Below are 57,671 nucleotides of genomic sequence, written 5' to 3'. Positions count from 1 at the left end.
GACAATGGCGATCTGTATATGCTCGAATACGGTTCTGGCTGGTTTACCGCCAACGACGATGCCCGTCTGATACGAATTGAATATAACGGGGGAAACAGAAAGCCCCAGCTACAAATGGCGGCCAATAAAATGGGAGGAGCAGCTCCGCTGGCGCTAAAATTGACTACTAAAGGTACCTCTGATGCAGATGGAGATGCGCTGACGTATTCCTGGAAAATTTCATCGAAAAATGGTTTCAATAAGGTGGTGTCTACCCCTGACGCAAACCTTACATTAGCTAAGCCAGGTGTTTACAAAGCCACCGTCACCGTAAATGATAACAAAGGTGGAATCGCTTCTCAGTCGATGGATATTACGGTAGGTAACGAACCGCCTGTGCTGAGCCTGGATATGCCTGGGGCCAACAAGTCGTTTTACGTAGCGAACAAGCCATTTAAGTACGAAGTGAAAGTGGCTGATAAAGAAGATGGTACGTTGGGTAAAGGGATCGATGCCGATCGGGTTGCCGTCAATATCGACTATCTGGCGGAAGGTTTCGATCAGGTTGCTATTGCACAGGGACACCGGTCGGCCGATGCAGGAGCATTACTGGCAACGGGTAAAAAGCTGATCGAAGCCAGCGATTGTAAAGCTTGTCATAGTGTCGATAAAAAGTCGATAGGGCCTGCTTATCGCGATGTGGCTATGAAGTATAAAGGCGACAATTCGGCCCTGGAACGGCTGACCAAAAAGGTAATTGCCGGAGGGAGTGGCGTTTGGGGGGAAACGGCTATGGCGGCTCACCCACAATTGTCTACGGCCGATGCCGCCGAGATGGTGAAATATATTCTAAGCGTATCGAGCACATCGGCAGGAGCTAATTCGCTGCCCGTAAAAGGAAATTATACCGCCAGCATTCCCAAAGGTGATAAAGGAAAAGGGGTTTACATTATTCGGGCGGCATACGAAGATAAGGGGGCTAAAGGCTTACCGGCGTTACGTTCCGAACAAACATTTGTGCTGAGAAATACCAAAGTCGATGTGCATGGGTTTGATGGATATGATAACGTCAATAAAATGGCGTTTGGAGGTAATAACCTGGCTATTCCGTCAAAATCAGGAGCCTACATGGAGCTGAAGCAGGTTAATCTGGAGGGTTTGACCGCCGTTCGGGTGATGGCTACAGCGCCCAAACCACAGTTGAATGCCATAGGGGGTAAGGTGGAATTACGGTTAGATAGCCCAACCGGTAAGCTGATTGGCGAATCGTCATTCCTGGAAGCATCGGAAAAGATGGATTTTACGCCCAATCAACTCCAGATACCAATAAAACAACCCGTAACTACCGATAACAAACCCCATGACGTATATCTGGTCTTTACCAACCCAGGTAAGAATATGGGGAGTTTAATGGTAGTAATGGGAGTTGAATTTGTATTAAATTAAGGGTTTGGTGAGGTAACTATAGGAAAGTGGATGCTCACTTGGTCATTAGCTTGCCATAGTTAATGACCAAGTGAGCATCCACTTTCCTAATCCGTTAATCCATATGAAAAAGTTAACCTTACTGGCCTGGATGCTGCCCGCCATGGCAGTAGCCCAGTCTTCGTCGTTGCAAAGTGGCTTTCTGGCGCCACCTCATTCGGCCCGACCGCGTGTCTGGTGGCATTGGATGAACGGAAATATTACCAAAGAAGGGATTACAAAGGATCTCGAATGGATGAAGCGGGTGGGCATCGGCGGCTTTCAGAATTTTGATGCGAGTTTAATGACACCGGCTGTTACGGCCAAAAAGCTGGTGTTCATGACGCCCGATTGGAAAGATGCCTTCAAGCATACGACCAACGAAGCCAGGAAACTCGGGCTGGAAATGGCCATCGCTGGATCGCCGGGCTGGAGCGTAACGGGTGGCCCGTGGGTACCGGCTAGTGACGCCATGAAAAAATATGTCTGGACCGAAACACGGCTATCAGGAGGAAACGCCTTTTCAGGCAAGCTACCGCAGCCGTCGGCTAAGGCAGGCAAGTTTCAGAATGTACCCCTGTCGCCCGAAGGCGGATTTGGTGGCCCCTCCGGCGAAGTGCCTGATTATTACGTGGATGCGCTGGTGATCGCGTATCGACTACCGGCTACTGACAAACCACTCGCGTCTTTCAACCCTAAGGTTACATCGAGTGGCGGTATGTTCAACCTCGCTGACCTGACAGATGGCGATCTGGCTAAAACGACATTATTGCCGCCGATGGAAGTGGGGCAGGATATGTGGATTCAGTATGAGTTCGACAGCCCGCAGACGTTTAAAGCATTTACCATTGTGGGGGCCAGTGGAGGAGGGCCATTGGCTGAATTCAGAGGGGCGCCAGACAATCGTAGCCTAAAAGTAAGCGACGATGGCGTTAATTTCCGCGACGTAGTGATAATCAGAGGCAGTACGGTGCCGCAGAACACAATGAACATCGTGCCTACTACGGCTAAGTATTTCCGGTTTGCGTTCAAAACATTACAACCCCAGGGAAATCCATTCGGGGCTATGTTTGGTGGCAGTACAGATCCGGGGAAGCCGGAAGGGGTAGCCGTTGCCGAATTGGTGCTACACAACACAGATAGAGTTGATCTGTTTGAAGAAAAGGCGGGATTTAGCCCCTGGAATGAAAGTACTCACTCGCTCATTAAAGCCAACGCGGATGCCATACCGACAGACGATGTGATTGACCTGACATCGAAAATGAGTACTGACGGCACGTTGAACTGGACTCCGCCCGCTGGTAACTGGGTTATAGTACGTATGGGCTATTCAATTACCGGACGTAAGAATCACCCCGCTTCCCCTGAAGCTACCGGGCTCGAAGTGGATAAACTCGACAACGTAGCGGTTCGGAAATACATCGATACGTATCTGGATATGTATCAGGACGCTGCGGGTGGCCAGTTAGGAGCCAAAGGGCTGGAATATATGGTGCTGGATAGCTACGAAGCAGGGCATATGACCTGGACCAAAGCCATGCCCGAGGAGTTTCTGAAACGGCGAGGCTACGATCTGAAACCCTGGATTCCGGTATTGACGGGACGGGTGGTACGTAGCGCGGAAGCTAGTGAGCAATTCCTGTGGGATTTCCGGAAAACCATTGGAGAACTGATTGTGGCCAACCACTACGAAGTGATCGGCGATGCCTTGCACGCACGTGGGATGAAACGCTATACGGAGTCGCACGAAAACGGTCGAATTTATCTGGCCGATGGTATGGACGTAAAACGCAAGGCTGAAATTCCTATGTCGGCTATGTGGACGCCTGGTAGCCTGGCTACCGGTAGTGACGAAGAGGTACGTAGTGAGGCTGATATTCGGGAAGCGGCTTCTGTAGCACATATCTATGGGCAGAACCTGGTGGCGGCCGAATCAATGACTTCGGTAGGAAACGGATTTAGCTGGTATCCCGAAAAACTCAAGCGGACCGCCGATCTGGAAATGGCATCGGGGCTTAACCGATTTGTGGTGCACACGTCTGTTCACCAGCCACTTGATGATAAAAAACCTGGTTTTTCCCTGGGGCCTTTCGGGCAGTATTTTACCCGGCATGAAACCTGGGGTGAACAGGCTAAATCGTGGGTCGATTATCTGAGTCGCAGTTGTTATCTGCTTCAGCAGGGCAAACCCGTTGTTGATGTGTTATATTACTATGGCGAAAATAACAACATTACGCAGGCATTTGCGCAGAAGCTGCCCGCTATTCCAGCTGGTTATTCGTTCGATTTTGCCAATGCTACGGTTGTGAAAGAAGCTTTACGGGGGGAGGGAGGAAAAATCCTGACACCCAGCGGACAACAGTATCGTGTGCTGGTTCTGGATTCGACCGCCCGGACGATGACGCTACCCGTACTCAGAAAGTTAGGTGAATTAGTGAAGGCAGGGATGTACGTAGCCGGAGCCAAGCCGGAGCGGTCGCCGAGTTTGATCGATAATCCTGCTGAATTTACTACGTTGGCGAATCAGATCTGGAGCAGTCCAACAGTGTCGACACAATCGATTGAAGCAGCATTGGCGAAAGTCGGTGTTGAGAAGGATGTCGATATTACCGGAGCTTCGTCTCCTATTTTGTTTGTTCATCGCCAGACCAGCAATGCCGACCTGTATTGGCTCGATAATCGAAGCGACAATACCAACCAGGCTACCATCAGTTTCCGGGTTACTGGGAAGGTACCGGAGTTGTGGAATCCTGAAACGGGGAAGCTGGAAAAAGTGTCGTATCAGATAAAAGATGGACGTACCATCGTGCCGCTCAAGTTTGATTCCTGGGGGGCTTACTTTATCGTCTTCCAGAACAAAACAACGGTAGCTTCGTACACTAAACCGACCGTAAAAGAAACCCAGGCCGTCCAGATAGAGGGGGCCTGGAACGTGAGTTTTCAGGAGGGACGTGGTGCTCCGGCCATCGCTACGTTGCCTACACTTCGTTCATTATCGGAAAATGCCGATCCGGGCATTGAATACTTTTCAGGGACGGCTTCGTATAATAATACGTTCCAACTCGCTACTCTCACCAAAAATGCTACGTATGTATTGGATCTTGGCGATGTGAAAAATATCGCTGAGGTGGTCGTTAATGGCAAACTGGTGGGCACGGTCTGGAAAAAGCCGTATCGGATTGATATAACCGATGCCATGAAAGCTGGAAGCAATAGTGTTCAGATTAACGTTACCAATACCTGGGTGAATCGACTAATTGGCGACGCTCAGCCCGGAGTTACCAATAAGGTGACCTTCACGACGTTGCCGTTCTACAAAGCCGATTCAGCTCTACTGCCATCGGGGCTCCTGGGGCCGGTGCGTGTGCTGACCGTAACAATGGCTACGGCAACAGCAAAGCGGTAGATACTAAGTAGTGTATTAACCAACATGGGCGGTTTATGACAACTGCCCATGTTTTGTTGGGATATGCTGAGACAGATCTCGTTTCAATCTCTTGAATGCCTTTTCAGAATGTCCGATTTTCTCTACTGGCGAGCCACCTTCCGGCTCGGTGCTACGTTCAATCTGAGGATAGTGAGTATTGTTGTTATGGTAGCAGTACGATGGAATATAGTTGGAAACTATTGCTGGCCAATTTGCCGACTGTCGGGAAAATTTTTTAATAGCCAGCCCGAACTAGGGCTACTGGCATAGATACGTACTTCGCGTAAAGCAATACGCTCGCCTGTTGTTAAACTGGTAGGTAAAACGTTTGTAGGAATAATAGACAAGGGACCTTCTTTATAATTAGTAAAGCAGAAAGCAACGGGCAGGATGTAACAACCGGCAAGGTTCGGCTGGAGAGGAGGCATCTGTTTTAAGCCTTTCAAAATGGCAGCGTCAAACCCATACTGTTTACTAACTTGGGCGCTCATTTTAGGGTACAATACCGCTATGTCTTTTATGTGACCCTGTTCATTGATGCTAAAACCGGCGTAGAATCGGCCGTAAACTGCTCTCGTGGCGGGTTTGGGCGGATACAGGATCCGACGGGTAACAACTTTGGTAAAGACAGGATCTTGATCAAGCGCAGGTATGATATTTTGAGCGTTGGTGAGTTGGCTAGCTACGAGTAGACTTAACCAGACTATGGGTTGTCGCTTTTTCATAATGTTATTGTCTTCTTTAATGTGTTCAATTTACTTCTTTTATAATCATATTTATGCCTAAATATAAATTTTCGAATATTCCCTCTCCAACTCATCTAAAAAACTAGCCATCGACACCTCAAAACACTGCTTTTGAGTGCTAGTCTCAGTCTCAGCGAATTTAGCTTCGGCCATAAAAGAGGGAAACATACAGACTATTTTATGGCTGCTATAACGTATTGTTAAACGGTTATTAGCCTCCTTAGAAACTTTCAAAGCCCCTACGCTTTGGTCTGAAAAATCGATAGGTAAATAGACGGTTTCGCCCACCTTTGCTGTCTTGATCGCCTTTGCCCAATTTTCTAATAAATCTTTCAAAACGATTTTTACCTTTTCAATACTTTCTTCTATAGATGAGTACCCAAGATCTAAAGCGAAGAAATACGTATCGAAACGACGATCTAAGTTCAGTTCCGGAATTTTTACATAGAGGTCATCGTGATATGAAGGACTTTGATCGTCAAATGTTATGGTCATGGTTCAAGAAATAAGTTTGACGACTCTTTTAGTCAAGATACACGCCCGAAACAGGAAATATAGCGGTGTGTGTTTTTGCTTCACGAGCGCAGACTCATCCGGGTAGTAGCTGTCTGGCATCATCTGAACTAGAACTTTTCATCCCGGATCATTCGTAGTAATAGACTTTTTGTGCTTCCTGCTTTACGGGCCAGTAATACTTTACTTTCCAGATATATCTGAATTCGTGATCTGCCAGCTGGCATCTTTCGTGAAACATTGACGCAGCATCTTCTCAAAACCCTCCGACTTCAGTAATTTACCGATAAACACAATACGACTTTCGGGGTGTTCATCGACTTCCCAACTGACACCATCGATCATGGTCAGGTTCTTGCCAACCGACTGGATGATCCAGCGCTGTGGGCGACTGGCGTCGTAAATAATGCCTTTAATCCGGTAAATATCCTTGCCCTGGAATAGTAATAAGGTAGTAAGTCGGTGGTAAAGCTGCGTTAGGTCGAGCGATTCGTCGAAACGAAAGCTCAGCGACACAATGTCACTATGCCGATGGTGGTGGTGTTGGGGTAACGTACCAAACTGACCTCGACGACCTGTGTAGGAGGTTGGTAGGTTGGGGGTGGCAAGTAGGGGTTTAGCTCGAGTTGGTATAAAACTGGCTGGTTGCGAAGCGAAGGCGGTATCTCTCACAATAGCCATCAGCTCATCTATAGGGTAATGCTCTTTCTGTCCCGTAAGTACCTGAGCAAACGGGTTAAGCTCTCGCAGCGTGTTGGTCAGATAAGTCAGGTAGTCGGCCGAAACCCGGTCCGTTTTATTGATCAGCAGGACATCGCTGAATGAAACTTGCTGAATTGCTTCCTCGGTGTCGCGTAGCTGATCGTCGATTAGTTCAGCATCAACCAGACAGATCACCCGCCTGAGGCTAAACTCGCGCTGGACCATCGGTAGCATCAAAAACGGAACAGCTACGTTGGCTGGGTCGGCAATACCAGTTGTTTCGATAATTAACTCATCGAAAGACTCGCGTCGGTCGTGGAGGTCTTCCAGCACATCAAGTAGACTATCGTTCAATGAGCAGCAGATACAGCCGTCGCTCAGCTCGATCGTATCCACGTCGGGGCGTAGCACTAACTGACCGTCTATGCCTGCCTCTCCGTACTCATTCTCGATCAGAGCAAAGCGAGTTTGTGGCCGGGCCGCCATAAGTGTATTGAGCAAGGTTGTCTTTCCTGCTCCCAAAAATCCAGTCAAAAGCGTTACGTTCTTAGCCATATGATTCGTCTTTACCGTCACAACTAGTTGTTTATAGAGGATCGGGGCAGTACGCTGTTGACAATCTTCGCAGGTGCCCTCGGCCAGTAGCTGCAAAGTATGAAAATGATAGTACCAAACCTGATCCGGATTTTCTGGATACAGTTTATGGAGGGAAATTAATGCCTCGCAAGAAGACTTGTAAAACGCGGATAACCGCTTGAATCTACTTTTTATTCAGCGTTGAATTGACCTCGACCCTATCTTGCTTCACATAGGAGATCGTTTAACGTGATTCGGGCAGCAGCTCAGCGCCCTCTAAAATGTAGTTCAGCTCGTAAATAGTATCGGCATTGAGTCGTAATGTTCCTGAAAAAGCACATCGCTCATCGGTTTTAAATCGCCTGGGTAACTTCTTGAATTTCAGAGCCACGATAGATTCGGGCCCGGCAGCTCCACAGAAAAAACATTGAGCCATTGGGAACTGAGACACTACGTATAAACCACTTTCTAAATCAATTGGAATGACGTAGCCCGAAATGGTTACCTTTTTTCCATTCAAGGCCTGTACTGTAGGACCGAACGTTGGATGCAACAGAATCACACCCTCTTCGGCGTAAAACTTTTTTTTGAACTGCACGTCGCGAAGTCTCTCCCAAGTCAGCCTTTCTGGGATAATCACTTCTGGTTTGACTGATAGCATCGGAAACAATATAGAGAGCAGAAAAAAATATCGCATCAGTGGTAGGGAGGTTACCATTCGTCAAAACAGCCTTTATATCAACAAATATAATCCATAAATGCAACATTGTTGCATTTATGGATTATATTTCAATGTGGCACACAGGTTAGAGTGCATTCACTTAAAAAATGCTTTGGGTACAGGAAGATTTACCAGGCAACCACAGATTACATGCAACTCTAAGCTATGATTTTAAATAGTACCACAGCTAGCGAAATGAACCGTATGAGTATTCTATATTTAGATTGCCTATCTAAAGATTTTCAATGACTTTATGGTCCAAACCTCATTTTTCTGGTGAACTTATCATTAAAAATCAAAAAACTATAAATATAGTAGTCGTTTTGGCTAGTTATACATGTAAGAATCAAGAACAGATTCATCGTACAACAAAACCACAGGAACAGCTATGAAACGTGCCATTATATCGTTTGCCTGCCTATGTTTACTGGCATTGGCAATAAACACTTACGGACAGGATGAGCGAAAACTCCGTACCGATCCGACGTATTCTACGCATAATTATAAGCATGCCAACAAGGCAGCGCAAGCCCGACGCTGGGAAGACAATAAGGGTGTGTCTGTACAGGAACCAACGTCAACGGATGCGCGCGTAGCTGACTACAAAAAGTCAGTGCCAAACGCACAACCCGCTGGAGGGGTTACGGGCGATCATACGCCCGCTGCTAGTCTGGCCGATCGCAATTACAAAATGCAGCGGGAAGAGAATCAATCGACTGGAGAAGCCGATCGCCTGGCAAAGCAGCGGAAACGGCGTTCCGACAGTTCTTCGGTGATTGGAAACGAATAGGGTTTTATGCTTAGTAAAGTTTACACTCTCTGAAAATCTGCTCTGGCAATGGGCAGATTTTCAGAGAGTTTTTAGCGTAGATGTGATTGGTAAAGAGAATAATTTTCCTGGTCAAAACAGACGAATAGTACTTCGTCAATAGTCAACAGGCGCTCCAGATTATCATTTACGGTACGTATGGCTATCTCGGCCGCCAGTTCTTTAGGAAATCCATAGATGCCAGTGCTGACATTGGGGAAGGCAATGCTGGTACAGGTATGTTCCTCCGCTATATCGAGCGATCGACGATAACAACTGCTTAGCAACTCGGCCTCCTGATGGGCACCTCCGCGCCAGACAGGCCCAACGGTGTGAATCACATAACTAGCCGGTAAACGATATCCTTTCGTGATTTTTGCATCACCTGTTTTGCAGCCGTTTAATCTACGGCATTCGGCCAGTAGCTCGGGACCAGCCGCCCGATGGATGGCTCCATCCACACCACCACCACCCAATAAGCTGGGGTTTGCTGCATTGACAATAGCATCTACCATCTGCCTGGTAATATCTCCCTGAATAACCCGTATTTTGGCCATTTTTCTACCTGATTACCAACAGAGGAGCAAGGTCCGATCTATTGTTTGATAACCTTTGTGGTTCGCTTCTTGTCGCCCGAAACGAGCGTCATAAAATATAACCCGGCAGACAGGTTAAGGTTTGGGAGTCGGAAGCTCGACATGCCCGTATACGTATTTTGCCAGACGGTTCTTCCCATTAGATCAACCAACGTAGCACTTAACGTAGCATTGGGTTCAAGCTCGGCCCATTGAATAGCTAGTGGTTCCGCTTCGCTGAATGGGTTGGGGTAAACCAATAACTGCTTAAATACTTCAGCAGCAGTAGATGCGCGTTCAAAATTGGGAATACCATAACCAAGTCGGTCGTCAGGACGGTCATATTGGTGGCCCGACCGTCGCAGGCTTTCGGTTACCTGACTGGCAGTAAGATGAGGATGGGCTTGCCAGAAGCCAGCGGCAAGTCCCGCTACCAAAGGTGTTGCATAGGACGTACCATTACCCGAAGAAATAGAATTGAACGGATAACCAACTGTTGTACCTTGGCCCCTGGCCGCCAGATCGGGTTTTACACGACCGTCGGCAGATGGTCCGAATGAACTAAACGACGCCTGTTGGCCTGTTTGTGTAACGGCACCAATCGCAAGAACGGATGAGGCATCGGAAGGCGCCGACAGGTATCGCCAGGAATTACTGCCATCGTTTCCGGCTGCAACTATAACAACCATTCCCGTTTCGGTAGCTATCTGAGCCGCTCGGGAACAGAGAGCGGTTTTGCCATCCATATCCTGGTAGGTATAGTTAGTTGCCGGATTATCGAACGTAGTGTAGCCCAGCGACGAACTAACTACGTCGACTCCGACACTGTCGGCATATTCGGCTCCAAATACCCAATTGGCTTCTTCTATTTTACTTTCACTCGCAGCATCCTCCGTCCGTAGCAGAATGAACGAAGCCTTATAAGCTGTGCCATATAGCTGATTATCAGACGTAGCAGCTATTGCTGACAGGCAGGATAAGCCGTGTGCGTCATCTTCGTAGACACTCGTTTCTTTTTTGACAAAATCATAGGTTGCCAGCACTCGGTTCTCCGCGAATAACTGACTTAAAAAATTTACGCGATCGGCATTCTGGAAACCGGCATCCAGCACACCAATCAGCATACCCTCGCCATGATAACCCAGTTCGTGCATTCTATCGACGCCGATTTGGGTTATCTGAGCCTGGGATGTTCCATAACTCAGGGCCTCCACTTTGCCGAATTTCGACACTTGATTGGACGTATTGATCTGATTGTCTGCACCGATCCGGAAGTTAGAAAGCGATCGACCGAATTCGATACCCTTCACAAAGGGTAATTGCAGCACGGACGTAATGACCGTTTCTGTTGCTTCAACCATAACCGCATTAAACCACCGCGAAGGAAACCAGATTTTGGCACCTGCCTGCTGAAGCTGCGCTACGTAGGCGGGATTGACGGGCAGGTCGCGTTCCTTAATGGAAATATTCTGCTTTTGCCGACGTAGTATGGCGCGTTGTGAGAGAAACTGCTCGGGGCGTTGTAGGCTATAAGGTGTGTTGGCTTTGTCGCGCAGAAGCACAAAATATTTTCGGGTAGTTTGCCCAAAGCCGATTGTCTGAACCAGTAGCAACAAAAGAAGTGTCGAGCAAGCCCTAGTCTTTGCCGTATGATTGGATTCGGTAGATTTGTCTGATGCCATAATCAATCTGGTAGTTGCCAATGCAGGATGGACTCGACGTGCAGAAATGCAGTTGGGTGCGTTCTCTGTAGATCAAACCAATCTGTTGGGCATACACGTCAATACGTTTATCCTGTGCCGTAAGCGTCGAATCGTTCTGTGCAATCACAGTAACGGTCTGACGGAACTCTGTATCGAAAACGCGATAGGGCTGGTGGCTATTGCGTACCTGATAATCATCCGTTCCAAGAGTATTGAATTGGTTCCCGTTCCAGGTTAACCGATCGCTAACAGGAAAACGTAGCGTGACGAAATCCTGGTTATTTTCTGTCCGAATCGCCATGTTATCGACTAACCGGACCGACCATATAGAATCTGCCTGCCACGGCTGGTTGTCGGCCAATCGTTGGTAACGTAGCAGCCGAAAAGCGGTTCGACCGGCTACGTCAACGTAGGGCTTACCAATCACTTCTTTGAGCTGATACTGCCGCTGGACCGGAGCTGAGTTAAGTGAGTAAAGCTGTTCATCAACCGTATAAACGACGTAACGCCCGGTTTCCAACGGAAAATAATCGTACCCATAGTCGTTAGGAGCCGGATTATACTGACAGCTTTGACCCGCACATACAATAAGGAACAAGAATCGGAAAAGACGTAATGGAGATAGCATCAATGAGTTAATTACCTCTCCAAGATAAATTGTTTACTTAAAAAAGTAAATTTTAAAAAATACGGCTCCAGGCAAACCGAATAAGCAGCAGCAGTACGACAAAAGCGCCCAGAATATACGTAAAAGGAATATAGGTAATCGCCACAAGACGGGTACGATCGATTATCCAGAGAATGCCGATAACGGCCGCAATCAACGTTAAAGCGCTGGATAGTTTCCCAAAAGCCGGGATGTAATTGAATGGAATCTTTCGCCGGATCAGGGCCAACGTAAAGCCCATGGTCAAAATCGGGAGTACCTGAATGACCAGATGGATATCCCAGATACTTTGCCGCTCAAATAGAAACAGGTAGACAGTTAGCGTAATGGCAAAAATACCGGGTATGCAGGCCATATAAACCAGAACCGCATAGACATATCGCCATTTCCAGATGTCTTCCGCCGTTTCGCCTGACCACAGATTCACCAGAAAAGCCAATACGGGTACTGACATCAATACCAGAAAGAGCAGCATTGGCTGGTGAGAAGCGGCTTCAAAAATGTCGCGGAGCGTCATACTAATAGGTTGGTGGGGAAAAATAAACTTGTCGAAACGAGCCAATAACTTAGCATCAGCTACTAACTCGTTTCGACAAGATCGACGTTATTTTGTCATGACGCCATCAACATTACGCCAGATACCAAGTGGATTGGCGTCCTGTAAAGCTAACGGTAACAGCGCATCGGGGAAGCTTTGATAGGTAAAGGGCCGAACAAACCGAAGAATAGCTCCTGTACCCACCGATGTGCTACGTCCTCCGTCGGTAGTGGCGGGGAATGGCCCGCCATGAGTCATGGCTTCAGAAACCTCTACGCCAGTGGGGTAACCACCAAACAGCAGTCGACCTACTTTTGCCTGTAGCAAGGAAACCCAGTCGAACGATGACTGGCTGATTTCGGCTGACGTGGCGTATAACGTTGCTGTCAACTGGCCGTCGAGCGTTTGTAAACAGTCGGCTAATTCGGCTTCGGTTTTACAAACGATAATCACGGATGACGGACCAAAGATTTCTTCGCTCAGGCTTGGACTACAAAGGAAGAAAGGAGCTGTTGTGGTCAGAATGGTTGGGCGACCTTCTGTTTTATCCTCATTGGCTTCGACTTCTGATTCGGCCAGCACATGTACGCCAGGAATAACTCGGTTATGCTGAATGCCCCGCTGATAGTTCTGGCAGATACCCGCGTTGAGCATAGTGGCCGGAGCAGACGCCCGGATTTTCTCCGCTACGGTTTCCAGAAATAACTCGGTTTGTGGGGAGTCTAGCAGAAAAACCAGCCCAGGATTGGTACAGAACTGACCAACGCCCAACGTAACAGATGCGGCCAGTCCCTCAGCTACTTTCACCGCGTTTTCCTGAATGGCGCCTGGTAATACAACAACGGGGTTAACAGCGCTCATTTCGGCATACACCGGGATGGGTTCCGGGCGTTCGTTGGCAATTTTTAACAGAGCGAGACCGCCAGCGCGTGAACCGGTAAAACCAACCGCTTTGATGGCGGGATGCGCCACCAATTCCTGGGCAACTGTATTATCAGCGTGCAAGAGTGAAAAAACGCCGTCGGGCATGCCCGTTTTCTGGGCCGCAGCCGTTATCGCCTGCCCAACCAGTGATGACGTACCGGGATGCGATGGGTGGGCTTTAAACACAACCGGGCAACCAGCGGCTAAAGCCGACGCCGTATCACCACCAGCTACCGAAAATGCCAATGGGAAGTTGCTGGCACCAAATACAACAACCGGCCCGAGTGGAACCAGCATCCGCCGAAGATCAGGCCGTGGCAGGGGCTGACGATCGGGGAGGGCGGGGTTGATTCGGGCATCGACCCAGGAGCCTTCGCGAATGAGTTTGGCAAACATCCGAAGCTGGCCGGTAGTACGACCACGCTCTCCCGATAGCCGGGCAGTTGGTAAGCCACTTTCCAGAACCGCCCGCTCAATGAGTGCATCGCCCAGGGCTTCAATTTCGCTGGCAATAGCGTCCAGGAAATCAGCTCGCTGGCTGGCTTGTAGCTTGGTATAGACCGCAAAGGCATCGGCCGCTTTTTCTACAGCCAGGTTTGCCTGTTCGCTGGATACATTGGAAAACTCATCGGTAAGCTGTTCACTGGTTCCCGGCGCAAAAGCCTGGAAGTAATCGCCTTCCCCTACAATGGCTTCATTACCAATAAAACTGGAGGTAAGCTGGTATTGACTGGTTGACATGGTTCAAACTAGTTGATCAGACTGTGGCTGATGTGATTAAAAAGAATGCTGTTTACGAGTGATGACGATTAACAAGCGATAAAAATAGTTGAGCCGCTGGCTCAATCAGATTGTCATTGAAGTCATAGTCTGCGTTATGCAGCGCGGGCGTGTTTTCGCCCGCACCAATCCCAAACATGGCTCCTTTGTAGTGTTGGGTGAATAAACCAAAGTCTTCACCCCATTTAAACGGTTCCTGCTTTTCAATAAAGTCATAGCCCAATGCATGAGCACTACGTTTAACGTCGTCAAACGCTTCGGGATGATTTTGATTGGCAACGAATGCTTCCGTATAAGCTGATTCCAATTCAATGCCGCTACCCGCCGAAAGGTTCGCCAGTATATCTAAAATCTGACGACTTAGCTCATCCATACGTTGGTTGTTGCGGGTTCTGAGTGTTACGTGTACCTCGCCATAACCAGCTGATATGCCATACGATTTTTCGCCCAGCGTCGTATAAATAGGCGTAGCGAGCGCAAAATGCTCCGCACCAGGATCGGGTTGTTCCAGTTCTTTTAGCGCTAGCGTAAATCTGGCCATCAGATAAGCGGGATTAACCCCTTTTTCTGGTTCAGCCGAGTGCGAAACTTTACCCTTGAACCGGACGATCAGACTTTTTACCGCAGCCGTAAATTCGGCGGGTTTGCAGACAATTACGCCCTGTTGATAACCCGGTAGATTGTGCAGGGCAAACACTCTGTCGGGTCGAATGGCTGAAAACGCTGGATCATGCAGAACGGCTTCAGCCCCCTGGCCGGTTTCTTCGGCTGGCTGAAAAACAAGAAAGATGTTACCCCTGGCTGGCGGTGTTTGCTGCAGCAGCGAAGCCAGCCTTGCCAGAATAGCGGCATGGCCATCGTGTCCACATTTATGCGAAACGCCATCCAGCAATGACTTATGGGCAAATTCGTTTACTTCCTGAATAGGCAGGGCGTCGATGTCGGCACGTATCAACGTAACGGGACCTGCATCATCGTTGCCGTATTGGAGCAACAAACCGGTGCCGCCTATTTCTCTGAGATCGGCTGGAGCGAACTGACTAACAAAGGCTTTAATCCGTTTTTGTGTCTCCACTTCCTGGCCCGATACTTCAGGGTATTGATGGAGCGTTCGTCTGAAATCGATGAAGATGCTGGGGGTAGACATTGTTGGAAGGAACGTAGCAGGACTAAAAAATATCTCGCTGGAATACAGTTTCCAGCGAGATAAAAGGGGAAGGACTAAACCATGGTGCCAACTCGTTCGAGCAAAGCTTTCGTTTTCCGGATTCCGTCGTATTCGTCCAGTTTGTCGCCTTCATATTCAATGCCGGCAATACCTTTGAAACCGCTGTCTTTAACGATTTTCATAACCCGAGTGTAATCAAAATCAGTGCAGTTCCCCTTATCATCAAAATTGTAAGTTTTGGTAGAGACACCCTTAGCAAACGGCATCAGCTCCTGAATCCCCATATACCGGTCGTATTCTTCCTGACAGCTGTGACCTTCTCCGCGTTTGATACAGAAATTGCCAAAATCGGGCAATGTACCCACGTTTTTCATATTGACCTGTTTCATGACGCTCGACAGCCATTTGCCGTTCGAGGAGTAGCCACCGTGATTCTCAACGATTACGTTGATGTTCATCGTCTTCGCAAATTCACCAAGTTTGCTAAGTCCTTCAATGGCCGCTTTCTGTACTTCTTCGGCCGTTCCTGTGCCAGCAGCGTTGACCCGGATCGTCTTACAGCCCAGGTATTTAGCACATTCAACCCAGCGATGGTGGTTTTCAATGGCTTTGGCGCGTTCGGCTGCATCAGTTGCACCCAGATTGCCTTCACCATCAATCATGATCAGGTGATTGCTGATTCCGTTGTCCTTGCAGCGGGTCAGAAGATCGTTCAGGTAGGTTTTGTCCTGCGCTTTGTCCTTGAAAAACTGATTAACGTATTCGACAATGCTGATATCGAACTCTTTGCGGGCAATTCCTGGGAAATCGAGATTGGTAATCTTCTTGGCGAACAGAGCCTTGTGCAGCGACCATTCCGCCAGTGATATGTCGAAGAACATTTTTTTCTTGGTCACTTCGGCAAACGCAGCAGGCATTAGGGACAACCCCGCCAGCGATCCGGCGGCTTGTTTTAGAAAAGAACGACGATTGGTATTCATGTCGGGCAGAAATTGATACGTTAGTTTTTCGTAAGCAAAAGACTGGCTTCCCCGGCTAAAAACCAAGGCTAGTCAGAAGTTCATTGGTAGAAAAAGGGGATTAACAACAATCGCTACCTGTTCAGCGGCTGTTTTCTTTGTAATTTGCACACTCCGCCTACCAATTAGCCGATGATTACTTTCGATACAATTCGTGAAGCACACGACCGAGTTCGTCCTCATATCCATCATACCGCTGTTCTGACTAATCACACCATCAATGATCGGGTTGGCGCTGAGCTGTTTTTTAAGTGCGAAAATTTTCAGAAAATCGGCGCATTCAAGGCGCGTGGAGGACTGAATGCCGTATTGCAGGTGGCAGAACGTAACGAAGGAAATGCCGTTACGACCCACTCATCAGGAAACCATGCTCAGGCTGTGGCCTTTGCGGCTCGGCAGGTTGGTCTGCCTGCCTATATTGTCATGCCCCGGACGGCTCCTGCCGTAAAGAAAGCGGCTGTGTTAGGCTATGGAGCGGAAGTGATTGAGTGTGAACCAACATTGGAAGCCAGAGAAGCGGGCGTGCAGGCGGTGATTGAGCGAACAGGCGCGGTGCTGGTACACCCATTCGATGATGATCGGGTCATTGCCGGTCAGGCGACTGCCGCGAAAGAATTGATTGCTGATTTTGGCGCTGACAAACCATTTGATACGATTCTGGCCCCCGTTGGCGGTGGCGGTTTGCTGAGTGGAACCGCGCTGACAACGTATTATCTGTCGCCTTCAACGCGGGTTATTGCCGGCGAGCCAGAGGGCGCTGCCGACGCCGTTTTGTCATTTCAGAGCGGCCGCGTAGAGAAAGCTCCCTATATCAAAACCATTGCCGATGGGTTAATGACCAGTCTGAGCGAGCGAACATTGGCCATCATCCGGCAACACGTATCGGAAATTCTAACCGTATCGGACGACGAAATCGCGGCTGCGATGCGACTGGTCTGGGAGCGTATGAAAATCATCATTGAACCATCGAGCGCGGTGCCCCTGGCTGTTGTTCTGAAACATACAGATCAATTTGCCGGGCAGAAAATAGGTATCATTATCACGGGCGGAAACGTCGATCTGGGTAAACTTCCTTTCTAGCCTTTGTTTATGATAGTTATACAGCCGATTTCACCCGAGCAGACGTATCCGTTACGTCACCGTGTACTCTGGCCCGATAAACCACTTGACTATGTGAAGGTTGAGAACGACGAGCAGGGGTACCACTTTGGCGCGTTTCAGAACGATACGTTACTAGCCGTTATTTCCTTATTTGTTGATGGACAGGTAGCTCGTTTTCGAAAGTTTGCGACAGATCCAGCCTACCAGCGACAGGGAATCGGAACGCAACTGTTAAATCATGTTATCAGCGAAGCAAAAAAAGCAGGAGCCGAAACGCTCTGGTGCGATGCCCGACTGGATGCGGCTGCGTTTTATGAACGATTCGGCATGGCCCCTGTCAGTGATGTTTTCTATAAAGGGCCTATCCCTTATGCTCGCTTTTCAATGAGGTTAGTGTAGGCCGTAACCAAACGGCTCATTCGGGAGTTTAGAGGTTGTTGTTCTGAGATAAATGATTGTAGACCAGAGCAAGCAAACGCTAATACTCAACGATGAAAACAACAGCACTTATTGTCCCTATGATTGCAGTGGCATTGGTTTCGGCCTGTAATCAGAAAAAAGAAACAAACGAGTCGGCCAAAGAAACAGAAGTAGCTACAGCCGACACTACGATTACCTTACCCGAACCAGCTGAATCATCGATCAAATTCAGCAACGTAGTCGGATGGCCAGCCGGAAAAACACCGCAGGCACCAGCCGGTTTCACGGTTACTGAATACGCAAAGGGTTTAGCTAGTCCTCGCTGGATGTACGTAGCGCCCAACGGGGATATTTTTGTTGCCGAAGCCAACACTGAACGCAAGGGTGTCAAAGAGATTGTCAAGAGCGAGGTCTCTGGGCGTAAGAATGCGGAACGCACGGAGGCAAGTGCCAACCGGATCACTTTACTACGTGACACCAACAAGGATGGTAAACCCGATGTTCGTGAAACCTTTCTGACGGGTCTCAATCAGCCTTTTGGTATGCTTGTGCTGGGCAATAGCTTTTACGTGGCCAACACCGACGCGCTATGGCAGTATCCCTACAAAGAAGGAGAAACAAAAATGAGTGGGCAGGGCAAGAAAATTCTCAGTCTGCCCGCTGGTGGGTATAACAACCACTGGACACGTAACATTCTGGCCAGCGCTGATGGCAAGAAAATCTACGTATCGGTTGGATCGGGAAGTAACGTAGCAGAACACGGTATTGAAAACGAAACTCGTCGGGCCAACATCCTTGAAATAAACCCGGATGGAACAGGCGAACGAATTTTTGCCAGCGGACTGCGGAATCCTGTAGGTATGGGTTGGCAGCCAGAAACAAAAGTTTTGTATACGGCTGTGAACGAACGCGACGAATTGGGTGATGAACTGGTGCCTGATTACTTGACAAGCGTTAAAGAAGGAGCCTTTTATGGCTGGCCTTATGCTTATTTCGGCCAGCATGAAGATCCTCGGCGTAAGGGAGAACGGCCCGATCTGGTGAAGAAAACGATTGTTCCCGACGTGCCGCTGGGTTCTCATACGGCTTCGCTGGGCTTAGCTTTTTATGACAAAACGGCTTTTCCTGAAAAATATCGTAACGGTGCTTTCGTTGGGCAGCACGGTTCGTGGAATCGGTCTAGTTTTTCCGGCTATAAAGTCGTTTTTGTCCCTTTTGAGAATGGAAAACCTGGAAAGCCCGAAGATTTTCTGACTGGTTTTATTGCTCAAGGAACAGATAAAGACGTATATGGCCGGCCAGTAGGAGTGACCGTATTACCCGATGGAGCTATACTTGTTGCCGATGATGCCACGGGGCATATCTGGCGGGTAGCAGCCAGTAAATAGACGAGCTTACGTAGCGAATCGGGGTGTAGAGAATTTCTCTACACCCCGATTTTTTATGCCTCTTCCGGTAGGAAAAAGCAGATCGCTGTGTACTAGTAGTTGTTAGGTAACTGAGTAATCAGGCATTAATGAAATTGAACTAAAATTGATAAAAGAGTCTGGCTCTCAGACCAACCGTTGTGTTTTCGTTGCAGAACGGCATTGTCTGAAGTGGCAGCGTAAGGACTGGGCTGGCCTGAGCTACCCAGTGTCTTTGACGCCACTCGATGCCGGCTCCCACATTCACATTGTTGAACAAATCAATTGGTCGGGTAACTTCAGCATTTACCAGTTTATAGATCGGATAAGGGAGCGTTAATATTTGTATAAAACTAATGTACTCTTTAGCCTGCAAATTAAGGTTCGTGCCGACCGATGGTAACAAAGCCAACGATTGTGTCAGTGGAATTCGGTAGCCTAGGTTGATTGGAATCTGAATACGGGTCGACTTGCTTTCAATGTTGATAATCGCAAACTTTTGGTCAATGCCTCGCGCAAAGTCCTTCCGAAAATCTTCCCGATTGCGTTCGTTGAATTCTTTCTCTCCTTTAAACGTAGTGCCCGAAAAACGAGCCTGGCTCAAACCAACCGATAAAGAAAAACGATTTCCTAGCAGAACCTCCGAATAAACACCGCCACTTAGCGCATCCTTATTGACGTCGGCTCCAGCCCCCACTCTGATCTTCGCTATGAACGGAGTAGCAGGTTTCTGAACGGTAGGTGTCTGTGGCGAACTGTTCACCACTACGGTCCGCGCAGGACGCATCTGGCGTGCTCTCAGAGCCATTATGTCGTTCCAACGAATCGTTTTTTGTTGTAGCGGTAGCGAAGCCAGCGATTCATAGACTGTTTCTGGTTGATTCGATCCATCGGATGAAGATGTAGTCGATCCGTCATTTTGTTGAGCAGACGTCGTTTCTGTCGGCGTATCAACCGTAGTACGTCCACCATCTTTTGAGGATGTTCCGGCGCTCGTCGGAAGTTGTGGATTCGAACGCGTCTTATCCGATGCAGCAATGTCACTACGTTCTACGGAACTCTTAGCCCGCTGGTTTTTACTCGTAGCCTGGTCAGCGGGTTGGCCAGTTGAGCCTGGCAGCTGGCCCTCGTTACGTACCGATACATCAACTTCGTCAGCCGGTTTCGATGGGGTACGCTCTACGCGTTGGGTAACTGAGGAACCGGGGTTAATACGTTGCTTACCGAATTCAACGGCCTGCGCATTGCCCAAATTTCCATCCTGAGATCTGGATGGCTGGGTGTTGTTTTTCAGCCGTAGTGGAGACTCAGTTGTTGGCACTGTAACGTAGCGATCAATGTAAACCGTATCTCTTCGAACAGAATGAGCGGCTTCTGGTACGTTAACGATCTTCTCCGTTGCATGAGCTCCATTTTGAGCATTTTGGAGGGGCGGTAACGTAGCAGCATGATCAGTAATGGGCAAGTTAGTACTGGAATCCGTTGTGCGGACTGATTCAACTGAATTAGTAGCTTGTTCAAGGGATTGACGTAGATGTTTTAATTCATAATGCTGCCAAATAGAGGTGGTTAAGAAAACAGTAGTACCAATGGCGCCAACAACGGCAAGTTTGGCCGCCACACCCGCAAATGGGTGCGCAGTTTGTACGGGAATGTTTGGAGTTACTCCAGCTTTAGTAAGTGTTGCCTGCATCTTTTCCCATTCCCGATCAGAAAATTCGGGTCGGATGCTATCCAGCTTTCGTCGGATAATATCGGCAAATCGATCAGTTTTCATGATATGGTAATGGGGCCTTGGGGCCCGTCTTAGCGTGGAACGGATACGCTTGTCGGATCATCTGTTGGAGTTTCTGACGAGCGCGTGCGTAATTAGAGCGAACCGTAGCTTCGTTGTGGGATAAAATGCCTGCAATTTCATGGAGGCTGTAGCCATCAACAACATGCATCATAAACACCGTTCGGTAGGTAGGTGTTAGCTGTTGAACCAGCGCCAGGATTTCTTCGGCGGCAATCTGGTCGACGACGTCATCGTCAACGGCAATCTGCTCGCCCGATTCAAGGTTGGTTTGCTGTTCTAATTGGTGGTTCCGCCGGTAGTGACTAATGGCGGTATTAACCAGAATGGTCCGAAGCCAGGCTTTAAAAGGCTGACTCTCGTCGAAGCGATCAAGGTGCTGAAATACTTTCAGGAAACCCTCATTCAAGACATCTTCGGCTTCTTCACGACTAGACGTATAGCGTAAGCATATACTTTTGGCATACCCAAAGAACTGCTTGAATAGCGTTCGCTGCGCCCGTGGATCACTGGCACGGCAAGCCTGAATGACACTAATTAGGTCATGTTCGGCAAACGAGGACGATTTTTTGAAAAACAACGTTCGTTCCGTTTAAGGTGAGTATGCGCACATACGTATTAATACGCATAAAGTGGTAAGTTCGTTGCAGCGTATGTTAAACTTTTATTTGATTTTTTTATGATTGGCTGCCACGCTTAAACAATGGCGGGCGTATCAGTAAAAAAGACACACTACGTGTCACTTCATCCGATGAAGATACTGATAATTGGCGATCGGCATGTTGGCGGATATGGACTGGCAGCCGGACAACTAAGTTTTGTTGGACATTTTATTCGGCAGATAAATAAAACTGGCCGAACGGTTTCGGTAGAAGCTTACGCTCATTCGACTCTGACGGCTGTGCGGACCACACTAGCGCAACTACCGCTGGAGCGTTATGATCTGATTGTTATGCAGGCGGGAAAAGGCTGTTTAGATCACCCAGCTGGCATTGGGTCATTATTTATCAATTCATCAGACAATTATACGGCTTTATCGGATGATCTAATTCTACCTAAATTCCTCCAACCGATCAGTGTGGTTAAGCCGCAACCCGTTCTCGAAAAAGTTCGGGAAAGAGCGCAACTGCTGATGCTGAAAAGTATGGCCTTGCTGGGTAGATTTCCCCGATTAGCTACTGTAAGTCGCGAATTAACCAGTCTATTGACTGTGTTAAGACCACATCGGCACAAAGTGATTTTGCTGACGCCATTTCCACATAGTGATTCTAACCAGCAATGGCTCCGGCAGCAGGGGAAGACCCTATTTATGCACTCGCAGGTTCGTCAGTCATTCAGTGTTTTTGATACAGACTTGATCGTCAGATCACGTGAAGAATATTTTTTAGCAACTCAACCAGGCTACCTGAACGCTATTGGGCATGAGTTGATTGGGCGGGCGCTTTTTGATTACTACCTGGCGGCTCCAACCATTGTGGCTATTCATCCGATCCGTCGGACGTAATAAGTCTTACCTACTAACCTAACTAATGCAAAATCCCCGCTAGGTTTCCTGGCGGGGATTTTTGTATTGGAATAATACCTACTAACTATAGCTGAACTTCCATGGCTTCAGACTTGGTCGTGTCGCCCTGGTTTAGGGGGTGTTTCTGTGCATCCTCAGGTTTAACATTTTTCCGGCGCGACATATAGGTATAAATCACCGGTACTACGTAAAGTGTCAGGATCAGTGAGAACATAAGTCCACCCACAATAACAATTCCTAGCGGAACTCGGCTTTTTGCGGCCGATCCCAATGCCAGTGCCAGTGGTAAAGCACCAAAAGCCGCTACAAGGGTAGTCATCAGAATTGGCCGTAAACGTAGCGCAGCCGATTCAACGGCCGCATCGAATTTGTTTTTGCCCATCAAACGCTGTTCGTTCGCGAATTCCACGATCAGAATCCCGTTTTTCGTCACCAGACCTACCAGCATGATCACACCAATCTGACTGAAAATATTTAGCGTTTGATTGAACATCCAAAGTGAGAATACGGCCCCGGCCAGCGCCAGCGGTACGGTCATCATGATAATGAACGGATCGATGAAAGAGTCAAACTGAGCCGCCAGAATCAGATAAATCAGAACCAAGGCCAGGCCAAAGGCAAATAAGGTATTTGACGAGCTTTCGGCGTAGTCGCGGGATGGACCTGAGAGTGATGTCTGGAACGATTCGTCCAGTGTTTTCGCTGCGATAGCCTGCATGGCTGCTACACCATCGCCAATCGTTTTGCCCGGCGCTAATCCGGCGGATACCGTCGCTGATTTAAAACGGTTGTAGTGGTAAACCTGAGGAGGACTACTCACTTCCTGGAATTTAACCAGGTTATCGAGCTGAATTAACTGACCTGTATTGGAACGTACGTAAAAAGACGCTAAATCGACTGGCTCGTCGCGGTCTCTGCGATCTACCTGGCCAATTACCTGATATTGTTTACCATTCATCAGGAAGTACGCCAATCGACGATTACTCAACGCCAATTGTAACGTTTGTGCTACGTCCTGTACCGATACGCCCAGATTCGTCGCCTTCTCACGCTCGATGGTGATGTTAAGTTCGGGCTTGTTGAATTTCAGATCAACGTCAGAGTTCTGAAATGTAGCATCTTTCTGTACTTCATCCAGGAAAGCGGGTAGTTTTTCCCGTAGTTTCTCAAAATTCAGGTTCTGAATAACAAACTGAACAGGCAAGCCACCGCCCTGACGACCAACCTGAATAGTCTGATCCTGCGTAGCAAACATACGGGCTTCGCTGAATTTTCTCAGGTTCTTGTTAATATAGTCAACAATGTCCTGCTGCGACCGTTTTCGCTCGGATGCATCAACCATATTGACCATGACAAACGAGGAGTTAACCGCTCCAGAGCCCGAAAAGCCGGGTGCTACAACGCTGAAGGCTAGTTTATTCTCGGGAATCGAATCCAGCACAAAATCCAGCACACGATCCGTTATCGCCGATTGCGCTTCAAAACTGGTTCCTTCCGGCGACGTAATGGAAATACGGGTCCGACCACGGTCTTCCAGAGGGGCTAATTCGGATTTAAGCTGCGAGCCTAATCCAAAAATCACGGCCAGACAGACGAAGATCATACCAAAAGCCCAGCCGCGTTTTTTCATAATACCGTTCAGCGAGTCGCGGTAAGAATCATCGAGCCACTGGAAAAACGGTTCCGTTTTCCGATAAAACCAGGAACGACCGTGGTTCTTGCTGGTCAGTTTTACGCTCAGTACTGGGGTCAGCGTCAACGAAACGAATGCCGAAATCAATACCGCTCCAGCCACCACAATACCAAATTCCCGGAAAAGTCTACCCACAAAACCTTGCAGGAAGATAATCGGTAAGAAAACGATCGCGAGGGTAATAGACGTTGAAATAACGGCGAAGAAAATCTCGTTTGAGCCTTCCCGGGCCGCTCGCTCGTTGTCCATGCCTTCTTCAACTTTCTTGAAGATATTTTCCGTAACCACAATCCCGTCATCCACCACAAGGCCAGTGGCCAGTACGATACCCAGCAGCGTTAGTACGTTAATACTAAAGTCGGCGACATACATGATGAAAAAGGCGCCGATCAGCGATACCGGAATATCAATCAAAGGCCGAAAGGCAATCAGCCAGTCCCGGAAGAACAGGTAAATGACCAGAACGACCAGAACAAAGGAAATAATAAGCGTTTCGCCTACTTCTTCCGTTGCCCGACGAATGAAAATACTACGGTCGGTTCCTACAAAAGCAATGATGTCGTCCGGTAAATCTTTCTTTAACTGGTCGAATCGTTTGTAGAACTCGTCTGCAATCGTTACGTAGTTGGCACCCGGCTGGGGAATCAGGGCCAGAATTACACCCACCGTACCGTTTTGCTTCGAGAGGGTTTCTTCGTTCTCTGCGCCTAACGTAGCATAGCCAACATCTTTGAAGCGTATAATCTGATTGCTGGTTTGACGAATAATCAGATTGTTGAAATCTTCTTCGGTGGTTAATCGACCAACCGCTTTTACGGTTAATTCGGTATTGTTTCCATATACTTTTCCGCCGGGAAGCTCCACATTCTGGGAATTCAGCGCGCTTTGTATATCCTGGGCCGTTAGCCGATAGGCCGACATTTTAATGGGATCGATCCACAGGCGCATTGCCTGACGTTTGAGACCGTATATATTGGCCTGGCTAACACCGGGAATCGTTTGTAAGCGCTCCTGAAGAACGTTTTCAGCATAATCAGATAACTGAGTCGGGCTACGGGTCGTACTCTGTACGTTCAGGAATATGATCGGTTCAGAGTTCGCGTCGGCTTTGGTAACAACAGGAGGAGCGTCAATATCCTGTGGAAGTTGCCGCTGAGCCTGAGATACTTTATCCCGCACGTCGTTGGCGGCTTGTTCCAGATTGGCATCCAGATTAAACTCAACCGTAATATTACTAGACCCTAAGGCACTATTCGATGAAATGGTACGAATTCCTTCAATACTGTTCAGCGATTTCTCGATCGGCTCGGTAATCTGAGACTCAATAATTTCGGGGTTCGCGCCCGTGTAGCTCGTACGGACGGAGATAACCGGCGGGTCAATCGCCGGGTATTCGCGCACGCCGAGGAACGTAAAGCCGATAACGCCGAACAGCACAATCACGATGGACATTACCATCGCAAATACGGGCCGGCTTAAGCTTAATTCGGGTAGACTCATTGTTGTTGCGAGTTAAAAGGTATGCTTCTCAGTTGGCGGCTACTTTGGTTCCTTCGGTAGGTAAGGTGATCACTTTCCCAATTTTAACGGGTACATCAGGTTTCAGGAAAAGCAGGCCAGTAGTGGCTACGGTATCGCCAACACTTAAACCCGATAAAATCTGAATCGTTCCGGCCGTTCGTAAGCCAGTCACTACGTCTTTGAATTGAGCCTTCCCGCCTTTTACGACCACAACCTGGTTGGTACGAGTTTGTGGAATAACGGCCTGGGTAGGTACAACCATGCTTTGTTCGTTCTGAATCGTTAACGTAACGCGGGCAAAAGCTCCGGGACGTAGTGACGAAGAAGCATTATTGACACGAGCCCGAATACGGAGGTTTCGGGTTTGTTCTTCCACACCAGGTTCAATGGCGTAAACAATACCCTGACCAGGCTTTGTACTTCCATCCACTAAAAACGAAACACTACTGCCATTTCGCACAGTAGCACCGTACTTTTCAGGTATAGAAAAATCCAGTTTAAGCGATGAGACCTGCTGTAGTCTGGCAATGAGCGTGTTGGGCGATACAACGGCTCCCGCACTCACATTTCTCAAACCAATAATTCCCGAGAAAGGAGCCCGAATTTCAGTACGTTGAAGGTTTGCTTTTACCAACTCAATGTCGGCCAGCGACGAACGTAAATTCGTGGTAACAATGTCGTATTCCTGCTGGCTGATACCGCCCCGTTCCAGGAGCTGTTTGTTCCGTTCTTCCGTACGGCGGGCATTTTCTGCCTGAGCCTGAAGTTTTAATAACTGCGCTTTCAGGTCAGCGTCGAAGAGTTTCACGAGTAGATCGCCTTTGTTAACCGGCTGACCTTCCCGAATATTTAACTGGGTAATACGGGCGGAAATTTCTGGGTAGATATCAACCTGTTCTGCGGCCAGTAGTGATCCGCTGGACACTACGTCTTCGCGCAGATTTTTTCGGATAACAACAAACCCGTTGATACTGGTTGGAGCGCCACCCTTACCGCCGGGGCCCCCTTTACCGGCATCACCTTTGCCGCCACCACCGCCAGGGGCAGCGCCTGGAGCAGGGTGTAATACTTTATTGTAAACAATTATCCCGCCAAGAACCAATACGACGAGACCGATAGCAATCCATCTTTTCACGAGTAGTAATTTGCAATAAGGAATCTTAAAATTAAAACGGCAGCCAAGAACTGTTTGTTATAAACTACAAAACTATCAATGTTCGTGACTATTTCAACGGGAACTTGCTTGTAAATGAGCGAATTTTGTACACGCTCAGAAAGGCTATTTTCACCAAATCTGTAGTCTATATACGTAAAAATGCTTACGATTCATCCGGTGAGGCAAAGGGTCTGAAAGGAACATACTTTAATTCTGAATATAGGGCTAGCTAGCCCCTCCATTTACCAGTCTACCCCTGTTTTGTACAGACTTCAGGAAATACTTATTAATTTTGGATAAACAATGATCTGGATTTTTTAAAATTTTATACAAACTAGTCTCGCTCAGTTGACCGTTGAGTTGGTAAATCCATCAGCTAGTCTTTAAAAACGGGTATTGCTAACCAGGTTTAGCAGCATGGCTCATCGTGAAGTCACTGACATCCAATAATCAGAAGTGAGTAGATTTGGCGAGAGGGCGATCTGTTACGAAGGCGGTTTAGGAGGCTAAAACCATCAATAGTTCGCTAATCATCATGGCAGTGGCTCCCCATACCCGTTGCCCCTGAATTTGGTAGAAAGGAGCATCGACCAGTACACCACGAACGTCAATCTGACTATCTCCCACAATAGTTTCATCCAGAAGGGTTTCCAGGTCCACTTCAACAACGGCTTCAACTTCCCGAGGGTCGGGATAGAAATCAGGCCGGTACGGCAACATACCAACCACTGGCTGAACGTAGAAATTACTGGGTGGAATAAACAACTCCGTCAGCAAGCCTAATATCTTGACATCGGTTACCCGAATGCCTACTTCTTCCTGCGCTTCCCGCAATGCGGTACGGGTGAGATTTTCATCAAAACGCTCCATACGTCCACCCGGAAAGGCCATTTGGCCAGCATGAACACCATCGTACTGAGGACGTAGTATTAAGGGTAAAAAGATCGAGTTCTGGTAGGGATAGAAACAAATCAGGACCGCACTACGTCTCGTTCGCTCATTAGGTTTTACATTCAGCCGTAAACGAGAGGCTGAAGCCATTTTTTTATGAGCTGATTCACCGGGTAACGGTTTTTGGAGCCGTTGCCGCAGATGTTCAGTGAAGGTATGAAACGAGGTGTCGATCATGGGGTTTGTTTCCAGTCTATAGCTTCAGTTTACACGTTCAGTAGGGTTCTTTTACCGGCCAGCTGAAACTATAAACGGAAAACCACAAACTTATTTATATAAATTCACAAGTTGCTCGGCGCAGCGTTCGCCGTCCATAGCAGCCGATACAATTCCACCGGCATAACCCGCGCCTTCTCCGCAGGGAAACAGGCGTTGAACCTGTACATGCTCACACGTATCACGGTCGCGCGGAATACGTATGGGCGATGAGGTGCGGCTTTCAACGCCAATTACCTGACCATCGTTACTCATGTACCCACGCATTTTACGACCGAATTCACGCAGCCCATGCCGTAACGGTTGGGCAATGTGGTCGGGCAATACGTCGGACATATCCACCGAAGCTAGCCCCGGCTGATAAGAGGTGGGCAAGAGTTCTGATGATACACGACCATCAACGAAGTCGGCCACCCGTTGAGCTGGAGCTGTCTGGTTGTTACCTCCTAAACGACAAGCCCATTGTTCCAGATCTTTTTGCAGGGCCAATCCAGCAAGCGGCCCTTCGTCGAGATACGGTTTCAGGTCTTCATCAGTAATGGCAACAACCAGTCCTGAATTGGCATACTTTGAATCGCGACGAGAGGGAGACATACCGTTTACCACAAGCTCACCGGGGGCAGTGGCAGCCGGTACAATAAACCCGCCCGGACACATACAAAACGAAAATACCCCTCTTTCTACCCCATTGAATCGGGTTTGTGTTACTAAACTATAGGAAGCGGCCGGCAAATAATCGCCCCGATCGGGACGATGATACTGAAATTGATCGATCAAACGCTGTTGATGCTCAATACGTACGCCCATCGCGAACGGCTTAGCTTCAATACGTATCTGTCGATTATAGAGCAGGTGAAAAATATCGCGGGCCGAATGACCAGTAGCCAAAATGACACCAATACCCATCAACTCATCGCCGGTCGACGTAACGACGCCCTTCAACGAGGTAGGGGCGGAGGCTGGGCCATCCAGAATAAGATCGGTAACTTTAGTATCGAACCGAACGTCGCCACCGGCTTTGAGAATGCTGTTACGTATATCGGCCACTACGTTGGGTAGTTTATTCGTGCCGATATGCGGGTGCGCGTCAACCAGAATTTCTTCTGTCGCCCCGTGCGCAACAAAAATTTCCAGAATGCGTCTGACATCGCCCCGTTTTGTGGATCGGGTGTACAGCTTACCATCCGAATACGTACCGGCGCCACCTTCACCAAAACAGTAATTGGATTCAGGATTTACGATATGATCTTTATTGATGGCAGCCAGATCGCGTCGGCGAAGCCGAACATCGCTGCCACGTTCCAGAACAATGGGCTTGATGCCTAGTTCAATCAACCGTAGTGCCGCAAACAGACCAGCCGGCCCGGCACCGATTACAATCGCCTGTGGGGCTTGACTAACGTCGTTCTGGGGTTTGTGGTAGCCGATGAGGGTGGGCGGTGTTTCGTTGATAAACACGTCGACATCAACGTGAACGCGTACCTGGCGACCTCTTGCATCAATGGACTGACGCTTTTTACGAACGGTGGCGGCTGTAGTATCAGGCAGTCGGAGCGTGCGATAGACCTGATGCTGGAACGCTACGTCGTCGTAAGCTTGTTCGGGCGATAGGGTTAAGGAGATGTGATGAACCATAAAAAATCGGGCCGGTTTTTATCCGGCAGTAGATCTACAAAAATAGATGAAAATAGCTGCTACCTGTTAACCGATCCACTCAATTTTGGGTTCGTGTTACGTACCAATCTTTCGTGACAGACCGGGATTGTGCTAAAAGATATTGTTGGCTAGCCCTTCTACAGAAAATAAATATCGCATAATTAGCTATTGGGTCAGAAATGACTTTTATGGATTAAAGCAAATTTGCCCGATTAGGGGCAGACTGCGATAAAATGGAGATCTATAGGCTATTTTAAAAAAATACCAGAAAGCTATTGAGGTACTCGGTTGACTAGTAGTTAATTAGTGAAAACATTTAACTTTTTCGATTCGCCGGGTTCCTGTTTTTTCGTTTAAATTCGTAATTTTACATCCCGTAACGACCAAAACAGGTTTCAATCATGGCGGCTACGGGACCCAAATCCGCAAAATACATCTTTGTTACAGGCGGGGTAACTTCATCACTTGGCAAGGGGATTATTGCCTCTTCACTCGCTAAATTATTACAGTCACGGGGACTGGCGGTGACCATTCAAAAATTCGATCCGTACATCAATATCGACCCCGGTACACTCAATCCTTACGAACACGGAGAATGCTACGTAACCGACGACGGGGCCGAAACGGACCTAGATCTGGGGCACTATGAGCGTTTCCTGAATCGTCCAACATCGCAGGCCAACAATATTACCACTGGGCGCATTTATAATAATGTGATTACTCGTGAACGTCGGGGCGATTTCTTGGGCAAAACCGTTCAGGTTGTGCCACATATTACCGACGAGATCAAGCGGAATATTCGGTTGCTGGGCGAAACGGGAGAGTATGATATCGTGATCACCGAAATAGGAGGGTGCGTTGGCGATATTGAATCATTACCGTTTGTTGAAGCGGTTCGACAACTAAAGTTTGAGCTGGGCGAAAAAGACACGCTCGTTATCCACCTGACACTGGTACCTTATCTGCAGTCGGCTGGCGAGTTAAAAACAAAGCCTACGCAACACTCCGTTCGGATGTTGCTCGAAAACGGCGTTCAGCCCGACATCATTGTGTGCCGCACTGAGCACCCATTACCGCAGGATATTCGCCGGAAAATTGCTCTGTTTTGTAATGTACAGGTTAGCTCGGTGATCGAAGCAATTGATGCCGAGACCATCTACGACGTACCGTTATTGATGCAGAAAGAACGCCTTGATCAGCGTGCACTCTACATGATGGATCTGTACAATGATAAGGATGCCGATCTGGACAGCTGGAAAAATTTCCTGGGCCGGTTAAAAAATCCGGGCGAAACGGTTCGGATCGGTTTGGTAGGGAAATACGTTGAGTTGCACGACGCCTACAAATCAATCGCCGAATCGTTCATTCATGCTGGTGCTGAAAATGAATGCAAGGTTCAGCTGGAATGGATACAGTCAGAAACCCTGGTTGATGAACACCATTGTGCTGAGGTGCTGAGTCAGCTGGATGCGGTGCTGGTAGCGCCAGGCTTCGGCGAGCGCGGTATTGAAGGAAAGATCAATGCGGTTCGATACGTTCGGGAACACGGAATTCCGTTCCTGGGAATTTGTCTGGGTATGCAGATGGCCGTTATCGAATATGCCCGGAATGTAATGGGTATTGAAGACGCTCATTCGACTGAGATGGAGCCAGATACGCAAAATCCGGTCATTAGCATGATGGAAGCTCAGAAAACCATCACCGATAAAGGGGGAACGATGCGTTTGGGAGCTTATGCCTGTAAACTGAAGCGCGATTCACTGGCGCATCAGATCTATGGTAAAACCCAGATTAAAGAACGCCATCGCCATCGCTACGAATTCAACAACGATTATCTGACTAAATTTGAAAAAGCTGGTCTACGGCCAACCGGAATCAATCCAGAAACTGGATTAGTCGAAATTGTTGAATTAACGAATCACCCCTGGTTTGTTGGCGTACAGTTTCATCCTGAACTAAAAAGTACAGTGATGAACCCACATCCGCTATTTGTTCAGTTCGTGCGGGCCGCTCTCGCATACAACCAACAGAAACGTGTATCGTCCGTCCGTGTAGAAACCGCTGATGTGGTTGATTAAGCGGGCAGATTGGCGTAATTTTGCCGAAAATAGTTTTTGGTTTTTCGTTTTCAGTGGCTTTTGTACCTACTGAAAACGAAAACTGAAAGCTGAAAATGTAGAAAATGGATCGTAATCAATTAGTTGGCATTGTCCTGATTTTGGCGATGCTGGTCGGTTATCAGCTACTGGTACCGAAACCTGCGCCCGAAAAATCGGCTGCTCAAACAACTCAGACAACAAAACCGAAAACTGCAGCGGGGGCTGCGGCTGCCATCGAAAAAGCAGAGCAACCGCTCGACTCAGCCGCTGCAAGGGCTCAGTTCGGCGATTTCGCAACGGTTGCTTCCGGTGAAACCCGCGATATTATTGTTGAGAATAAAGACATTAAAGTAACGTTCAGTACGCACGGAGGTCGGGTGACAGAAGTTCTTCTGAAAAATTATAAAACCTACGACCAAAAGCCACTCGTACTCATCGATGAAAAAAGCAGCAATACACTGCTGGAATTACCAACCAACCGGGGAAAAGTTGATCTGCACAAACTCTACTATCAGACTACAGCTCAGAATGCTACGGTTGCTGGCCAGCCACAGCAAATTGTTTTTAAGGCAGAAGTAGCACCGGGCCAGTCGGTTGAACAAGTTTATACCATTCCAGCTGAAGGCTACGTATTGAATTACGATTTGAAGCTAAACGGACTCGGCAATACCGTAACGAACGATAACATTCGTTTCTTCTGGGAAGATAAAATGCGGCAGTATGAAAACGACCTGGCTAACAACCGTCGGGCTGCCACTATTAACTATCTGACGGCTGACGAAAATTTCGAGAAACTGGCGGAAGGCGAAAGTAATGAGGATGTTACTGTCGATGAACCAACCCAGTGGTTTACGATCAAACACAAATACTTTTTGTCGGGATTTGTGGCCAAAAATGCGCCAATGCCTACGGCCGAATTTAAAACATTAGTCAACCCCGCTGATTCGAGCGTTGTAAAAACGGCCATTGCCAACGTAACGTTGCCGATGGCTGATGTGAAATCAGGCAAAGGGCAGTATAAATTCTACTACGGCCCCAACGATTTTCAGTTACTGGGCGACGTAGCACCTGAATTCGATCAGAACGTGTACCTTGGCTATTCCATTCTGAAGCCGATCAACAAGTACTTTTTCGTGCCCGTATTCAACCTGTTAGAGAAATTTATTTCTAACTACGGATTGTTGATCGTAGCACTTGTTGTGTTCGTTAAACTCCTGTTAACACCGTTGACCTATCGGTCATACGTTAGTATGGCCAAAATGCGGGTGTTAGCCCCGGAGATCAATGAGATCAAGGAGCGGGTTGGCGACGATATGGCTAAGCAGCAGTCGGAACAGATGAAATTGTATCAGGAAGTGGGGGTTAGCCCATTGAGCGGATGCGTGCCGGTGTTGGCAACCATGCCGATCCTGTTTGCGTTGTTCATGTTGTTCCCAAACCTGATTGAGCTACGTCAGAAGCCGTTTCTGTGGGCAAATGACCTGTCTACGTATGATGCGTTCATTACGTTCCCGACGCTGCCGTTTATTGGTGGTCACCTGAGTTTGTTTACCGTATTGATGACCATGTCGTCGATTGCATACGCTTATTACAATAACCAGACGACACCAACGCAGCCCGGACCAGTTAATATGAAAGCCCTGAGCTACATATTTCCGTTGATGTTTATGTTTGTGCTGAACTCGTATCCAGCTGGTCTGACGTTCTATTACTTTATCTCGAACATCGTTACCATCACCCAGCAACAACTGATTCGCCGTTTTGTCGATGAAGATAAAATTCGGGCTGTTCTCGATGACAATCGTCGTAAGATTGCGTCGGGTCAGGTTAAAAAGCCAGGTGGATTCCAGGCCCTGCTTCAGAAACAACTGGCTGCTGCAGACGAAGCACGTAAACAGGCAGAAGAAGCGCAACGGAAGGCCAGACAGAAAAAATAGGTAGCGTGTAGGCTGAAAACTATATAAAAACAGCAGCCATTCAATCGCCAGTTATTCGAATTGAAAAGAACTTCCAACAAAAGCAACGCGTAGGCGTTGCTTTTGTGTATTAACCCTAAAAATAGCATGAACGGTAGGCTGTATTGGTTTAAACTTGTGCTGATCGGTCTTGTGTGCGCCATGAATGGGCAGCGAGCTATGGCGCAACTTTCGACGGATGCCCAACGAAAGTATAAGGCCGCTGTACAGATCATTCAATCGGGTCAGACGACTGGTTATGAGCGGGCGAAGTTTGATCTGAATGCCATCATTCAGCGCGATGGTTCATTGGCCCCGTTTGCGCATTATTATTATGCCGTAGCGGCTTTTCGGCAGCGAAATTTCAACCAGGCCCGGTTGATGATCAAGCAATTGATGACGCGTTATCCCGATTGGCGGAAAATGGACGATGCCAATTACTTATTTGCGGCTATTTCCATGGAAATGGGGCAGTATGAGGATGCTATTGAGGCTAGTCAACAAATTAAAAATCCGTCGTTCAGAGCTGATATCAATAAACTCGAACAGGCATTTTTTGGACGTATCAATGACCTGAATCGGCTGAAAAAAATAAATAAAGACTATCCGGATAATCGCAATGTGGGTTTAGCGCTGATTGAGCTTATTCAGCGTACAGCCACCGATAAAGATGATCTGGAATTATCAGACCGGCTGACAAACCGGTTTGGGGTTCCAGGAACAATAGCTCAGCCTGCAAATGTACCACCAACAGAAACCAACCCGTCCCGAACGGCTGGAAACCAGCCGATCCGTAGTGGCCAGAGTAAAGGATATTACAACGTAGCGGTTATGTTTCCCTTCCGGCTGGATGACGCAGCATCGGGGAAACGGCAGCGGTCGAGTCAATACGTCTATGATTTGTACGATGGAATCAAGATGGCGAAGGCAAAGTTGCAGGAGGAGGGGATTAACATCAATTTATTTGCCTACGATGTTGACAACGACGCCAATAAGGCGCTTGAGCTGGTAAATAGCCCCGCTTTTGCCCAGACCGATCTGATTATTGGCCCTTTGTATGTGGAACCGAATCGTATTGCATCGGCCTACGCGAATCAAAGCAATATTTTATTGCTCAATCCGATTGCCACTAGCAATGACCTGGTCACGAATCAGCCCATGTCGTACATGGCACAGCCTTCTATGAATCAACAGGCCCACAAAGCGGCTGAGCAGGCTCGTAGTTTAAATGGTTTGCGTCGGGCAGCCATCTACTTTGGTACGTCCCGAAAAGATTCATTGCAGGCATTGGCCTATTGGAATGAGCTGAAGCAACTCAACTATCAGATTGTCGATTTTAAAAAGGTAAGTGGTTCCGCACAGGCTATGGCCGACGCAATGCAGTTCACCGGAACGTCTGCTACGTCCCGTCCGGCAACCCCGACATCGGCAGCAACGCCCGTTACGTTAGGACACGTTTTCTTTGCCAGTAGTAATGATGAAGATGGAGCAAAGTTGATTGATGCGCTGGTTAAGCGAAAGGTGAATGCGCCGGTCATTGCCACCGCATCAGCCTTTGATTTCTATCGTAATTCGTCATCTACCTTTACAAAGAAAGATTTGTACCTGATTTATCCTGACTTTATTGATCAGACTCGTGAGCCGGTTGTCGAATTTCAGGAAGAATATCTGTCGAAACGGAATACGATTCCCTCTGTTTTCGCCAGTGAAGGATATGATATGATGCTATTCTTTGGCCGTCAGCTGGCTAAAAATGGTACTCAGCTGCGTGGGCGTGGGGCGCTACGTTCCGATACGGACGATTATCTGTTATCGGGATTCGACTATACCCAGGCGAATGAAAACCAGATAGTACCTATTGTTAAATTCGAGTCGGGACGATTTGTAAAAGTAAATTAGTTTTCTGCCGATCGTGTTTAGTGAATCGTCTTTGTGAAGGGAACGTATCACTGAAAACGATGGCTGGAAACAGTAAAAAGAGTGTATGACAACGAGCGAACAATTATTTGAGAAGGCAAAAACGCTGATTCCAGGAGGAGTAAATTCGCCTGTTCGGGCATTTCGGGCCGTTGGCGGTAATCCTATTTTTATCAAGTCGGCTAAAGGGCCGTATCTGTATGACGAAGATGGCCGTCAGTATATCGAATTAATTAACTCCTGGGGGCCTATGATTCTGGGGCACGCCTTTGAACCCGTTGAAAAAGCCGTTCGCGACGCGGTACAATATTCCTTTTCGTTTGGAGCTCCTACCCGGAAAGAAGTCGAAATGGCCGAACTGATTGTCGATATGGTACCATCTGTCGAGAAGGTTCGTATGGTTAATTCAGGAACGGAAGCAACCATGGCCGCGATCCGGGTCGCTCGTGGCTACACGGGCCGCGATAAAATCATAAAGTTCGAAGGATGTTATCATGGGCATGGTGACTCTTTTTTGATTGCCGCCGGAAGTGGTGCCGTAACGATGGGCGTTCCCGACAGCCCTGGCGTAACGAAAGCGACGGCAGCCGATACGCTGACAGCACCGTTCAACGATCTGGCGGCTGTCGAAAAATTATTGATTAATAACCAGAGTCAGGTAGCAGCCATCATTTTGGAACCTGTAGTCGGCAACATGGGTTGCGTCTTGCCAGAGCCTGGTTTTCTGGAAGGCGTACGGTCATTGTGTGATCAATACGGAGCCTTGTTGATCTTCGATGAAGTTATGACAGGCTTCCGGCTCGCGAAAGGTGGCGCTCAGGAACGGTTTGGTATAACACCTGACCTAACCACGATGGGTAAAATTATTGGTGGCGGTATGCCCGTAGGCGCATACGGTGGTCGTGCCGACATAATGAACGTAGTATCTCCGGCGGGGCCGGTTTATCAGGCTGGTACGTTGTCGGGTAACCCTATTGCGATGTCGGCTGGATTAGCGATGCTACGTCATTTGCAGGAGCATCCGGAAGTCTATACCCGTCTGGAAGAGATTGGTACCAAGCTAGTAGACGGATTCCGGGCTGGTTTAGCAAAAACGGGCCTGACGTATACGATCAACCATATTGGGTCGATGTTTACGCTCTTTATGACCGATCGGGCGGTTACTAACTTTTCGGAAGCCAAAACGAGTGATCTGGCCTTGTTTGGCCGCTATTTTCAGGCTATGCTGAAGCGCGGAGTCTATTTAGCACCTTCTCAGTTTGAAAGCCTGTTTTTATCGGTTGCGCTCTCCGATGATCTGGTTAGCCAAATTATTCAGGCTAATGAAGAAAGTTTACAGGAAGCACTAGCCGGAGCATGACCATAAAAGGCATATTATTTGATTTTGATGGGACCTTGGCTGATACGCTTCTGCTTTGTATTCGAGCGTTTCGGTCATCCATCGAACCCCGACTAGGCCGATCGGTAAGTGATGCCGAAATTATTGCTACGTTTGGCCCTTCGGAAGAGGGAACAATAAAAGCAATGATTCCTGATGCGTATGAGGAAGGCGTAGCGGCTTATCTTAGCTACTACGAACAGTTTCACAACGATTATCCCGATCTGTTTCCGGGTATTGAGTCGTTATTGACTGATCTGAAAAGCAAAGATGTAAAGCTGGTACTTGTGACCGGAAAAGGACAGCATAGTGCCGCGCTATCCCTGACGTTTTATAAACTCACTCCGTATTTCAGTGCTTTCGGCTATGGTGACTGGCAACGTAACAGTAAAGCGGCCAACATTAACCGGATTCTGGCTGAATGGAACGTAGTGCCTGACGAGGCTCTCTACGTAGGCGATGCCCCCAGCGATATTGTCGCCTGTCGCGAAGCTGGCGTTCCAATTGCATCGGCAGCCTGGGCCACTACGGCCGACCCCACTGAGTTGGAAGCGCTTCAGCCCGATGCTTTATTTCATTCGGTAGATTCCTTTCGGACCTGGCTATTTAACCACTTGCAATGATATTTTTTTCCATTATCATTCCCGTCTACAATCGGCCAGACGAGCTTCGTGAACTGCTGGGAAGTTTGACGAAACAAACGTACACTAACTTCGAGGTAATCGTTGTGGAAGACGGGTCAGCCGAAAAGGCAGATGGTGTTGTCAGGGATTTTGCCGATCAGCTTACTATCCGTTATTTCTATAAGGAAAATACAGGCCAAGGATTTACCCGAAATGTTGGATTTGAACGGGCAAGCGGGGATTATTTCGTCATCTTCGATTCAGATGCGCTGATTCCCGACCACTATTTTGAGGTTGTATCAGCGCATCTGACCACCAATTGGCTTGATGCTTATGGCGGGCCAGATCGGGCGCATCCTGACTTTACGCCCATTCAGAAGGCTATTAGTTATTCCATGACATCGCCTTTCACGACGGGCGGCATTCGTGGTAATAAGAAAAACCTGGGCGGTACGTATCATCCGCGAAGTTTCAATATGGGACTATCGCGAAACGTTTGGGAGAAAACGAGAGGATACCGATTAAGTCGAATGGGTGAAGATATCGAGTTTGCGATTCGGATCATTGATAGCGGATTTAAGACGGGACTTATTCCTGATGCATTTATCTATCATAAACGCCGAACAAATTTTGGTCAATTTTATCGTCAGCTACGTTTTTTTGGGCGGGCGCGTATAAACATCTCCCGTTACTATCCAAACGAACTGAAACTCGTTCACGCTATTCCGGCCGCCTTTACAGTATACGTGTTCTCCATACCGCTCTGGGCCATTATTAGCCCGGTTCTCTTTGCGTTATCGCTGGGCCTGCTATTCCTCATTGCGATCTTGATTTTTATAGATGCCACCCGCAAAGAGAAAAGTTTACGCATTGGCCTATTAAGTGTACGGGCTGCTTTTACTCAATTAATTGGGTATGGAGTGGGGTTTTTAAGTGAAGGATGGAAACGCTTACGGGAGCCTAAAGATTTCCGGGAAACGGGGGCCAGCATCGAGTATCCATCCTAAGGCACTCAGTAGCGGCCCAAAGGAGAATAAATTACGTTTCTATTAACGAAAGCTGCCCGCTTTACGTTATATTTCTAACCCATTGATTAGTTAATACGGTATTATGGCAAAGCTTGCAAAACCACCAGGTCAGAAGTTAGTAAAGCGTATGAGTACTCGGACAAAAGGGCTTATTGTAGCGCCACTAGGTCTGTTTTTATTCAGCGTTGGCCTGTGTGTGTTTAGCGTAGCGGCAGAAGCGAAGCACAATGGTGCTATGTTTCAACAATGGTTTTTGTGGGGTGTTTATAGCCTAATTCTTATTAACGGAGGCTTGCTATTATTTGGGCAGGCTGTGCGTTACAGAGCACAGCTGGACTATCGTCGATTTGTACGCCGGGAATTGAAGAAGCGTGATCGGGAATGGACCAAGTCTCGCCAAAAACGAAAAACCTCGCCAACAAAAGGCGAGGCTTGATATCGAGTATATAAGTTCTTCGGCTGTCAGGGGGCAATACATAATGCTAACCCAACGGAGGCCGATTGTACTTATTTCTTTTCAGCGAAAGATGCTTTAATAGCGTCTACGTCTACGTTTTTGATGATAGGTTTACGTAGCAGTTGCTTGATAGCAGCGGTCTTGTTGTTAGCAATGGCCCGGTTCCGGCGACCTTTACGTTTCAGTTCAGTAACTCCCATGATTATATCTTGATTAACTTGCTCAGTTCAAATTTTGACGTGCAAAAGTACGGTTTTTTTTGTCAGGATCAACAGATCGCCCCCTTTTTTACGGAATAAATTCGGCCTTGCAGCACATTAATTAGCCGATTTGAGGAAATCAAGCGGATTAATCGACCCGAAAAATAGAGATCTTTGGGGCTTAAATTGAAAATACTGTGGGTCCTGTGCAGCCTGTCTATTAATTTTGCGTCATGCAAAAACCCACATTGCCAAAAGGAACTCGCGATTTTGGGCCGGAGCAAATGCGCAAACGGCTATTCATATTTGATACGATTCGGCAGACATTCCAGCGGTTTGGTTTCCAGCCGCTCGAAACGCCATCGATGGAGAACCTGTCCGTGCTGACTGGTAAATACGGTGAGGAAGGAGACCAACTCCTCTTCAAAATACTTAATTCGGGCGATTTTGCCGCTGGGCTCACCGACGAGGATCTTCAGGCAGGATCTAAAAAACTGACGCCTAAAATTGCGGAGAAAGGTTTACGGTATGATCTGACGGTCCCCTTTGCCCGTTACGTAGTCATGAACCGTGGTACTTTAACCTTACCTTTCAAACGTTACCAGATGCAGCCCGTGTGGCGTGGGGATAGACCTGCAAAAGGACGCTATCGGGAGTTTTATCAGTGCGATGCCGACGTAGTAGGTACTGATTCATTACTGTGTGAGGCCGAAATTGTCTTGATGGTTCATGAGGTTTTTCGAAATCTCGGAGTAATAGATTTTACGCTGAAGATCAATAATCGTAAAATATTGGCGGGTATTGCCGAAGTGATTGGTGTGCCGGGGCAGGAAGGTACCTTAAGCGTAGCCATTGACAAGCTGGATAAAATAGGCAGGGAAAAAGTATTGGATGAATTAAGAGAAAGAGGATTTTCTGACGATTCCATTGCTAACCTTGAGCCCATGTTTAACTTAGCCGGTAAATCCATATCGCAGGTGTTGAGCCAGTTAAAGACGTGGCTTGATTCTTCGGAGACAGCGATTCGGGGCGTATCGGAGCTGGAGCAAACCATTCAACTGGTGGACCAGTACGGATTGGTTGATTCACAGGTTGAGCTAGATCCGACGCTGGCCCGTGGCCTATCCTACTATACGGGCGCCATTTTCGAAGTGAAAGCCAATGGCGTCTCTATTGGTAGTGTAAGCGGAGGAGGCCGATACGATAATCTAACGGGAGCTTTCGGAGTGCCGGGTCTGTCGGGGGTCGGTATCTCGTTTGGTGTCGACCGGATTTATGATGTTATGGACGAGTTGAATCTGTTTCCAGCATCAGCGGGGCAGGGTACACAGGTCTTGGTGGTTCCCTTCGATACCGAGGCACGTTCGGTTGCTTTACCCTTGTTGAATCGACTGCGTAGTGCTGGCCTATCAGCTGAAACATATCCAGATATGGCAAAAATTAAAAAGATGCTTGACTACGCGAATGCTAAAGCGATTCCATACGTAGTACTGATCGGTTCTGAAGAAGTCCAAACCGGAATGCTAACGCTTAAAAATATGGTAACCGGTGAGCAGCAAAAGCTCGATGCGGATACGATCGTGACACGTATCGGCGCCTGATAATAATAGCTTGAACCAATAAAGGCTACTGGACGTTCCAGTAGCCTTTATTGGTGGAAATGATACCTCGATTTGTGAGATGGCGATTTAAATACGCTAACCTACGCTTTGAAAGGGCGTTTGGCGTGACATAAGGTATCATAACAAACTGGCCGTTTATCAATCCAGCAAAGCGATCCTCAACATGTACACCATCAATTTGGCTTATAAGCTACGGAACACTTCATTCAAAATCAATGCAGTTTGCCCCGGCTGGACGCAGACCGATTTTACGGGGTATCAAGGCACCAGTATCGCCCGGCAGGCCGGCCAACGAATAACCAAGTATGCTCTGATTGACCAAGCAACCCCCAGCGGCCAATTTTTTGGTGAAGAGTACTTTCCTGACCCGACCACTTGCCCGTGGTAAGACAAACCAGTCAGGGGTGTATGAATCGGTGACTTCATGCCCATTTTCTTCAAGCTCCCCGATTGGTCGGCCCGGCGATGAAGGGAGCTTTATTGTATATAATAGTCGGCTTAGCCAATTCACACTGTCTTATAAGGCCCTTCCGAATGAGATGAAAGCGATTGCTGGTAAATCCGCTGTTTTAATTAAACGATACGTTGTCTATGTACTAATTCGTTTTTGGTAAAACAACGACAATCGGTCAACTCGATTTTGGAACATAACCCAGACTTTTCCTCCTTTCTTCACCACATTGCTCAGCATGTTTCCCTCACCCAACCAGAGAAGGAACTGTTCGTCTCCATGCTGCGGGTGAAAAGGGTGCAACGTAAACAACTCATTGAGCAACCTGGCTTTATTTCTAGCCACCGCACCTTTATCGTTACGGGGGCTTTTCGAGCGTATTTTGTAAGCCCTGACGGACAAGAACATACCCTTTCATTAGCCATCGATAATGGGATGATTGGTGATCCGGGCAGCTTCCTCTTGCAGGAGCCAGCAACCTTGTTTGTGGAAGCCCTTGAGACGAGTACCATCGTTCAGTGGAGTTATGAGAGTGAACAAATACTACTGGAAAAAATACCCCAGTTTTCAGTGGCCATGATGAGACGAGCCACACAAATTGCTCTGACTATCCAACGACGAGTCATCGCTCAGTTAAGTCTGAGTGCTGAAGAACGCTACGACGAGTTTGTCCAGAATCATCCCTTATTGCTTCACCGAATCCCGCTTTACATCGTTGCCTCGTATCTGGGAATGACCCGTGAATTCCTTTCCAAAATCCGTAAGCAGAAACGTATCTCGAAAAGGTAAATAAACGAATGTGAACTAGTTCACCCTTATTTAGTAATCTAATTCACAAGTCATTTAAAGGTCTTGTCTGAACTTTGCTGCGTTCGCTACTGGCTACGGGCATGGGTATCACAGTAGACCAACTTTTTGGTGCGATTCCCTTAAAGCGGATGGGGACGGCTCAGGAAATGGTCGAAATGGTTGCTTTTTTAGCCTCGGAGCGGGCTTCCTATATTACCGGTCATGACCACTTTGTTACAGGTGGTTTTGGAGATCTGGCTTAATTAACGATTCTATTATTTCTACACAAGTAGTTTGCCATTTAAACGATCGAATCATGAAAAATAAACAGCTAAATGTGATTGTCCGGTTTGAGCTTAAGGCTGGCGAACTTGACACACTAGTCACTCTAATCCAGCAATTTTTCGAACATGAAGTAAGCCACTTTCCAGGGTTTATTTCAGCCAAACTTCATCAAAATGAGGCAGGGACTGTTTTAATTAACTATGCTACCTGGGAGTCTTCCGATAGTTTTCGGAAGTTTGTGATCGAGTTAGCGAGCGTATCCCCCATTGCTAAAAAAATTCAGGCGTTTCAGCCAACACAAGATATGGTTTTCGAAGTCCCCTTGTAGAAGCAAACGTACAAATTAAGAAGGGTTGGACTCTTGTCATAACCCTTCTTTTTTGTTTCTTATACCCTCTCCAAGAGACGTGGGGACTGAAGGATTTTCTACGAAATGACACAACGACGTAGCATACGTATATCAATTATCGCTTCACCTTAGGTTTTTCCAGATTCTCCTTAACTCTGAACGCTACAATTCGTGCGATCAGGTCCAGCGGCATCGGCTGGTTAATCGGAAACTGAACCGATCCTTTGGCCCCTTTATAACCAGACAATTCGTCTTTGAATTCCTCTAGGCCACGAGGGGCTGGGTAAAAGCCGATATGGTTTTTATAAGCGGCAAAATGAACCAAATTCCCGTGTAGTTTGAACGTAGGCATGGCGTAGGAAATAGCTTCCTCTGCTTCAGGAGCCGCTACCTGGATCGTTTTTCTGACTTGTTCCAGTATAGCCTGAACATCGGCGGGAAAGCGGGCAATATAGTCATCTATGCTCTTCGGGGTTTCAGCGGTCATACGTAAACGGGTTTAGGATAGGCAACGAGCTGATGAGGTAACTTATACCTTTTCGGCGGGTTCATCGACAATCCATCGTTGTGCTACGTGGAGTGTGTAATGTAGAAAAGCCCTGGCGGTACGCTCATAAACCTCATGGCCCACAAAATGACCGTTTTCGTCCAGGTTTTTGTCCGTTTCGTGCGATTCGTATAACTTGGGCGACACAATAGAATAGCTGTTTGTAAAACTGATTGTTTTATTGATAACAGTGGTCATGTCTAAGGCTGGCTGTCGTCCACCCCGGCCATTTGAAATACCAACCATCGCAAAAATTTTATCATTAAAAAGGTGCTTGAACGATGGTGTGCCTAATTGATGAATCGTATTGGTAGCCTGAGGAGGGGCGGTCCAGTTGTATTCCGGCATCGCAAAAAGAATCAGGTCGGCCGACTCCCAGGTCTTGATTAATTCCTGTTGAAAAGGGGTAAGCGTATCTGGCTTAACTGAACCCTGCCCAACAAAGGGTATATCGTAGTGTTCGAAATTGACAATTGATACCTCGTGCAGGCCTTCTTCGGCCAGCAGGTGCTGTATATATGTGACGAAGCGCAGTGAATTACTGTTTTTGCGCGACGACGTAGAAATTAAAGCGATTTTCATTGGTTAGGCTGCTCTTTACGTCTGAGAAACCACGGCTGCTATGGTTTAGTTTCTTGATAAAGTTCAATCCGTAACAGCAACGGCTGGCAGTTAATTAGAATCTAGTAGACAAACTATACCTTATCATCATTCCTTATGAACGTTATTACGCTCCTATTTTTGCTCATGGCCAGCTACGTGCATGCGCAGATCCCATCAACGAACGTCAGGCGTGATTCGTTGCCGGTAACACCCGATGCGGGCAATATGCCGAACGTCCGACCTAATAACTCTTTTTACAGAGCCCCCGGCGATCCTGACAACGTGGTCCGTGCTACGTTGGATAACATGCCAATCAAAGTGCCTGATTCATCCACACGATACAGCATACAGCAAATGCCGGGGACGTATCGGAGACAGAATCGACCTGGCTCATCCATTCCCAAAATCACTCCTACGCCTAAATAAATCGGCTATCTGACAATACAACGACAGCGTTAACGAATGGCATCGAGTGCCTGAGCCAGGTCGTTTATTAAATCCTCGGGATGTTCCAGACCAATAGAAAGACGGAGGAGATTCTGTGGCGTTGTCGTGTTCGGGCCTTCAACGCTGGCTCGGTGTTCAATCAAGCTTTCAACGCCCCCCAGACTGGTTGCGCGTGTAAATAGCTTCAATTTGCCAATAAACTGAAGGGCTTCTTCAGCACCGCCTTTTACCTGTACAGATAGCATAGCTCCGGGCGCATTCATCTGCTGATGAATCAGGGCGCGGTCGGGATGGTTGGCTAAACCGGGATAATGAACGGTGTCGATGGCATAATGGCCGTCAAGAAATTCAGCAACGGTCTGGGCGGTGGCCGTTTGGGCTCGCAATCGGACACCCAACGTTTTTATTCCCCGACTAATGAGCCAACAGTCAAACGGAGAAGGTACCGCTCCCGACAAACTTTGCAACGTCCGAATGCGCTTGGCTAGTTCATCATTCTGCCTGAAAATCAGAGCACCGCCCAACACATCGCTGTGGCCGCTCAAATATTTGGTGGTTGAGTGCATCACCACATCACAGTTGAAATCGAAAGGACGTTGGAGGGCAGGGGTAGCCCAGGTGTTGTCACAGACGCAAATGGCCCCAGCATCGTGGGCAATGCTGCTGATGGTTAGTAAATCAGTAATGGCCAGCATTGGGTTGGATGGCGTTTCGCACCAAACGACCCGTGTATTTTCGTGGATCGATTGCTGTACAGCATCAATATCGCTCATATTGACCCGCGTATAGGTGAGGCCCCAGGGATGGAAAACCTGTTCCAGCAAAGCGGGCGTACCATAATACGCATCCGAAGCAAGCACTACGTGGTCGCCGGGACGTAGTGCCTGGAAAAGCGTCATCGTAGCAGCCTGCCCAGATCCAAAAGCCATACCTACGGCTCCACCTTCCAGCGTTGCCAACGCTTTTTCCAATGCTTCACGAGTCGGATTATTTGGTCGTGTATACACGTAATCGGCTGGTAACTCATTGGTTTCGTTACGGGCAAAAGTCGTTGAGAGATGAATCGGCGGAACAACAGCCCCGGTGATTGGATCAATCTGGTGCGTAGCACGAAGGGCAAGGGTATCGAAATGAGCCATAGTCGTAGGGTAAATAACCTGTCTTCCTGAAAGAAGGCTTGGATGACAGGATTATCAATTGAACCATTTATTGGTTGCAATCATTCCGAACGGCTATGATTCACGCTCGATAACGTAGTGCCTAATCGCTACTCACTCTTTAATACGTTCGCTGGATTACGTCGGGCCACTTTCACTGTTTGTGAAGCTATCAGCAGGAAGGCTATCAGCATAACGATCAAAACTCCCGTGGTTAAGTCGTTGATGCTGATTGGTTTATGATAAACAAATTTGGAAAGAATAATCCGATCAAATAGGAGATAGGTAGCGGGTAGTGCTATCAACGTAGCAATAGCTAACAGAGCCAGAAAACCTCGGCTCAGCAGGTACACTAATTTAAATTCACTGGCTCCTAACACTTTACGAATACTGATTTCCTTTAGCCTGGTTTCGGCAGTGAAAACAACCATACCAAATAGTCCCATAGAAGCAATAACAATAGCCAGAAACGTAATGAAACCGATAATCTGGGTAATTACCATGAATTGACGATACGCTTCTTCAATCTGATCGTCGTAGAACTTAGCGTCCAGCGGATGTATTTTGTCGATCTTTCGCCACGCCTGGTCAATGCTGGCAAGCGTTGCTGGTACGTCGGTAGACGTAATGCTGACATTCAGATAACCACCCGACTCACCCGTGACGTAGCGGAGAGCCATCGGTTCAATTTTATTCTCCATCGTACCGTAATGAAAATCTTTAAGCACCCCTATAATCCGCAGCTTCTGTTTATCCATTGTGATCTGTTCGCCAATGGCTTTATGCGGGTCACGTCCGGCAATGGCAAAACGTTTTAGAACCTGCTCGTTTACGATTACTTCACTCTCTGCATCCTTTTTGGGAATGACTGTAAAATTGCCCCCGGCAAGAAATGTATGTTTGTGGATTGGTATATAATTTTTGTCGACATAATTCAGCCAGACGAGCGACGAATCCTGAGCGTCTTTATACTTCATAGACGTACCAACCAGACTGCCAAGACTGGTAACAATGCTTGATTTTGAGATCTTGTTAACGGCTGGTAACGGTTGTAATTCGTTGATCAGCAGGTCGCCGTTATTGCCCTGTAAATTGATGTTGAGAATGTTTTCAGTCGAAAATCCCAGATCAAAGCTGAGAAAGCTCTTATACTGCCGATAGCCGATGATGGTGGACGTAATAAACACGAGCGAGACAGTGTACTGAAGCACAATCAACGATTTTCGAAGGTTGATATGCCGGAATAATTGAATCGATGAAGTCGCTTTCAGGACCTGAATGGCCTTTATCTTCGAGAAGAATAAAGCGGGTAAAAAACCGGCAACAATGCCGACCGATACCGCAAGGAGCAGAAAATAGACGAATAGCCGAGGAGAAAGTTCAAGCTGGGCGATGTCATTGAGTTGCGGAGCTAACGCCAGAAACTGATGCCGAAGGAAGAAAAAAAGTAAACTGGAGAATGCCAGCGCAAGGAGGGCTATGATAACAGACTCCATCACAAACTGGCCCAATACGTGTCCTTTCAGAGCGCCAACAATTTTCCGTATGCCAACCTCCCGCGTACGACGTAGCGAACGGGCAATTGACAGATTGGTATAATTAAAACAGGCCGACAGAATAATAACAAAAGCCAAACCAGCTACTATCCAGATCACCAGGCTCGGTACGTTTGCACCGAATTCGTTTGCGTATCGCTTATCCAACGTAATAGCGCTCAATGGCTGGAGTGAAAGGGTAATTTTCCGGTTTTTCAGTTTCTGGTTTTCGGTGGCACTGAGTCGGTCGAGAGTCTTCTGGATGGTTTGTAGATTCCGATTTTCGGGAATAGTCAGATAGACGAAATTACCGTAAATACCTGCCCAGTCCATCCGTTCCCGATCGACAGCGGTACGTGCCTCTCCGAGAGAGGTTAACGACATCAGTGCTTCAAACTTCAGGTGCGAGAGTTTGGGAATATCTTTCATGATACCCGTAACGGTATAAGCTACTGTATCGAACTGCACCGATTTACCCAGTGCATCAGTGGTCCCAAATAATTTGTTCGCAGTTTTCTCGGTGAGAATCAGCGAATAAGGCTCACGCAGAGCGGTTGATGAATCACCGGCTAGTAGTGGGAACGTAAAGACGTTAAAGAATGACTTATCGGCCCATAAGGCTTTTATAGGAATGATAGTTTCATCATTTACTTTGGCATCGCCGGAAAATTCACGTTGAATGATGGTTATATCCTCTACGCCAGGAATCGCTTCCCGGATCATAAGTCCCGCTTTGTGGGAGGTGGTAGCCAGCTCCATTGTAGGTCTACCCGTAGCGTCGTCTTTGGTCAGAATGCGATAAATTGTAGCTCTTTTTTTATGGAAATAGTCGTAGGAGCGTAGATCGGAAACAAAGGCTATCACCAGCAAACCGATTGACATACTGACCGACAGGCCGATGATATTGATCACCGAAAACAATTTATTACGTATCAGACTACGCCTTGAAGTTTTAAAATAGCTATCTATCATGATCCAGTGAATGAGAAGATTAATGAAATCGGGCTTGCGAATGGTATAGGTTCTAAAAAACTTCAAGACGTCAATGATATAAATCAGGCGAGCCCGAGTAGGGCCTTTTGCGGTCAGGTTCCGCTCGAAATACTCGTTTAGATCGCCTTGCAAATCCTCCAGCAAATCGGGCCGACAATACCAGCGTAGCAGGCGTTGTGCCCAACACGGTGGTTCTATGGGGGGCTTTGGCGCTTTCATATCGACCCTTCCAGATTAAATCCAGGAATAATACGCCAGAGCGATTCGCGGACATCTTTTGCTTTAACAAGGGCTACTTTGCCGGCGTGAGTTACTTCATAGAAGCGCTTTCGTTTTCCTCCACGTGTGCTGGTAGCTTCGCCCAGGCTACTTGTAACGAGTCCTTTTTCTTCCAGACGATTCAGAACCGCATGCACGACTCCCAGTTTGGCCGTTCGTCCCGTGTGCTTCTCCAATTCGTCACATATGGCAACGCTATAGGCTTCATTGAGCAGTGCAGCAATGGTAAGCAACACTAATTCTTCAAATTCACCCAGGTTCGTCCCCTTCATAAGCTGGTATTGTTTGAGTTAACTCTGTAAATGTATGTAAAATATATTCATTAATGCATGATTTGTATGTAAAATCAGTAGTAACCTGACTATTACCCGAAAACAGGTGTATGAATCAGATCGGACTTGCTATAGTTGCAAAGCATCCTGGAATTATACTACCTTTACAAAAATCGTATGCAAGCATACTGTTATTATGGCTGAGACCTATCAATCCTTATTATTGAGCCAAAAAGAGGGGGTAATGACCGTTACGTTGCTGGGTCCAGGGAAGGGCAACGCTATGGGACCCGAGTTTTGGGACGAACTTCCGAAAGCGATGGATGCAATCAATCGCATGCCTGAGGTTCGGTGTCTTGTTTTCCGCGGAAGTGGTGACCATTTCAGCTACGGCCTGAACATTCCCCAGATGATGCCTAAGCTGGCCACCATGACTACGGGCACGGTGGTGGCTCATCAGCGGGCCGACCTGATGGCTCAGATCCGGTATATGCAATCTGGTTTCCAGAAAATGCATGAATCTCCTAAACCGGTTATTGCAGCCGTGCATGGCTGGTGTATTGGAGGTGGGGTGAATATGATTGCGGCTGCAGATATTCGACTGTGCTCCCGTGACGCAACATTTAGTCTGCGTGAAGCCAGACTTGCTATTACGCCCGATATTGGTGGTTTGCAGTTTCTGCCGCCCATCATTGGTCAGGGGTTTACTCGTGAAATGGCGTTTACGGGAGCCGATTACGACGCGGCTTTCGCCGAACGTATTGGACTGGTCAATCACGTCTATGATACGCCGGAGCAGTTATTTGAGGCTGCCCAGAGTCTGGCGCAGCAGATTGCCCGTAATCCAGCCACGGCGGTTCAGGGAGCCAAGCGTGTACTGAACTATAGCCTGAACAAGTCCATTGAAGATGGCCTCCAATACGTAGCCGTCTGGAATTCATCGCAGCTTCAGTCCGACGATTTTAGTGAGGCTATGCAGGCCACAATGGAAAAGCGGCAGGCCGAATTTAACAAGAAGATAAACCGAGGGTATTAAGAGTATGAATACATCAGGAATGCTCCGGGATGGAGCCATGCGCGGGAAAACCATTATTGTTACCGGTGGTGGTACTGGTCTTGGTAAATCAATCACGCGCTATTTGTTGCAGTTAGGTGCGAACGTAACGATTTGTAGTCGCCGTCAGGCCGTGCTTGACGAAACCGCTCGGGAGTTGATGAGCGAGCCCGACCGCCCAGCCGATGCTGGAGAGGTGCTGGCCATTCAGTGCGATGTACGAAATCCGGCTGAGATAGAACAAGTCATTAGCCAGACAATTGAGAAATTTGGTAAAATCGATGGCTTGCTCAACAATTCAGCGGGAAATTTTATCAGTCCAACCGAGCGCTTATCCTACAAAGCCTTTGATACAATTGTCGATATTGTCCTGCGCGGTACGTATTACTTTACGCTGGCCGTGGGTAAATACTGGATCGAGAACAGTATTCCGGGCGTTGTGTTAAATATATCCACTACGTATGCCAGCACTGGGTCTGGCTACGTAGTACCATCGGCGGTAGCCAAGGGTGGGGCACTGATCATGACCAAATCATTAGCGGCTGAGTGGGGTAAATATGGGATTCGGCTCAACGCTATTGCGCCAGGGCCATTTCCGACAAAAGGGGCCTGGGATCGTCTGTTTCCTGAACCATTGGCCAGCGTAATGGACCCAACAAAACGTATTCCGCTCAAACGGGTTGGCGAACACGGCGAACTCGCCAATCTGGCGGCTTATCTCCTCTCAGATTATTCAGGCTTTATTACGGGCGAAACCGTGACCATTGATGGGGGAGAAGTGTTGGCAGCTGGCGAGTTCAATCACTTGGAGCAAGTAAGCTCAGAGCAATGGGATATGATCGAACAAAGTATAAAGCAGGCTAATCGGGCCAGCAAAAAAGAAGGTCAGTAATGCCTGGCTGTCTGCGTCCGGGTAAAACTAAACTCATAGATCACCCGGACGTGGACGTCCAGGCTACAGTTGTTTCTCATAGGCCAGGAATCGCAAGCCCGGCCGGAACCCGAGCGTAATCTCACCGGCTAATTGATAGCCCAGTTTGGGAAATAGTTTCTGAGTTACCTGATTTTCTGAGTTCGTATCGATGCGAAGGGAAGCTACGTTACGTTCCAGAGCCAGTTTTTCTGCCTGATTAAGTAAGGCTGCTGCTATGCCCTGACCTCTAAAAGCAGGATCGACGGCGAGACGGTGCGTCACCACGGCCCGTTGAAAAATATCAAAGCCAACTTGCGCATATTCGGGTTCCTGATCTTCCGTCAAGGCGGCTACCCCTGCCAGTTGACCATCAATATCGGCTACCCACAATTGAGCCTTGTCAATATCCTGACCGAAAACAGTTTCATTTGGATACGTATCATCCCACTGAAAGTTGCCCGCTTCGCGCATCAGAGGGACAACTACTTTAACAAGTTTCATCAGATTAGGTAAATCGGAACGCGTAGCGGGTCGAATGGTCATTTTGGTCAATTCTTAAAATAATTGTCAGAAGATATTATTTACCTTCCTTCAGCATTTCAACGACGAGGGATAACTCATTGACAGTAGCTTCCGGATCGCCGGAGTAGCCAATTTGGCGGTAACGAACGCGACCTTTAGGATCGATCACTACTTTAGTAGGAATACCCTGCACTTTATAGGCTCGTGAAACTCGTTGATTGCCATCCAGAGGAACCGTGAATGGGTAGGTGTGCTTGCTCATGAAGTTATGCACGCGTTGCACAGGTCCTCCTTCCCGCGTGTTAACAAACAGAAACTGAACATTAGGGTCGCTTTGAAACCGCATTTGGGCTTGCTGCATCGCCGGAAACGAAGCGATACACGGACCACACCAGGTTGCCCAGAAATCCAAAACAATCACTTTCCCTTTTAATGAAGCCGACGAAATGGTACGTCCTTTTAAGTCGGTCATCGAAAAAGCGGGCGCGGGTTCATTGATCAGAATCTGCTGAAGCTCATCGCGCTGGTCGGCTCGTATATCGGCCTCAAGATCGGCGATATAGGCATCAGCCTTTGCCAGTGTATTACCTGGTTGTTTGGCGTACCAGTCACGGAGAACGGTTTTCAGCCGGGGAGTTGCTTTCCCGATCTGGACGGCCTCCTCAATCACAGGTCTTGCATCGGTGGCATGATTTGCCTGTAGAGCACACAGGAAATAGCGTTCATTGGTGCGTGGATCACTATTGTCAATATCGTCGGGCTGAATAACGGTCTGATAGGCCGTGTAGGCTTCGGCGTATTTGCCCTGTTGTTCCAGCGACCGGGCATACGTATTCATCAATTGACGTTGCCGATTTTGTTTTTCGGTTTCCCAGTTTCCCGTTACGTTAGCTGGTTTAGCCTGTGTTTTTAAAATTGACAAAGCCCGCGTTATCAATTGTTCGGATTCCGGTAATGACCGGCGCTCATCGGCTAGTTGAAAAGCCATGCTATTCAACATCATTACGTCGGTATGGGACACTGGCTGTTGCTCCACAAAGGTTACCAGTCCCTTAATATCGTTGTTTTTGAAATAACCGTCGGTCATCATAACTGTCAGCGCTGGCAGATACGTTGAATTCGGAAATTCTTTCTGATAAGCCAGATAGGCTGTCTTCTTACGTTCCCAGTTTGTTTCGTTCCGCACGGCCGTTGCCCGATCTTTCAGTACCATCGACCCGGCGGGGTCCAGCGTTTTCATCTGCTCACGCAATGCATTGGCTTTGGGAAAGTCTCCCATACTTTCGTATAGCTGCGACGCTGCTGTTAAGTCAGCTGTGGTTGGCGCCGGACGGGATGCCAGATACGTCTCGATACCCAGCTTAACCTTCGGGCCATAACCGGGTTTTTTCTGCTTGATTTGAGACGCCAGATAATCGGACCAGTACATCGGATATAGAGCCGGATTCTGCTGAAGTTCCTGGTTGTACAGCAGAACAACACGATCCGGGTCAGGACGACTGCCTAACTCATACATAAAATGGCTTCGCGAAAAAACGGATGATTGACCTGCAATGGCATGGGGCAGCGCATCGCCATTGGCATCGTAGATGGGAATAGCGTAGAGTTGACCTTTGTTCAGATCGATTCGCTTGGGTTGTTTGCTATTCCGAAACGCGAGCATGATACCCGACGCATTTTTCAACGGAACATATAACTGGCCCACAAACGTAGCGCTCTGCCGAACAACAGTGGCCGTGGTTGGCCGACTCAGGTGAATGTTATTGGGAGCGCCGTAATACACATAACGTCCCTCAACGGTGCTGTCGGCCGATAAGGGAGTTCCCTGGGGTGTATACGTAAAGGAAACAGTTTGTCCGACCTGCGGCTTTTCGGGAGCGAACCTGAATTGGGCCGTAGCAGATACGTGTGTTACCAGGGCAACAAGCAAACAGTATGGGTTGAGTTTCATAACGGAGAAAAGGAGTTCATTATACCGTAACAGGTTCTTCTTCTTTTACGGGCTTCGATATAACCCAGAGCCCTACAAATGTAAACAAGCCGTTGAGTAGCAATCGCTCAAAGCCGAACTGATAACCGTTAAACCAGGCTACTGAATGCTCACTAACAATATACGTTAAAATGGGCGAAGCAATACAAATGAACGGTACCACCCGATCCGCAACTGGACGTTTGTTGAAAATACCAAAGGCATACAACCCTAATAATGGACCATAGGTATAACCGGCAATATCGAATACGGCCGTAATTACTTCTTTACTATTCAGTTGTCTAAAAATGATAATTACAACGTAGAAAAGTAGTGAAAAGCCAATGTGAACAATGTGCTTGATACGTGATCGCTCGGCTTCGGGGCGTTTCTCTACGTTCATAAAATCGATACAAAAAGAGGTAGTTAACGCGGTCAAGGCAGAGTCGGCACTGGCATACGTAGCCGCCGTAATACCCAGTAGGAACGTAATACCGACCACCAAACCCAGGTGGTTTAACGCCAGCATTGGATACAGATCGTCGGTACGGGCCGGAATCGCAATACCTTCTTTTTGCGCAAACTGATAGAGCAGAACGCCCAGACTGAGAAACAGAAAGTTGACAATAACCAGTGTACAGGTGAACCAGAACATATTTTTCTGGGCTTCGCCGATATTCTTACAGGTCAGATTCTTCTGCATTAAATCCTGATCCAGCCCCGTCATAACAATAGCGATGAAAGCGCCGGAAATAAACTGCTTGAAGAAATTCTTGGCATCGTTTCCTTCCCAGAAGAAAATCTGCGACATAGGGCTATTATCGATGGTTTTTACCATATCACTAAATGACAGATTCAATTCCTTAGCAATCAGAATGATGGTTAGAATAACGGCTGTAATCAGAAATAAGGTTTGGAGCGTGTCGGTGACGATGATGGTTTTAACGCCCCCTTTAAATGTGTAAATCCAGATAAGGCCAATGGTGATCAACACCGAGATCTCGAAAGGAACACCAAGCGGCTCAAAAAGAGCAATTTGTAGAACGCCAGCGGCTACATAAAGCCTGACCGCCGATCCAACTGTGCGGGATAGCAGAAAAAAACCGGCACCAGCTTTATAGGACCAGAAACCGAATCGTTTTTCCAGATACCCGTAAATGGAAATCAGATTTAACCGGTAATAGAGTGGCATCAGAACCGAGCCAATAACGAAGTAGCCGACGATATAACCCAGAACTACCTGAAAGTACGAAAAACCAATTTTCCCGACAGCACCCGGCACCGAAATAAAGGTTACGCCCGAGAGCGATGTGCCGATCATGCCAAAGGCAACTAACCACCAGGGCGACTGTCGGTTAGCGGTAAAAAACGTATTCGTGTCGGCCCCTCTGGCGGTGTAAAAAGAGACGGCAATCAACATCCCAAAATAAGCAATCAGAATGACCAGCGCAACGGTAGTATTCATGCGGAATGAGGCAACTTTTTGGGCAAAAATGGGGTTCTCTAAAAGCAAGCCAATGGCTTTTAAAAGAGGCCATTTTATCGTAAATTTGCTAAATAAATACCATTTTAGCTCCCATGCAACCTTTTGAAGAAATCGACTGGTCAACCTCGGTAGATGTACTTGATGAAGTCGTTGAAACCGACGTCCACAACCTCGTAGTCTTCAATGACGATGTTAATACGTTCGATCACGTCATTGATACGTTGATTGATGTATGTAAACACACGCCCGAGCAGGCTGAGCAATGTACCTTACTAATCCATTATAAGGGGAAATGTACTGTTAAGAATGGATCGTGGGAAGAGCTTGTTCCATTGCGTAATGAAATCTGCCGCCGGGGTATATCTGCCGAAGTACTGAATTAATTTTGAATGATTGAATGCTAGAATGACTGAATAACAGAAAAAGCCTATTTAGACATTCAATAAGTCAATCATTCGGTCATTCTATCTTTCAACGAACTTGGAGTATCCATCCAAACTTATAGAAGACGCTGTCAACGAGGTGTCGAAACTGCCGGGAATTGGAAAGAAAACAGCCCTGCGACTGGTTTTACATCTGTTGAAGCGCGACGAAGAACAGACTGAATCGCTGGCACATAGCCTGAAGACAATGCGCACTCAGGTTAAATACTGCCAGAAATGCCACAACCTGTCGGATCATGATATTTGTTCGATCTGTTCCAGCAATAAACGGGATCAGTCGCTAATCTGTGTAGTGGAAGACACGCGCGATGTACTGGCCATTGAGAATACCGCCCAATATAAAGGACTCTATCATGTTTTAGGTGGTATTATTTCTCCCGTTGAGGGTATTGGCCCGAGTGATTTACAGATAGACTCTCTTATTGCTCGTCTTCGGGGTGCTGAAGGAGAGCAGGTACGAGAAATCATCCTGGCCATCAGTCCAACTATGGAAGGAGATACAACCGCCTTCTATCTGCAAAAAAAGTTGAAGCCTTTTAATCTTAAAATTTCGACCATAGCGCGGGGCATTCCGATTGGGGGCGATCTTGAATACGCCGATGAGGTAACGCTCGGACGTAGTATTTTAAGCCGAATCGCTTATGACTAATATAGAAGCACCGCTAGTCGGTGCTTTTTTTGTGAGATTGATGAGGGAAAGCAGACGTAGCACGCTCTAATTCAGTACAGTTTTTTCATTAGTAAAACCCTAGAAGCCAGATTTTAGGTGAAATATTTTATTCTTTGCGTTTATAGCCTTAGGTTCGCCTGAACATCCGTCATTGTAGCGGGTTGTATTGCAAAACGTTATAAATATCTCTACAAACCAACATTCGCATGAATCGTTCTGAGTTTTTGAAATTGGCCTTCGGGGCCTCGGCCGGTTTAATCGCTTTCCGCTCATTTGGACTTACTCCCGCACAGGCCGAAGGACCATTCAAGCTAGATCCACTGCCTTTCGATGCGGCCGCTCTGGAACCTCACATTGATAAAGAAACGATGGAGATTCACCACGGTAAACACCATAAAGCATACGTAGACAATCTGAACAAAGCAGTAGCGGGTACCGATATGGCTAAGTACAACAATGGTACGCTGGCCGATTTAGTGAAAGGCATCAGTGCCAGTACGCCAGCTGCGGTACGTAACAATGCGGGTGGTCACTGGAATCATACCTTCTTCTGGAATATTCTTGGGCCTAAAGCGGGTGGCGCACCAAAAGGAGCGCTGGCCGATGCAATTACTAAGAAATTCGGTTCGTTCGATAATTTTAAAGCCGAGTTCGCCAAGGCTGCAGCAGGGCGTTTTGGCTCGGGCTGGGTATGGTTGATTAAAAATGGCAATGACATCGAGATCACATCGACACCGAACCAGGATAACCCGTTAATGGCGCTGGCCGAGAAAAAAGGTACGCCAATCCTGGGCCTCGATGTTTGGGAGCATGCGTATTACCTAAAATATCAAAACCGTCGTCCCGAGTACGTAACAGCTGTCTGGAACGTATTTGACTGGAACAAAATCGGAAAGAATTTCGCGAGCTAATTCCTACTGCGATTCGGTTAGTGGTTTGTCTTTTTACTACGTATTAAGGCAAACCACTAGCCATTTTTATTGCCCAGTTTCTACGGCTACTTTGGGCTAACAAGCGGTTACTGGACAGATTTGGTAAACTTTTGTATTTTTGCGGAAACACGTCATCGTATGTCATCACAAGATTTATACGACCAAATTCCCTCACTCGATTTAGCTGATTTTACGTCAGGCGATCCTGATCGTAAAGCTCAATTTGTGCAGGATTTAGGTCAGGCATTTAATCAGATTGGCTTTGTAGCTATTCGTAATCATGGTCTTACGGATGAATTAACCAAACGACTTTATGAATCGGCTCAAACCTTCTTTTCTGCTCCTGATGAAATAAAAAAGAAATATGAGCGTCAGGACTTAAATGGTCAGCGAGGTTACGTTGGTAAAGGAAAAGAAACGGCCAAAGGGTTTAAAGTTGCCGATCTGAAAGAGTTTTATCATATCGGTCAGCCAGAGCCAGAAGGGACTATGCCGGCAAACGTATTGCCCGACGAATACCCAGAGTTCAGCGAAGCAACGTTAGATGCCTATATAACATTAGAGAATACGGGTAAACAATTGTTAAGAGCCATTGCTCTTTATCTGGACTTACCCGAAACCTATTTTGATGATAAGGTTAAAAATGGAGACAGCATTTTGCGGGCACTCCATTATTTCCCTCTTGATCCGGAGAAAACGCCGGAAGGTGCCGTACGGGCGGCTGCACACGGCGATATCAACCTCATTACGTTGTTAATGGGCGCGTCGGCCGATGGGCTGGAAGTATTACGTCGTGATGGGAAATGGATTGGTATTACGGCCCTTCCGGATCAAATTGTGGTGAACGTAGGCGACATGCTTGATCGGTTGACCAATCACAAGCTAAAATCGACGATCCATCAGGTAGTTAATCCGCCCCGTGAGAAAATGAATCAATCCCGATATT

The 57,671-nt window shown here is 47.6% G+C and carries 52 protein-coding genes (2 of these 52 running past the window's edge); 25 read left to right on the top strand and 27 right to left on the bottom strand.

Annotated features, from left to right (window positions below):
- Nucleotides 1-1,425 carry the 3' portion of a ThuA domain-containing protein gene (locus tag GK108_RS11380; protein WP_163947574.1) on the top strand. It extends 2,013 nt beyond the left edge of the window, so 1,425 of the gene's 3,438 nt are visible here — the last part of the coding sequence; its start codon lies beyond the left edge, outside the window; the stop codon is at nucleotides 1,423-1,425.
- A 103-nt stretch (nucleotides 1,426-1,528) separates the two neighbouring features.
- Nucleotides 1,529-4,849, top strand: coding sequence for a glycosyl hydrolase (locus tag GK108_RS11375; RefSeq protein ID WP_163947569.1), 3,321 nt, complete (start codon nucleotides 1,529-1,531; stop codon nucleotides 4,847-4,849).
- A 218-nt stretch (nucleotides 4,850-5,067) separates the two neighbouring features.
- Here the strand turns inward: GK108_RS11375 and GK108_RS11370 are convergent, their stop codons facing one another.
- From GK108_RS11370 to GK108_RS11355, 4 genes are all read right to left on the bottom strand, one after another.
- Entirely contained in the window at nucleotides 5,068-5,595 is a 528-nt protein-coding gene (locus tag GK108_RS11370; RefSeq protein ID WP_163947565.1) for a hypothetical protein, read from the bottom strand.
- Between the two features lie 57 nt (nucleotides 5,596-5,652).
- Entirely contained in the window at nucleotides 5,653-6,111 is a 459-nt protein-coding gene (locus GK108_RS11365; RefSeq protein WP_163947562.1) for a hypothetical protein, read from the bottom strand.
- 201 nt (nucleotides 6,112-6,312) lie between these two features.
- Nucleotides 6,313-7,482 carry a CobW family GTP-binding protein gene (locus GK108_RS11360; protein WP_163947559.1) on the bottom strand — a complete coding sequence of 390 codons (1,170 nt, stop codon included), beginning with the start codon at nucleotides 7,480-7,482 and terminating at the stop codon, nucleotides 6,313-6,315.
- 169 nt (nucleotides 7,483-7,651) lie between these two features.
- Nucleotides 7,652-8,068 (bottom strand): DUF3299 domain-containing protein, encoded by a 417-nt coding sequence (locus tag GK108_RS11355; RefSeq protein ID WP_246224868.1) that lies wholly within the window; start codon nucleotides 8,066-8,068, stop codon nucleotides 7,652-7,654.
- Nucleotides 8,069-8,516: 448 nt separating this feature from the next.
- Between GK108_RS11355 and GK108_RS11350 the strand changes: the two genes are divergently transcribed.
- Nucleotides 8,517-8,918: a hypothetical protein gene (locus GK108_RS11350; RefSeq protein ID WP_163947551.1), complete on the top strand. Its 402-nt coding sequence runs from the start codon at nucleotides 8,517-8,519 to the stop codon at nucleotides 8,916-8,918.
- A 71-nt stretch (nucleotides 8,919-8,989) separates the two neighbouring features.
- Here GK108_RS11350 and GK108_RS11345 read toward each other — a convergent pair whose 3' ends face one another.
- The 7 genes from GK108_RS11345 to GK108_RS11315 all read right to left on the bottom strand — a co-directional run bounded on the left by GK108_RS11345 (nucleotide 8,990) and on the right by GK108_RS11315 (nucleotide 16,271).
- Complete coding sequence (locus tag GK108_RS11345) at nucleotides 8,990-9,493, bottom strand: O-acetyl-ADP-ribose deacetylase (protein ID WP_163947548.1); 504 nt, start codon at nucleotides 9,491-9,493, stop codon at nucleotides 8,990-8,992.
- A 38-nt stretch (nucleotides 9,494-9,531) separates the two neighbouring features.
- On the bottom strand, nucleotides 9,532-11,193 hold the full coding sequence (locus GK108_RS11340; protein ID WP_163947544.1) for a S8 family peptidase: 1,662 nt from the start codon (nucleotides 11,191-11,193) through the stop codon (nucleotides 9,532-9,534).
- Nucleotides 11,147-11,842 carry a hypothetical protein gene (locus GK108_RS11335; RefSeq protein ID WP_163947541.1) on the bottom strand — a complete coding sequence of 232 codons (696 nt, stop codon included), beginning with the start codon at nucleotides 11,840-11,842 and terminating at the stop codon, nucleotides 11,147-11,149. Before GK108_RS11335 ends, GK108_RS11340 begins: the two co-directional genes overlap by 47 nt.
- A gap of 52 nt (nucleotides 11,843-11,894) precedes the next feature.
- Complete coding sequence (locus GK108_RS11330; RefSeq protein WP_163947538.1) at nucleotides 11,895-12,398, bottom strand: hypothetical protein; 504 nt, start codon at nucleotides 12,396-12,398, stop codon at nucleotides 11,895-11,897.
- 87 nt (nucleotides 12,399-12,485) lie between these two features.
- A complete protein-coding gene (locus GK108_RS11325; RefSeq protein WP_163947535.1) occupies nucleotides 12,486-14,084 on the bottom strand; it encodes an aldehyde dehydrogenase (NADP(+)) in 1,599 nt (532 codons plus the stop codon).
- Nucleotides 14,085-14,136: 52 nt separating this feature from the next.
- On the bottom strand, nucleotides 14,137-15,270 hold the full coding sequence (locus GK108_RS11320; RefSeq protein WP_163947532.1) for an amidohydrolase: 1,134 nt from the start codon (nucleotides 15,268-15,270) through the stop codon (nucleotides 14,137-14,139).
- Between the two features lie 74 nt (nucleotides 15,271-15,344).
- A complete protein-coding gene (locus GK108_RS11315; RefSeq protein WP_163947529.1) occupies nucleotides 15,345-16,271 on the bottom strand; it encodes a sugar phosphate isomerase/epimerase family protein in 927 nt (308 codons plus the stop codon).
- A 171-nt stretch (nucleotides 16,272-16,442) separates the two neighbouring features.
- On the opposite strand from GK108_RS11315, the gene GK108_RS11310 reads away from it, so the two are divergent.
- From GK108_RS11310 to GK108_RS11300, 3 genes are all read left to right on the top strand, one after another.
- Nucleotides 16,443-17,390 (top strand): threonine ammonia-lyase, encoded by a 948-nt coding sequence (locus GK108_RS11310; RefSeq protein ID WP_163947526.1) that lies wholly within the window; start codon nucleotides 16,443-16,445, stop codon nucleotides 17,388-17,390.
- A gap of 9 nt (nucleotides 17,391-17,399) precedes the next feature.
- On the top strand, nucleotides 17,400-17,810 hold the full coding sequence (locus GK108_RS11305; RefSeq protein ID WP_163947523.1) for a GNAT family N-acetyltransferase: 411 nt from the start codon (nucleotides 17,400-17,402) through the stop codon (nucleotides 17,808-17,810).
- Nucleotides 17,811-17,902: 92 nt separating this feature from the next.
- Nucleotides 17,903-19,219 carry a PQQ-dependent sugar dehydrogenase gene (locus GK108_RS11300; RefSeq protein WP_163947520.1) on the top strand — a complete coding sequence of 439 codons (1,317 nt, stop codon included), beginning with the start codon at nucleotides 17,903-17,905 and terminating at the stop codon, nucleotides 19,217-19,219.
- A gap of 139 nt (nucleotides 19,220-19,358) precedes the next feature.
- Here the strand turns inward: GK108_RS11300 and GK108_RS11295 are convergent, their stop codons facing one another.
- Nucleotides 19,359-21,014, bottom strand: a complete 1,656-nt coding sequence (locus GK108_RS11295) for a hypothetical protein (protein ID WP_163947518.1) — start codon at nucleotides 21,012-21,014, stop codon at nucleotides 19,359-19,361.
- A complete protein-coding gene (locus GK108_RS11290) occupies nucleotides 21,004-21,612 on the bottom strand; it encodes an RNA polymerase sigma factor (protein WP_163947515.1) in 609 nt (202 codons plus the stop codon). The genes GK108_RS11295 and GK108_RS11290 overlap by 11 nt, the downstream gene beginning before the upstream one ends.
- Before the next feature lie 171 nt (nucleotides 21,613-21,783).
- Between GK108_RS11290 and GK108_RS11285 the strand changes: the two genes are divergently transcribed.
- Nucleotides 21,784-22,536, top strand: coding sequence for an SGNH/GDSL hydrolase family protein (locus GK108_RS11285; protein WP_163947512.1), 753 nt, complete (start codon nucleotides 21,784-21,786; stop codon nucleotides 22,534-22,536).
- Nucleotides 22,537-22,621: 85 nt separating this feature from the next.
- Here the strand turns inward: GK108_RS11285 and GK108_RS11280 are convergent, their stop codons facing one another.
- The 4 genes from GK108_RS11280 to GK108_RS11265 all read right to left on the bottom strand — a co-directional run bounded on the left by GK108_RS11280 (nucleotide 22,622) and on the right by GK108_RS11265 (nucleotide 29,729).
- Nucleotides 22,622-25,750, bottom strand: a complete 3,129-nt coding sequence (locus GK108_RS11280) for an efflux RND transporter permease subunit (protein ID WP_163947509.1) — start codon at nucleotides 25,748-25,750, stop codon at nucleotides 22,622-22,624.
- A gap of 28 nt (nucleotides 25,751-25,778) precedes the next feature.
- Entirely contained in the window at nucleotides 25,779-26,906 is a 1,128-nt protein-coding gene (locus GK108_RS11275) for an efflux RND transporter periplasmic adaptor subunit (RefSeq protein ID WP_163947506.1), read from the bottom strand.
- Between the two features lie 519 nt (nucleotides 26,907-27,425).
- Nucleotides 27,426-28,055: an NUDIX hydrolase gene (locus GK108_RS11270; RefSeq protein WP_163947503.1), complete on the bottom strand. Its 630-nt coding sequence runs from the start codon at nucleotides 28,053-28,055 to the stop codon at nucleotides 27,426-27,428.
- Between the two features lie 90 nt (nucleotides 28,056-28,145).
- Nucleotides 28,146-29,729, bottom strand: coding sequence for an NAD(P)/FAD-dependent oxidoreductase (locus GK108_RS11265; RefSeq protein ID WP_163947500.1), 1,584 nt, complete (start codon nucleotides 29,727-29,729; stop codon nucleotides 28,146-28,148).
- 422 nt (nucleotides 29,730-30,151) lie between these two features.
- Between GK108_RS11265 and GK108_RS11260 the strand changes: the two genes are divergently transcribed.
- The 7 genes from GK108_RS11260 to GK108_RS11230 all read left to right on the top strand — a co-directional run bounded on the left by GK108_RS11260 (nucleotide 30,152) and on the right by GK108_RS11230 (nucleotide 39,186).
- Nucleotides 30,152-31,828, top strand: a complete 1,677-nt coding sequence (locus GK108_RS11260) for a CTP synthase (RefSeq protein WP_163947496.1) — start codon at nucleotides 30,152-30,154, stop codon at nucleotides 31,826-31,828.
- A 104-nt stretch (nucleotides 31,829-31,932) separates the two neighbouring features.
- The gene (gene yidC, locus GK108_RS11255) at nucleotides 31,933-33,786 is read left to right on the top strand and encodes a membrane protein insertase YidC (RefSeq protein WP_163947493.1); all 1,854 of its coding nucleotides are present in this window, start codon (nucleotides 31,933-31,935) and stop codon (nucleotides 33,784-33,786) included.
- Between the two features lie 126 nt (nucleotides 33,787-33,912).
- On the top strand, nucleotides 33,913-35,703 hold the full coding sequence (locus GK108_RS11250; protein WP_246224830.1) for an amino acid ABC transporter substrate-binding protein: 1,791 nt from the start codon (nucleotides 33,913-33,915) through the stop codon (nucleotides 35,701-35,703).
- A gap of 85 nt (nucleotides 35,704-35,788) precedes the next feature.
- Complete coding sequence (gene hemL / locus GK108_RS11245; RefSeq protein ID WP_163947488.1) at nucleotides 35,789-37,081, top strand: glutamate-1-semialdehyde 2,1-aminomutase; 1,293 nt, start codon at nucleotides 35,789-35,791, stop codon at nucleotides 37,079-37,081.
- Nucleotides 37,078-37,722, top strand: a complete 645-nt coding sequence (locus GK108_RS11240) for an HAD family hydrolase (RefSeq protein WP_163947485.1) — start codon at nucleotides 37,078-37,080, stop codon at nucleotides 37,720-37,722. Before hemL ends, GK108_RS11240 begins: the two co-directional genes overlap by 4 nt.
- Entirely contained in the window at nucleotides 37,722-38,729 is a 1,008-nt protein-coding gene (locus tag GK108_RS11235; RefSeq protein ID WP_163948579.1) for a glycosyltransferase, read from the top strand. Before GK108_RS11240 ends, GK108_RS11235 begins: the two co-directional genes overlap by 1 nt.
- A 103-nt stretch (nucleotides 38,730-38,832) precedes the next feature.
- On the top strand, nucleotides 38,833-39,186 hold the full coding sequence (locus GK108_RS11230; protein WP_163947482.1) for a hypothetical protein: 354 nt from the start codon (nucleotides 38,833-38,835) through the stop codon (nucleotides 39,184-39,186).
- 71 nt (nucleotides 39,187-39,257) lie between these two features.
- On the opposite strand, the gene GK108_RS31075 is transcribed toward GK108_RS11230, so the two are convergent.
- Nucleotides 39,258-39,407 carry a hypothetical protein gene (locus GK108_RS31075; RefSeq protein ID WP_170305393.1) on the bottom strand — a complete coding sequence of 50 codons (150 nt, stop codon included), beginning with the start codon at nucleotides 39,405-39,407 and terminating at the stop codon, nucleotides 39,258-39,260.
- A gap of 233 nt (nucleotides 39,408-39,640) precedes the next feature.
- Here GK108_RS31075 and hisS point away from each other — a divergent pair, with 233 nt between their 5' ends.
- Nucleotides 39,641-41,008 carry a histidine--tRNA ligase gene (gene hisS, locus GK108_RS11225; protein ID WP_163947479.1) on the top strand — a complete coding sequence of 456 codons (1,368 nt, stop codon included), beginning with the start codon at nucleotides 39,641-39,643 and terminating at the stop codon, nucleotides 41,006-41,008.
- Nucleotides 41,009-41,231: 223 nt separating this feature from the next.
- On the opposite strand, the gene GK108_RS31540 is transcribed toward hisS, so the two are convergent.
- A complete protein-coding gene (locus tag GK108_RS31540) occupies nucleotides 41,232-41,540 on the bottom strand; it encodes a hypothetical protein (RefSeq protein WP_394366277.1) in 309 nt (102 codons plus the stop codon).
- A 129-nt stretch (nucleotides 41,541-41,669) separates the two neighbouring features.
- Here GK108_RS31540 and GK108_RS11215 point away from each other — a divergent pair, with 129 nt between their 5' ends.
- From GK108_RS11215 to GK108_RS11205, 3 genes are all read left to right on the top strand, one after another.
- Complete coding sequence (locus GK108_RS11215; RefSeq protein WP_163947473.1) at nucleotides 41,670-42,269, top strand: Crp/Fnr family transcriptional regulator; 600 nt, start codon at nucleotides 41,670-41,672, stop codon at nucleotides 42,267-42,269.
- A gap of 74 nt (nucleotides 42,270-42,343) precedes the next feature.
- Complete coding sequence (locus GK108_RS11210; RefSeq protein WP_246224828.1) at nucleotides 42,344-42,532, top strand: SDR family oxidoreductase; 189 nt, start codon at nucleotides 42,344-42,346, stop codon at nucleotides 42,530-42,532.
- Between the two features lie 53 nt (nucleotides 42,533-42,585).
- The gene (locus tag GK108_RS11205; RefSeq protein WP_163947470.1) at nucleotides 42,586-42,882 is read left to right on the top strand and encodes an antibiotic biosynthesis monooxygenase family protein; all 297 of its coding nucleotides are present in this window, start codon (nucleotides 42,586-42,588) and stop codon (nucleotides 42,880-42,882) included.
- Between the two features lie 136 nt (nucleotides 42,883-43,018).
- On the opposite strand, the gene GK108_RS11200 is transcribed toward GK108_RS11205, so the two are convergent.
- Together GK108_RS11200 and GK108_RS11195 are read right to left on the bottom strand one after the other, a co-directional pair.
- A complete protein-coding gene (locus GK108_RS11200) occupies nucleotides 43,019-43,390 on the bottom strand; it encodes an iron chaperone (RefSeq protein WP_163947467.1) in 372 nt (123 codons plus the stop codon).
- A gap of 42 nt (nucleotides 43,391-43,432) precedes the next feature.
- On the bottom strand, nucleotides 43,433-44,032 hold the full coding sequence (locus tag GK108_RS11195) for an NAD(P)H-dependent oxidoreductase (RefSeq protein ID WP_163947463.1): 600 nt from the start codon (nucleotides 44,030-44,032) through the stop codon (nucleotides 43,433-43,435).
- Between the two features lie 135 nt (nucleotides 44,033-44,167).
- Here GK108_RS11195 and GK108_RS11190 point away from each other — a divergent pair, with 135 nt between their 5' ends.
- Entirely contained in the window at nucleotides 44,168-44,479 is a 312-nt protein-coding gene (locus GK108_RS11190) for a hypothetical protein (protein WP_163947459.1), read from the top strand.
- 29 nt (nucleotides 44,480-44,508) lie between these two features.
- Here the strand turns inward: GK108_RS11190 and GK108_RS11185 are convergent, their stop codons facing one another.
- The 3 genes from GK108_RS11185 to GK108_RS11175 form a co-directional block, all read right to left on the bottom strand.
- Nucleotides 44,509-45,639: a trans-sulfuration enzyme family protein gene (locus tag GK108_RS11185; protein ID WP_163947456.1), complete on the bottom strand. Its 1,131-nt coding sequence runs from the start codon at nucleotides 45,637-45,639 to the stop codon at nucleotides 44,509-44,511.
- A gap of 128 nt (nucleotides 45,640-45,767) precedes the next feature.
- Nucleotides 45,768-48,404: an ABC transporter permease gene (locus tag GK108_RS11180; protein WP_246224821.1), complete on the bottom strand. Its 2,637-nt coding sequence runs from the start codon at nucleotides 48,402-48,404 to the stop codon at nucleotides 45,768-45,770.
- Entirely contained in the window at nucleotides 48,401-48,736 is a 336-nt protein-coding gene (locus GK108_RS11175) for a PadR family transcriptional regulator (RefSeq protein WP_163947452.1), read from the bottom strand. The genes GK108_RS11180 and GK108_RS11175 overlap by 4 nt, the downstream gene beginning before the upstream one ends.
- 196 nt (nucleotides 48,737-48,932) lie before the next feature.
- Between GK108_RS11175 and GK108_RS11170 the strand changes: the two genes are divergently transcribed.
- A complete protein-coding gene (locus tag GK108_RS11170) occupies nucleotides 48,933-49,772 on the top strand; it encodes a crotonase/enoyl-CoA hydratase family protein (protein ID WP_163947449.1) in 840 nt (279 codons plus the stop codon).
- 4 nt (nucleotides 49,773-49,776) lie between these two features.
- On the top strand, nucleotides 49,777-50,682 hold the full coding sequence (locus GK108_RS11165; protein WP_246224819.1) for an SDR family oxidoreductase: 906 nt from the start codon (nucleotides 49,777-49,779) through the stop codon (nucleotides 50,680-50,682).
- A 63-nt stretch (nucleotides 50,683-50,745) separates the two neighbouring features.
- Here GK108_RS11165 and GK108_RS11160 read toward each other — a convergent pair whose 3' ends face one another.
- From GK108_RS11160 to GK108_RS11150, 3 genes are read right to left on the bottom strand one after another with little or no spacing between them, the layout of a single operon-like run.
- Nucleotides 50,746-51,246: a GNAT family N-acetyltransferase gene (locus tag GK108_RS11160; RefSeq protein ID WP_163947446.1), complete on the bottom strand. Its 501-nt coding sequence runs from the start codon at nucleotides 51,244-51,246 to the stop codon at nucleotides 50,746-50,748.
- 34 nt (nucleotides 51,247-51,280) lie between these two features.
- Complete coding sequence (locus GK108_RS11155) at nucleotides 51,281-53,176, bottom strand: TlpA disulfide reductase family protein (protein WP_163947443.1); 1,896 nt, start codon at nucleotides 53,174-53,176, stop codon at nucleotides 51,281-51,283.
- A gap of 19 nt (nucleotides 53,177-53,195) precedes the next feature.
- Nucleotides 53,196-54,659, bottom strand: coding sequence for a sodium:solute symporter (locus GK108_RS11150; protein WP_163947440.1), 1,464 nt, complete (start codon nucleotides 54,657-54,659; stop codon nucleotides 53,196-53,198).
- Nucleotides 54,660-54,772: 113 nt separating this feature from the next.
- Here GK108_RS11150 and GK108_RS11145 point away from each other — a divergent pair, with 113 nt between their 5' ends.
- From GK108_RS11145 to GK108_RS11130, 4 genes are all read left to right on the top strand, one after another.
- On the top strand, nucleotides 54,773-55,063 hold the full coding sequence (locus tag GK108_RS11145; RefSeq protein ID WP_163947436.1) for an ATP-dependent Clp protease adaptor ClpS: 291 nt from the start codon (nucleotides 54,773-54,775) through the stop codon (nucleotides 55,061-55,063).
- Between the two features lie 97 nt (nucleotides 55,064-55,160).
- Nucleotides 55,161-55,772, top strand: coding sequence for a recombination mediator RecR (gene recR, locus GK108_RS11140; RefSeq protein ID WP_163947433.1), 612 nt, complete (start codon nucleotides 55,161-55,163; stop codon nucleotides 55,770-55,772).
- Nucleotides 55,773-55,999: 227 nt separating this feature from the next.
- Nucleotides 56,000-56,704, top strand: a complete 705-nt coding sequence (locus GK108_RS11135) for a superoxide dismutase (protein ID WP_163947430.1) — start codon at nucleotides 56,000-56,002, stop codon at nucleotides 56,702-56,704.
- A 159-nt stretch (nucleotides 56,705-56,863) separates the two neighbouring features.
- Nucleotides 56,864-57,671, top strand: the 5' portion of a protein-coding gene (locus GK108_RS11130) for an isopenicillin N synthase family dioxygenase (protein ID WP_163947427.1). It continues 152 nt past the right edge of the window; 808 of the gene's 960 nt are visible here — the first part of the coding sequence; its start codon is at nucleotides 56,864-56,866; its stop codon lies beyond the right edge, outside the window.

It is taken from the genome of Spirosoma terrae (assembly GCF_010435915.1).
Classification (GTDB): domain Bacteria; phylum Bacteroidota; class Bacteroidia; order Cytophagales; family Spirosomataceae; genus Spirosoma; species Spirosoma terrae.
This window is presented reverse-complemented; position numbering and strand designations above follow the sequence as displayed.

What these genes read in the sequence shown, in the direction of transcription:
- GK108_RS11375 (WP_163947569.1), top strand. Translation starts at nt 1,529, where the DNA reads ATGAAAAAGTTAACCTTACTGGCCTGGATGCTGCCCGCCATGGCAGTA.
- GK108_RS11370 (WP_163947565.1), bottom strand. Translation starts at nt 5,595, where the DNA reads ATGAAAAAGCGACAACCCATAGTCTGGTTAAGTCTACTCGTAGCTAGC.
- GK108_RS11365 (WP_163947562.1), bottom strand. Translation starts at nt 6,111, where the DNA reads ATGACCATAACATTTGACGATCAAAGTCCTTCATATCACGATGACCTC.
- GK108_RS11355 (WP_246224868.1), bottom strand. Translation starts at nt 8,068, where the DNA reads ATGCTATCAGTCAAACCAGAAGTGATTATCCCAGAAAGGCTGACTTGG.
- GK108_RS11350 (WP_163947551.1), top strand. Translation starts at nt 8,517, where the DNA reads ATGAAACGTGCCATTATATCGTTTGCCTGCCTATGTTTACTGGCATTG.
- GK108_RS11345 (WP_163947548.1), bottom strand. Translation starts at nt 9,493, where the DNA reads ATGGCCAAAATACGGGTTATTCAGGGAGATATTACCAGGCAGATGGTA.
- GK108_RS11340 (WP_163947544.1), bottom strand. Translation starts at nt 11,193, where the DNA reads ATGGCATCAGACAAATCTACCGAATCCAATCATACGGCAAAGACTAGG.
- GK108_RS11335 (WP_163947541.1), bottom strand. Translation starts at nt 11,842, where the DNA reads ATGCTATCTCCATTACGTCTTTTCCGATTCTTGTTCCTTATTGTATGT.
- GK108_RS11330 (WP_163947538.1), bottom strand. Translation starts at nt 12,398, where the DNA reads ATGACGCTCCGCGACATTTTTGAAGCCGCTTCTCACCAGCCAATGCTG.
- GK108_RS11325 (WP_163947535.1), bottom strand. Translation starts at nt 14,084, where the DNA reads ATGTCAACCAGTCAATACCAGCTTACCTCCAGTTTTATTGGTAATGAA.
- GK108_RS11320 (WP_163947532.1), bottom strand. Translation starts at nt 15,270, where the DNA reads ATGTCTACCCCCAGCATCTTCATCGATTTCAGACGAACGCTCCATCAA.
- GK108_RS11315 (WP_163947529.1), bottom strand. Translation starts at nt 16,271, where the DNA reads ATGAATACCAATCGTCGTTCTTTTCTAAAACAAGCCGCCGGATCGCTG.
- GK108_RS11310 (WP_163947526.1), top strand. Translation starts at nt 16,443, where the DNA reads ATGATTACTTTCGATACAATTCGTGAAGCACACGACCGAGTTCGTCCT.
- GK108_RS11305 (WP_163947523.1), top strand. Translation starts at nt 17,400, where the DNA reads ATGATAGTTATACAGCCGATTTCACCCGAGCAGACGTATCCGTTACGT.
- GK108_RS11300 (WP_163947520.1), top strand. Translation starts at nt 17,903, where the DNA reads ATGAAAACAACAGCACTTATTGTCCCTATGATTGCAGTGGCATTGGTT.
- GK108_RS11295 (WP_163947518.1), bottom strand. Translation starts at nt 21,014, where the DNA reads ATGAAAACTGATCGATTTGCCGATATTATCCGACGAAAGCTGGATAGC.
- GK108_RS11285 (WP_163947512.1), top strand. Translation starts at nt 21,784, where the DNA reads ATGAAGATACTGATAATTGGCGATCGGCATGTTGGCGGATATGGACTG.
- GK108_RS11280 (WP_163947509.1), bottom strand. Translation starts at nt 25,750, where the DNA reads ATGAGTCTACCCGAATTAAGCTTAAGCCGGCCCGTATTTGCGATGGTA.
- GK108_RS11270 (WP_163947503.1), bottom strand. Translation starts at nt 28,055, where the DNA reads ATGATCGACACCTCGTTTCATACCTTCACTGAACATCTGCGGCAACGG.
- GK108_RS11265 (WP_163947500.1), bottom strand. Translation starts at nt 29,729, where the DNA reads ATGGTTCATCACATCTCCTTAACCCTATCGCCCGAACAAGCTTACGAC.
- GK108_RS11260 (WP_163947496.1), top strand. Translation starts at nt 30,152, where the DNA reads ATGGCGGCTACGGGACCCAAATCCGCAAAATACATCTTTGTTACAGGC.
- yidC (WP_163947493.1), top strand. Translation starts at nt 31,933, where the DNA reads ATGGATCGTAATCAATTAGTTGGCATTGTCCTGATTTTGGCGATGCTG.
- GK108_RS11250 (WP_246224830.1), top strand. Translation starts at nt 33,913, where the DNA reads ATGAACGGTAGGCTGTATTGGTTTAAACTTGTGCTGATCGGTCTTGTG.
- hemL (WP_163947488.1), top strand. Translation starts at nt 35,789, where the DNA reads ATGACAACGAGCGAACAATTATTTGAGAAGGCAAAAACGCTGATTCCA.
- GK108_RS11240 (WP_163947485.1), top strand. Translation starts at nt 37,078, where the DNA reads ATGACCATAAAAGGCATATTATTTGATTTTGATGGGACCTTGGCTGAT.
- GK108_RS11230 (WP_163947482.1), top strand. Translation starts at nt 38,833, where the DNA reads ATGGCAAAGCTTGCAAAACCACCAGGTCAGAAGTTAGTAAAGCGTATG.
- GK108_RS31075 (WP_170305393.1), bottom strand. Translation starts at nt 39,407, where the DNA reads ATGGGAGTTACTGAACTGAAACGTAAAGGTCGCCGGAACCGGGCCATT.
- hisS (WP_163947479.1), top strand. Translation starts at nt 39,641, where the DNA reads ATGCAAAAACCCACATTGCCAAAAGGAACTCGCGATTTTGGGCCGGAG.
- GK108_RS11205 (WP_163947470.1), top strand. Translation starts at nt 42,586, where the DNA reads ATGAAAAATAAACAGCTAAATGTGATTGTCCGGTTTGAGCTTAAGGCT.
- GK108_RS11200 (WP_163947467.1), bottom strand. Translation starts at nt 43,390, where the DNA reads ATGACCGCTGAAACCCCGAAGAGCATAGATGACTATATTGCCCGCTTT.
- GK108_RS11195 (WP_163947463.1), bottom strand. Translation starts at nt 44,032, where the DNA reads ATGAAAATCGCTTTAATTTCTACGTCGTCGCGCAAAAACAGTAATTCA.
- GK108_RS11190 (WP_163947459.1), top strand. Translation starts at nt 44,168, where the DNA reads ATGAACGTTATTACGCTCCTATTTTTGCTCATGGCCAGCTACGTGCAT.
- GK108_RS11185 (WP_163947456.1), bottom strand. Translation starts at nt 45,639, where the DNA reads ATGGCTCATTTCGATACCCTTGCCCTTCGTGCTACGCACCAGATTGAT.
- GK108_RS11180 (WP_246224821.1), bottom strand. Translation starts at nt 48,404, where the DNA reads ATGAAAGCGCCAAAGCCCCCCATAGAACCACCGTGTTGGGCACAACGC.
- GK108_RS11175 (WP_163947452.1), bottom strand. Translation starts at nt 48,736, where the DNA reads ATGAAGGGGACGAACCTGGGTGAATTTGAAGAATTAGTGTTGCTTACC.
- GK108_RS11170 (WP_163947449.1), top strand. Translation starts at nt 48,933, where the DNA reads ATGGCTGAGACCTATCAATCCTTATTATTGAGCCAAAAAGAGGGGGTA.
- GK108_RS11165 (WP_246224819.1), top strand. Translation starts at nt 49,777, where the DNA reads ATGAATACATCAGGAATGCTCCGGGATGGAGCCATGCGCGGGAAAACC.
- GK108_RS11160 (WP_163947446.1), bottom strand. Translation starts at nt 51,246, where the DNA reads ATGACCATTCGACCCGCTACGCGTTCCGATTTACCTAATCTGATGAAA.
- GK108_RS11155 (WP_163947443.1), bottom strand. Translation starts at nt 53,176, where the DNA reads ATGAAACTCAACCCATACTGTTTGCTTGTTGCCCTGGTAACACACGTA.
- GK108_RS11150 (WP_163947440.1), bottom strand. Translation starts at nt 54,659, where the DNA reads ATGAATACTACCGTTGCGCTGGTCATTCTGATTGCTTATTTTGGGATG.
- GK108_RS11145 (WP_163947436.1), top strand. Translation starts at nt 54,773, where the DNA reads ATGCAACCTTTTGAAGAAATCGACTGGTCAACCTCGGTAGATGTACTT.
- GK108_RS11135 (WP_163947430.1), top strand. Translation starts at nt 56,000, where the DNA reads ATGAATCGTTCTGAGTTTTTGAAATTGGCCTTCGGGGCCTCGGCCGGT.